The 54,920-nt window shown below is 71.6% G+C and carries 54 protein-coding genes (1 of these 54 running past the window's edge); 37 read left to right on the forward strand and 17 right to left on the reverse strand.

What is annotated here, in order from left to right; all coding sequences use genetic code 11:
• Together atpD and atpC are read left to right on the forward strand one after the other, a co-directional pair.
• Positions 1-764 (forward strand): F0F1 ATP synthase subunit beta (atpD, locus tag V7Q31_RS00005; protein ID WP_333831601.1); only part of this gene is annotated, 764 nt, incomplete at its 5' end.
• A 26-nt stretch (positions 765-790) separates the two neighbouring features.
• Positions 791-1,189: an ATP synthase F1 subunit epsilon gene (atpC, locus tag V7Q31_RS00010; protein WP_333831602.1), complete on the forward strand. Its 399-nt coding sequence runs from the start codon at positions 791-793 to the stop codon at positions 1,187-1,189.
• A gap of 45 nt (positions 1,190-1,234) precedes the next feature.
• Here atpC and V7Q31_RS00015 read toward each other — a convergent pair whose 3' ends face one another.
• From V7Q31_RS00015 to gpmI, 4 genes are read right to left on the reverse strand one after another with little or no spacing between them, the layout of a single operon-like run.
• Positions 1,235-1,735: an RNA pyrophosphohydrolase gene (locus tag V7Q31_RS00015; RefSeq protein ID WP_333831603.1), complete on the reverse strand. Its 501-nt coding sequence runs from the start codon at positions 1,733-1,735 to the stop codon at positions 1,235-1,237.
• A 10-nt stretch (positions 1,736-1,745) separates the two neighbouring features.
• The gene (locus V7Q31_RS00020; RefSeq protein ID WP_333831604.1) at positions 1,746-3,074 is read right to left on the reverse strand and encodes a S41 family peptidase; all 1,329 of its coding nucleotides are present in this window, start codon (positions 3,072-3,074) and stop codon (positions 1,746-1,748) included.
• Positions 3,074-4,183 (reverse strand): murein hydrolase activator EnvC family protein, encoded by a 1,110-nt coding sequence (locus V7Q31_RS00025; protein WP_333831605.1) that lies wholly within the window; start codon positions 4,181-4,183, stop codon positions 3,074-3,076. Before V7Q31_RS00025 ends, V7Q31_RS00020 begins: the two co-directional genes overlap by 1 nt.
• A complete protein-coding gene (gene gpmI, locus V7Q31_RS00030) occupies positions 4,180-5,703 on the reverse strand; it encodes a 2,3-bisphosphoglycerate-independent phosphoglycerate mutase (protein WP_333831606.1) in 1,524 nt (507 codons plus the stop codon). The genes V7Q31_RS00025 and gpmI overlap by 4 nt, the downstream gene beginning before the upstream one ends.
• A gap of 129 nt (positions 5,704-5,832) precedes the next feature.
• On the opposite strand from gpmI, the gene V7Q31_RS00035 reads away from it, so the two are divergent.
• The 4 genes from V7Q31_RS00035 (at position 5,833) to V7Q31_RS00050 (ending at position 9,475) form a co-directional block, all read left to right on the forward strand.
• Entirely contained in the window at positions 5,833-6,711 is an 879-nt protein-coding gene (locus V7Q31_RS00035; RefSeq protein ID WP_333831607.1) for a cation diffusion facilitator family transporter, read from the forward strand.
• Positions 6,712-6,808: 97 nt separating this feature from the next.
• On the forward strand, positions 6,809-7,762 hold the full coding sequence (locus tag V7Q31_RS00040) for a hypothetical protein (RefSeq protein WP_333831608.1): 954 nt from the start codon (positions 6,809-6,811) through the stop codon (positions 7,760-7,762).
• A 78-nt stretch (positions 7,763-7,840) separates the two neighbouring features.
• On the forward strand, positions 7,841-9,028 hold the full coding sequence (locus V7Q31_RS00045) for a M20 aminoacylase family protein (protein WP_333831609.1): 1,188 nt from the start codon (positions 7,841-7,843) through the stop codon (positions 9,026-9,028).
• Between the two features lie 162 nt (positions 9,029-9,190).
• Complete coding sequence (locus V7Q31_RS00050; RefSeq protein WP_333831610.1) at positions 9,191-9,475, forward strand: HU family DNA-binding protein; 285 nt, start codon at positions 9,191-9,193, stop codon at positions 9,473-9,475.
• A 28-nt stretch (positions 9,476-9,503) separates the two neighbouring features.
• On the opposite strand, the gene V7Q31_RS00055 is transcribed toward V7Q31_RS00050, so the two are convergent.
• Complete coding sequence (locus V7Q31_RS00055; protein ID WP_333831611.1) at positions 9,504-10,751, reverse strand: trans-sulfuration enzyme family protein; 1,248 nt, start codon at positions 10,749-10,751, stop codon at positions 9,504-9,506.
• A gap of 130 nt (positions 10,752-10,881) precedes the next feature.
• Here V7Q31_RS00055 and V7Q31_RS00060 point away from each other — a divergent pair, with 130 nt between their 5' ends.
• Positions 10,882-11,529 carry a hypothetical protein gene (locus tag V7Q31_RS00060; RefSeq protein ID WP_333831612.1) on the forward strand — a complete coding sequence of 216 codons (648 nt, stop codon included), beginning with the start codon at positions 10,882-10,884 and terminating at the stop codon, positions 11,527-11,529.
• Positions 11,526-12,989, forward strand: a complete 1,464-nt coding sequence (locus V7Q31_RS00065) for a S1 family peptidase (protein ID WP_333831613.1) — start codon at positions 11,526-11,528, stop codon at positions 12,987-12,989. Before V7Q31_RS00060 ends, V7Q31_RS00065 begins: the two co-directional genes overlap by 4 nt.
• Before the next feature lie 111 nt (positions 12,990-13,100).
• Here the strand turns inward: V7Q31_RS00065 and tsf are convergent, their stop codons facing one another.
• Together tsf and rpsB are read right to left on the reverse strand one after the other, a co-directional pair.
• A complete protein-coding gene (gene tsf / locus V7Q31_RS00070; protein WP_333831614.1) occupies positions 13,101-14,012 on the reverse strand; it encodes a translation elongation factor Ts in 912 nt (303 codons plus the stop codon).
• Between the two features lie 124 nt (positions 14,013-14,136).
• A complete protein-coding gene (rpsB, locus tag V7Q31_RS00075) occupies positions 14,137-14,928 on the reverse strand; it encodes a 30S ribosomal protein S2 (protein WP_333831615.1) in 792 nt (263 codons plus the stop codon).
• 244 nt (positions 14,929-15,172) lie between these two features.
• On the opposite strand from rpsB, the gene V7Q31_RS00080 reads away from it, so the two are divergent.
• The 10 genes from V7Q31_RS00080 to ilvN all read left to right on the forward strand — a co-directional run bounded on the left by V7Q31_RS00080 (position 15,173) and on the right by ilvN (position 25,326).
• Positions 15,173-16,201, forward strand: coding sequence for a hypothetical protein (locus V7Q31_RS00080; protein ID WP_333831616.1), 1,029 nt, complete (start codon positions 15,173-15,175; stop codon positions 16,199-16,201).
• A gap of 52 nt (positions 16,202-16,253) precedes the next feature.
• A complete protein-coding gene (locus V7Q31_RS00085; RefSeq protein WP_333831617.1) occupies positions 16,254-18,500 on the forward strand; it encodes a hypothetical protein in 2,247 nt (748 codons plus the stop codon).
• 85 nt (positions 18,501-18,585) lie between these two features.
• Entirely contained in the window at positions 18,586-19,431 is an 846-nt protein-coding gene (locus V7Q31_RS00090; protein ID WP_333831618.1) for a PfkB family carbohydrate kinase, read from the forward strand.
• Complete coding sequence (locus V7Q31_RS00095; RefSeq protein WP_333831619.1) at positions 19,428-20,345, forward strand: pseudouridine-5'-phosphate glycosidase; 918 nt, start codon at positions 19,428-19,430, stop codon at positions 20,343-20,345. The genes V7Q31_RS00090 and V7Q31_RS00095 overlap by 4 nt, the downstream gene beginning before the upstream one ends.
• A complete protein-coding gene (locus tag V7Q31_RS00100; protein ID WP_333831620.1) occupies positions 20,338-21,090 on the forward strand; it encodes a class I SAM-dependent methyltransferase in 753 nt (250 codons plus the stop codon). The genes V7Q31_RS00095 and V7Q31_RS00100 overlap by 8 nt, the downstream gene beginning before the upstream one ends.
• A 10-nt stretch (positions 21,091-21,100) precedes the next feature.
• Positions 21,101-22,036: a tRNA (adenosine(37)-N6)-dimethylallyltransferase MiaA gene (gene miaA, locus V7Q31_RS00105; RefSeq protein ID WP_333831621.1), complete on the forward strand. Its 936-nt coding sequence runs from the start codon at positions 21,101-21,103 to the stop codon at positions 22,034-22,036.
• Positions 22,037-22,302: 266 nt separating this feature from the next.
• A complete protein-coding gene (locus tag V7Q31_RS00110) occupies positions 22,303-24,045 on the forward strand; it encodes an acetolactate synthase 3 large subunit (protein WP_442976260.1) in 1,743 nt (580 codons plus the stop codon).
• A gap of 59 nt (positions 24,046-24,104) precedes the next feature.
• A complete protein-coding gene (locus V7Q31_RS00115) occupies positions 24,105-24,359 on the forward strand; it encodes a type II toxin-antitoxin system Phd/YefM family antitoxin (protein ID WP_333831623.1) in 255 nt (84 codons plus the stop codon).
• Positions 24,356-24,760 carry a type II toxin-antitoxin system VapC family toxin gene (locus tag V7Q31_RS00120; RefSeq protein WP_333831624.1) on the forward strand — a complete coding sequence of 135 codons (405 nt, stop codon included), beginning with the start codon at positions 24,356-24,358 and terminating at the stop codon, positions 24,758-24,760. The genes V7Q31_RS00115 and V7Q31_RS00120 overlap by 4 nt, the downstream gene beginning before the upstream one ends.
• Positions 24,757-25,326, forward strand: a complete 570-nt coding sequence (gene ilvN, locus V7Q31_RS00125) for an acetolactate synthase small subunit (RefSeq protein ID WP_333831625.1) — start codon at positions 24,757-24,759, stop codon at positions 25,324-25,326. The genes V7Q31_RS00120 and ilvN overlap by 4 nt, the downstream gene beginning before the upstream one ends.
• 253 nt (positions 25,327-25,579) lie before the next feature.
• On the opposite strand, the gene V7Q31_RS00130 is transcribed toward ilvN, so the two are convergent.
• The gene (locus V7Q31_RS00130; protein ID WP_333831626.1) at positions 25,580-26,947 is read right to left on the reverse strand and encodes a S8 family serine peptidase; all 1,368 of its coding nucleotides are present in this window, start codon (positions 26,945-26,947) and stop codon (positions 25,580-25,582) included.
• A gap of 125 nt (positions 26,948-27,072) precedes the next feature.
• On the opposite strand from V7Q31_RS00130, the gene V7Q31_RS00135 reads away from it, so the two are divergent.
• Both V7Q31_RS00135 and V7Q31_RS00140 read left to right on the forward strand, forming a co-directional pair.
• On the forward strand, positions 27,073-28,839 hold the full coding sequence (locus tag V7Q31_RS00135; RefSeq protein ID WP_333831627.1) for a hypothetical protein: 1,767 nt from the start codon (positions 27,073-27,075) through the stop codon (positions 28,837-28,839).
• A gap of 15 nt (positions 28,840-28,854) precedes the next feature.
• A complete protein-coding gene (locus tag V7Q31_RS00140; RefSeq protein ID WP_333831628.1) occupies positions 28,855-30,042 on the forward strand; it encodes a hypothetical protein in 1,188 nt (395 codons plus the stop codon).
• Positions 30,043-30,816: 774 nt separating this feature from the next.
• On the opposite strand, the gene V7Q31_RS00145 is transcribed toward V7Q31_RS00140, so the two are convergent.
• The 3 genes from V7Q31_RS00145 to V7Q31_RS00155 are packed head-to-tail and all read right to left on the reverse strand — an operon-like array spanning position 30,817 to position 32,745.
• Positions 30,817-31,299 (reverse strand): hypothetical protein, encoded by a 483-nt coding sequence (locus V7Q31_RS00145; RefSeq protein WP_442976262.1) that lies wholly within the window; start codon positions 31,297-31,299, stop codon positions 30,817-30,819.
• Positions 31,188-32,090, reverse strand: a complete 903-nt coding sequence (locus tag V7Q31_RS00150) for a sensor histidine kinase N-terminal domain-containing protein (protein WP_333831630.1) — start codon at positions 32,088-32,090, stop codon at positions 31,188-31,190. Before V7Q31_RS00150 ends, V7Q31_RS00145 begins: the two co-directional genes overlap by 112 nt.
• Entirely contained in the window at positions 32,077-32,745 is a 669-nt protein-coding gene (locus tag V7Q31_RS00155) for a response regulator transcription factor (protein WP_333831631.1), read from the reverse strand. The genes V7Q31_RS00150 and V7Q31_RS00155 overlap by 14 nt, the downstream gene beginning before the upstream one ends.
• Before the next feature lie 238 nt (positions 32,746-32,983).
• Between V7Q31_RS00155 and V7Q31_RS00160 the strand changes: the two genes are divergently transcribed.
• From V7Q31_RS00160 to V7Q31_RS00190, 7 genes are all read left to right on the forward strand, one after another.
• Positions 32,984-33,952 (forward strand): Bug family tripartite tricarboxylate transporter substrate binding protein, encoded by a 969-nt coding sequence (locus V7Q31_RS00160; protein ID WP_333831632.1) that lies wholly within the window; start codon positions 32,984-32,986, stop codon positions 33,950-33,952.
• A 74-nt stretch (positions 33,953-34,026) separates the two neighbouring features.
• A complete protein-coding gene (locus V7Q31_RS00165) occupies positions 34,027-34,467 on the forward strand; it encodes a tripartite tricarboxylate transporter TctB family protein (protein ID WP_333831633.1) in 441 nt (146 codons plus the stop codon).
• 10 nt (positions 34,468-34,477) lie between these two features.
• Positions 34,478-35,983: a tripartite tricarboxylate transporter permease gene (locus tag V7Q31_RS00170; RefSeq protein WP_333831634.1), complete on the forward strand. Its 1,506-nt coding sequence runs from the start codon at positions 34,478-34,480 to the stop codon at positions 35,981-35,983.
• Between the two features lie 15 nt (positions 35,984-35,998).
• Positions 35,999-37,033 (forward strand): AbrB family transcriptional regulator, encoded by a 1,035-nt coding sequence (locus V7Q31_RS00175; RefSeq protein ID WP_333831747.1) that lies wholly within the window; start codon positions 35,999-36,001, stop codon positions 37,031-37,033.
• Positions 37,034-37,310: 277 nt separating this feature from the next.
• Positions 37,311-38,285, forward strand: a complete 975-nt coding sequence (locus V7Q31_RS00180; protein WP_333831635.1) for a TAXI family TRAP transporter solute-binding subunit — start codon at positions 37,311-37,313, stop codon at positions 38,283-38,285.
• 83 nt (positions 38,286-38,368) lie between these two features.
• Positions 38,369-41,005, forward strand: a complete 2,637-nt coding sequence (locus V7Q31_RS00185) for a TRAP transporter permease (RefSeq protein WP_333831636.1) — start codon at positions 38,369-38,371, stop codon at positions 41,003-41,005.
• A gap of 14 nt (positions 41,006-41,019) precedes the next feature.
• Positions 41,020-41,445, forward strand: coding sequence for a universal stress protein (locus V7Q31_RS00190; protein ID WP_333831637.1), 426 nt, complete (start codon positions 41,020-41,022; stop codon positions 41,443-41,445).
• A 132-nt stretch (positions 41,446-41,577) separates the two neighbouring features.
• Here V7Q31_RS00190 and V7Q31_RS00195 read toward each other — a convergent pair whose 3' ends face one another.
• Positions 41,578-41,994, reverse strand: a complete 417-nt coding sequence (locus V7Q31_RS00195) for a hypothetical protein (protein ID WP_333831638.1) — start codon at positions 41,992-41,994, stop codon at positions 41,578-41,580.
• A 236-nt stretch (positions 41,995-42,230) separates the two neighbouring features.
• On the opposite strand from V7Q31_RS00195, the gene V7Q31_RS00200 reads away from it, so the two are divergent.
• The 9 genes from V7Q31_RS00200 (at position 42,231) to mnhG (ending at position 49,724) form a co-directional block, all read left to right on the forward strand.
• Complete coding sequence (locus V7Q31_RS00200) at positions 42,231-43,382, forward strand: COX15/CtaA family protein (RefSeq protein WP_333831639.1); 1,152 nt, start codon at positions 42,231-42,233, stop codon at positions 43,380-43,382.
• A 71-nt stretch (positions 43,383-43,453) separates the two neighbouring features.
• A complete protein-coding gene (hspQ, locus tag V7Q31_RS00205) occupies positions 43,454-43,813 on the forward strand; it encodes a heat shock protein HspQ (protein ID WP_333831640.1) in 360 nt (119 codons plus the stop codon).
• A 132-nt stretch (positions 43,814-43,945) separates the two neighbouring features.
• A complete protein-coding gene (gene mbhE / locus V7Q31_RS00210; RefSeq protein WP_333831641.1) occupies positions 43,946-46,225 on the forward strand; it encodes a hydrogen gas-evolving membrane-bound hydrogenase subunit E in 2,280 nt (759 codons plus the stop codon).
• Complete coding sequence (locus V7Q31_RS00215) at positions 46,222-46,695, forward strand: MnhB domain-containing protein (RefSeq protein WP_333831642.1); 474 nt, start codon at positions 46,222-46,224, stop codon at positions 46,693-46,695. Before mbhE ends, V7Q31_RS00215 begins: the two co-directional genes overlap by 4 nt.
• A 4-nt stretch (positions 46,696-46,699) precedes the next feature.
• Positions 46,700-47,053: an NADH-quinone oxidoreductase subunit K gene (locus V7Q31_RS00220; RefSeq protein WP_333831643.1), complete on the forward strand. Its 354-nt coding sequence runs from the start codon at positions 46,700-46,702 to the stop codon at positions 47,051-47,053.
• 7 nt (positions 47,054-47,060) lie between these two features.
• The gene (locus V7Q31_RS00225; RefSeq protein WP_333831644.1) at positions 47,061-48,569 is read left to right on the forward strand and encodes a proton-conducting transporter transmembrane domain-containing protein; all 1,509 of its coding nucleotides are present in this window, start codon (positions 47,061-47,063) and stop codon (positions 48,567-48,569) included.
• Complete coding sequence (locus V7Q31_RS00230) at positions 48,566-49,039, forward strand: Na+/H+ antiporter subunit E (RefSeq protein WP_333831645.1); 474 nt, start codon at positions 48,566-48,568, stop codon at positions 49,037-49,039. The genes V7Q31_RS00225 and V7Q31_RS00230 overlap by 4 nt, the downstream gene beginning before the upstream one ends.
• A complete protein-coding gene (locus V7Q31_RS00235; protein WP_333831646.1) occupies positions 49,036-49,395 on the forward strand; it encodes a cation:proton antiporter in 360 nt (119 codons plus the stop codon). The genes V7Q31_RS00230 and V7Q31_RS00235 overlap by 4 nt, the downstream gene beginning before the upstream one ends.
• A complete protein-coding gene (gene mnhG / locus V7Q31_RS00240) occupies positions 49,392-49,724 on the forward strand; it encodes a monovalent cation/H(+) antiporter subunit G (RefSeq protein ID WP_333831647.1) in 333 nt (110 codons plus the stop codon). The genes V7Q31_RS00235 and mnhG overlap by 4 nt, the downstream gene beginning before the upstream one ends.
• Before the next feature lie 10 nt (positions 49,725-49,734).
• Here mnhG and V7Q31_RS00245 read toward each other — a convergent pair whose 3' ends face one another.
• The 4 genes from V7Q31_RS00245 to V7Q31_RS00260 all read right to left on the reverse strand — a co-directional run bounded on the left by V7Q31_RS00245 (position 49,735) and on the right by V7Q31_RS00260 (position 53,613).
• The gene (locus tag V7Q31_RS00245; RefSeq protein WP_333831648.1) at positions 49,735-50,787 is read right to left on the reverse strand and encodes a quinone-dependent dihydroorotate dehydrogenase; all 1,053 of its coding nucleotides are present in this window, start codon (positions 50,785-50,787) and stop codon (positions 49,735-49,737) included.
• Entirely contained in the window at positions 50,784-51,125 is a 342-nt protein-coding gene (locus V7Q31_RS00250) for a DUF952 domain-containing protein (RefSeq protein ID WP_333831649.1), read from the reverse strand. The genes V7Q31_RS00245 and V7Q31_RS00250 overlap by 4 nt, the downstream gene beginning before the upstream one ends.
• A gap of 69 nt (positions 51,126-51,194) precedes the next feature.
• Positions 51,195-52,187 (reverse strand): DMT family transporter, encoded by a 993-nt coding sequence (locus tag V7Q31_RS00255; protein ID WP_333831650.1) that lies wholly within the window; start codon positions 52,185-52,187, stop codon positions 51,195-51,197.
• A gap of 28 nt (positions 52,188-52,215) precedes the next feature.
• The gene (locus V7Q31_RS00260; RefSeq protein WP_333831651.1) at positions 52,216-53,613 is read right to left on the reverse strand and encodes an aminotransferase; all 1,398 of its coding nucleotides are present in this window, start codon (positions 53,611-53,613) and stop codon (positions 52,216-52,218) included.
• Between the two features lie 139 nt (positions 53,614-53,752).
• On the opposite strand from V7Q31_RS00260, the gene V7Q31_RS00265 reads away from it, so the two are divergent.
• Positions 53,753-54,655: an S-methyl-5'-thioadenosine phosphorylase gene (locus V7Q31_RS00265; protein WP_333831652.1), complete on the forward strand. Its 903-nt coding sequence runs from the start codon at positions 53,753-53,755 to the stop codon at positions 54,653-54,655.
• A 135-nt stretch (positions 54,656-54,790) separates the two neighbouring features.
• Here V7Q31_RS00265 and V7Q31_RS00270 read toward each other — a convergent pair whose 3' ends face one another.
• Positions 54,791-54,920, reverse strand: partial view of a hypothetical protein gene (locus tag V7Q31_RS00270; RefSeq protein WP_333831653.1) — the 3' portion only. Its footprint extends 215 nt past the window's final position; only the last 130 of its 345 coding nucleotides appear in the window; its start codon lies beyond the right edge, outside the window; the stop codon is at positions 54,791-54,793.

Raw genomic sequence — 54,920 nt, forward strand, 5'->3', positions numbered from 1 at the left:
CGCCGGGGGCCCGCGCCCGCGTCGCCCTCACAGGCCTGACGCTCGCCGAGCAGTTTCGCGACCAGTCCGGCACCGACGTGCTGTTCTTCGTGGACAACATCTTCCGCTTCACCCAGGCCGGCTCGGAAGTGTCGGCGCTGCTCGGCCGCATCCCCTCCGCCGTGGGCTATCAGCCGACGCTCGCCACCGACATGGGCCAGCTGCAGGAGCGCATCACCTCGACCAAATCGGGCTCGATCACCTCGGTGCAGGCGATCTACGTGCCCGCCGACGACCTCACCGACCCGGCGCCGGCGACCTCCTTCGCGCATCTCGACGCCACCACCGTGCTGTCGCGCGCGATCTCGGAGCTCGGCATCTACCCGGCCGTCGACCCGCTCGACTCCACCTCGCGCCTGCTCGACCCGCAGATCATCGGTCAGGAGCATTACGACGTCGCGCGCGCCGTGCAGGGCACGCTCCAGCGCTACAAGGCGCTGCAGGACATCATCGCGATCCTCGGCATGGACGAGCTGTCGGAAGAGGACAAGCTCACCGTGGCCCGCGCGCGCAAGATCCAGCGCTTCTTGTCGCAGCCCTTCGACGTGGCCGAAGTGTTCACCGGCTCGCCCGGCGTGCAGGTGCCGCTCGAGAAGACCATCGACAGCTTCAAGCGCGTCGTCGAGGGCGAGTTCGACCACCTGCCGGAGGCCGCCTTCTACATGGTCGGCGACATCGACAGCGTGATCGCCAAGGCCCAGAAGATGGCCGCCGCCGCGGCCTGATCCGCGACACCGCGAAGGAGAGGCCGATGGCCGACACGATCAGCTTCGATCTCGTCTCGCCCGAGCGCCTCGTCGCCTCGGTCGACGCCGACAGCGCGCGCATCCCCGGGGTGGAGGGCGAGTTCACCGCCCTTCCCCAGCACGCGCCCTTTCTCACCACGCTGCGCCCCGGCCTCGTGATCGTGCAGGAAGGCGGCAAGACGCATGAGTTCTTCGTGACCGGCGGCTTCGCTGAAGTCTCGCCGCACGCCGTCTCGGTGCTGGCAGAGGAGGCGATGGAGCGCAGCCGCGTCGACCGCGCCTTTCTCGACGCCAAGATCGAAGAGGCCGAGGCCGCTCTCGCCGCCGCCTCCTACGAGGGCAAGATCGCCGCTGCGCAGCGCGTGGCGGATTATCGCCAGTTGCTCGGACAGTTCTCGGGCTGAGGACGATCCGCCTGCGCCGTTCCTTGGGCGGCGCGGCGCTGCGGCTCACCTCAACAAATCGTCGAACTCCGCGAACACCTTGTCATAGGTCGTTCGCTTGAACGGCACGATGCAGCCGATCAACTCGCCCGGCGCCATCCAGGTCCAGCGGCTGAATTCCGGGTGCTCGGTCTCGATCCGGATGTCGGCGTCCTCGCCCAGAAAGCGCGCCGCGAACCATTTCTGCATCTGGCCGCGAAACCGCCCCTTCCAGAGTTTCGGGCCGAGATCGGTCGGAAAATCGTAGGGGATCCACTGCGCGCTCTCGCGCAGAACCTCCACCAGATGCGGCGCGACCCCGGTCTCCTCGCCCAACTCGCGCAGCGCCGCCGCGACCGGCGCCTCGCCCTTGTCGATGCCGCCCTGCGGCATCTGCCAGGCTGGGCCGGGGCTGTCGATGCGCTGGCCGGCGAAGACCCGCGCGCCCGGCCCGATCAGCACCACCCCGACGCTCGGGCGATAGGGGAGCGCCGCGATCTCCGCGGCGCCCGCTGCGCTCTCGGACATGGCCGACCCCTTACTGCGCCGCCGCCGCCCGGCTGTACACCGCGATCCCGGTCAGCATGTCGATGGCGTAGGCCAGCTGGAGGTCCTCGGCGCGCAGCTTGGCGGTCGCCTCGTGGCGGGCGCGTTCGGCCTCCCACTGCTCGCGCTCCTCGTCGGTGAGCACGTTCTCTAGGCTGCCGCGCAGCGCGGCTTCAGAACGCTGGAAGCGCGGATCGGCCTCCGGGGCTTCGGCGAGCTGGCGGTTTTCGACGAGAATGTCCGGCTCGATGCCGAGCGCCTGGATCGACCGGCCCGACGGCGTGTAGTAGCGCGCCGTGGTCAGCCGCATCGCGCCCTGGTCCGACAGCGGCATGATCGTCTGGACCGAGCCCTTGCCGAAGCTCTTGGCGCCGACGACGATCGCCCGGCGATGGTCCTGCAGCGCGCCCGCGACGATCTCCGACGCCGAGGCGGAGCCCTCGTTGATCAGCACCACCAGCGGCTTGCCGTTCGTCAGGTCGCCTTTCTCGGCGTTGTAGCGGTCGCTGTCGGACGGGTCGCGCCCGCGCGTCGAGACGATCTCGCCCTTGTCGAGGAACGCGTCGGACACCGCGATGGCCTGATTCAGCAGCCCGCCGGGATTGTTGCGCAGGTCGATGACGTAGCCGGTCACCTTGTCGGCGCCGCCGAGCTCTTTCTTGATCTCCTCGATCCCGCTCACGAGGTTGTCGAAGGTCTGCTCGTTGAAGGTGGTGATGCGGATGACGCCGACATCGCCCTCGACGCGCGCGCGCACCGCGCGGATCTTGATGACGTCGCGCGCCATGGTCAGATCGAGCGGACCCTCCTGGCCCTCGCGGGCGATGGTGACCTTGATCTCCTCTCCGACCGGCCCGCGCATGCGCTCGACGGCCTCGGACAAGGTCAACCCCATCACCGGCTCGTCGTCGATATGGGTGATCAGGTCGCCCGCCTTGACGCCGGCCTTCGCGGCGGGGGTGTCGTCGATGGGGGCGACGACCTTCACCAGCCCGTCCTCCATCGTCACCTCGATGCCGAGGCCGCCGAACTCGCCGCGGGTCTGCACGCGCATGTCGGCGAAGCCTTCGGGCGGAAGATAGGAGGAATGGGGGTCGAGCGAGGCGAGCATGCCGTTGATCGCGCTCTCGATCAGCTCGCCCTCGTCCACTTCCTCGACATAGGAGCTGCGGACGCGCTCGAAGATCGCGCCGAACAGGTCGAGATATTCGTAGGTCGACTTGTCCTTGACGGACTGCGCCCAGAGGGGCGTCGCCAGCTGGGTGGCGACGGCGGCTCCGAAGGCGGCGCCGCCGATCGCGGCCAGAGCAAGCTTGCGCATTATCCGCTCGTCCTTTCCTGTGCGAACGCGAACCACGGGGCCGGGTCGGTCGGCGCACCGCCGCGTCGCAACTCCATATAGAGGCTTTCGCGAGAAAGCGTCCCGTTTCCGCGGCTCGCGTCAATGAGAAATTCCGCGGAAGCCGGCGGTGGGCCGCCCATCGCGCCGATCGGCTCGCCCATCAGCACGACGTCTCCCACGGTCCGGTCGATGCGCGCAAGCCCGGCGAGCAGGATCAGCGCGCCCGCTTCGGGTTCGAGAATTGCGACTTGCGCGAACCGCCCGATGGGGCCGGCGTAGCGCAGCGTCGCCGTCGCCGGGGCGCGCACCAGCGCGTAGGGCGCGGTCTCCAGCGTCATCCCCTGCGCGCCGCTCGTCCCGTAGGGCGCGGCGATGCGGCCTGCGACGGGCGGCGGCATCAATCCGCGCAGCGCGTCGAAGGGGATGTCGGGCGCGGCGCCTTCGGGGCGCGGCGGCAGGGCGGTCACGCCGTCGGCGAGCGTGGCGGCGGCGCGCGACAGAAGGGCGCGGGCGGCGTCGAGCGCCTGCGCCGTCTCTGGGTCCGGGGGGGCGGCGCGGCGCGCGGCGGTCTGCGCGGCGATTTCGGCATGGGTGGCGCGCAGCGCGTCGATCGCCGCGCGCGCGAGATCGGCGGCGGCGCGGCGCTCCGCCTCGAGCATGTCCAACGTCGCCAGATCGGCCCCGAGGGTCTCGGCCCGCCGGCGCAGGGCGGGTGCGGCCGAGCGGGCGACCAGCGCGGCGCGGCGGGCGGCGAGCGGTCCGTCGGGGTGCAGGAACCAGCCCACGGGCGGCGCCGCGTCGATCCGGCGGATCGCGAGGGCGGCGGTCGCGGCGCGCTGCGAGAGGTCGGCGGCGCGCGGGGCGAGATCGGCGCGGCGCTGGGCGATCCGGCGCAACTCGGCGCGCAGGACGGCGAGCGCGTCCTCCTGCGCCGCCGCCGCCGCGCCGAGCGCGGCCAGCCGACCCTCCCCGTCGGCGGCGGCCAGCGCGGCCTCGGCCCGGCGCAACGCCGCAGCGGCGTCCGCGATCTCCTGCGCGGCGGCGGGCGCGGCGCAGAGCGTCAGCGCGACCAGCGCCGCCCGGATCACGCGCCCACCAGGACCCGACCGGTCATCTCGGGCGGGCGCCGCAGCCCCATCAGCGCGAGCGCGGTCGGGGCGACGTCGGCCAGCCGGCCGTCCGAAAGCGTGGCGCCCTCGGGCCCGCCGACGAGGATCAGCGGCACCGGATTGGTGGTGTGGGCGGTGTGCGGTCCGCCCGTCTCGGGGTCGACCATCATCTCGCAATTGCCGTGATCGGCGAAGACCAGCATCGCGCCGCCCGCCCGCTCGACCGCCGCCGCGACGTCGCCTAGCGCCGCGTCCACCGTCTCGACGGCGGCGATGGCGGCGGCCAGATCGCCGGTGTGGCCGACCATGTCGGGGTTGGCGAAGTTCGCCACGATCAGCGCGTTCTCGCCGCCGTCGATGGCGGCGACGAGATGGTCGCGCACTTCGGCCGCCGACATCTCGGGCTTCATGTCGTAGGTGCGCACTTTCGGGCTCGGCGCCATGTGGCGGGTCTCGCCGGGCCACGGGGTCTCGATCCCGCCGTTCAGGAAGAAGGTGACGTGGGGATATTTCTCGGTCTCGGCGACGTGGAACTGCGCCAGCCCCTGCGCCGACACCCACTCCGCCAGCGTGTTGGCGATGTCCTGCGGCGGAAACATCACCGACATGTGGCGGTCATGCGCGCCGGAATAGGAGGCGAAGCCGCACATCGCCGAAAGGCGCGGGCGCGCCGAGACGTCGAAACCGTCGAAATCGGGGTCGCCGAGGGCTGCGAGGATCTCGCGCGCCCGGTCGGCGCGGAAGTTGACGCAGAGCGCGCCGTCGCCGTCGCGCATCCCCGCATAGTCGCCGATCACGGTGGGCGCGACGAATTCGTCGGTCTCGCCGCGCGCATGGGCGGCGGCGACGGCGTCTTCGGCGGTCGCGGCGGTCTCGCCTCTGCCGCGGACCATGGCGTCGAAGGCGGCCTGCACCCGCTCCCACCGCTTGTCGCGGTCCATCGCGTAGAAGCGGCCCGAGACGGTGGCGAAGCGCGCCTCGGGCGCGACGCGGCGAAAGGCGGCGAGGTGCTCGGGCGCGCTGGAGGGCGCGACGTCGCGCCCGTCGGTGAAGGCGTGGAGCAGCACCGGGACGCCGAGCGCCGCCAGCGCCTGCGCCGCCGCCGCCATGTGGCGCTGATGGCTGTGCACGCCGCCGGGGCTGAGCAGCCCCAGCACATGCGCCGTCCCGCCCGCCGCCTTCACCTTGTCGGCGAAGGCGCGCAGGGCGTCGTTCTCCGCGAAGCTCCCGTCTTCGATGGCGCGGTCGATGCGGGGCAGGTCCATCCACACAACGCGGCCCGCGCCGATGTTCATGTGGCCGACTTCGGAATTGCCCATCTGCCCGTCCGGCAGGCCGACATCGCTCCCGCTGGTCCGCAGGGTCGCATGCGGGCGCGTCGCCATCAGCCGGTCGTAGACGGGCGTGCGGGCGAGCGCGACAGCGTTCGCATCGGTCTCGGCGCGCAGGCCCCAGCCGTCGAGGATGCACAGCACGGTGGGGCGAAAGGCGTGCGTCATGGCGGGCGGTCCTCGCTGCTGCGCTGCAACTGTCAAAGCATGGCGGGCGGCCGCGCGCAACCGCGGGGGCGGTTCCGCGGTCGGGCGATCCGCGCTAAACGGTCCGCCGGGCCGGCTGCGGGATTCGCCATGACTGACGACCGGATGCGGCTGAACCTCTCGGCGGCGGGCGCCTCGATCGCCGTCGCGCTCGCGCTGATCGCGATCAAGCTCTGGGCGCAGCTTGCCACCGGGTCGCTGTCCATCGCCGCGAGCCTTGTGGACAGCGCGCTCGACCTGACCATCGCGCTCGCCAACCTCGCCGCGATGCTCTACGCGGCGCGCCCCGCCGACGACGACCACCGCTTCGGCCACACCGCCGCCGAAGATGTGGCGGCGCTGGCGCAGGGCGCGCTCGTGGTCGCGGCGGGGATCGCGATCCTGTGGAGCGGGGCCGTGCGGCTGATCGATCCGCAGCCTTTGCAGGCCGAGCGGGAGGGCGTGATCGCGATGGTCGCGGCGCTGGCGCTGACCGGGGCGCTGGTGTGGTGGCAGCGGCGCGTGGCGCGGCGGACCGGCTCGCGCATCGTCGCCGCCGACAGCGCGCACTACCTGTCGGATTTCGCGCCGATGCTCGCGGCGTTGGTCGCGCTGGCGGCGTCGAAGTTTCTCGACGCCCCGCAGCTCGATTCGGTGCTGGCGATGGCGGCGGCGCTGTGGATCCTGCGCACCGGCTGGCGGGTCGCGCGCGGCGCGCTCCATGGGCTGATGGACCGCGAGGCCCCGCCCGAGACCGTCGCGCGCATCGCCGAACTGGCGGACGCCGCGCCCGGCGTGCTCGGCTGGCACGACCTCAAGACGCGGATGTCGGGGCCGAAGCTCTTCGTGCAACTCCATGTCGAGATCGACGGATCGCTGCGGCTGAAGGAGAGCCACGCCATCGGCGAGGCGCTGCGGCGGGAGATTCTGGCGATCGGCCACGATGTGGACGTGATCATTCACACTGACCCGGTGAAAATCCGCGACTGAAACGCCGGCGCGGGCGTTCTGCGGCGCCGGAGCGCGTTGCGCGCCCGCGCGCGGCGATCACAGAGTGGCGATGTGAAATCCTTGCGGAGCCGCGCCGATGTTCGCCACCCAGCCTCCGCCGCCGATCTGGGCGCGCACGCCGCCGAGCCTCGGGCCGGTCTGCCTCGGGCTGCTCGGCGCGGGTCTGGCCTGGCGCGCCGCCGGCCCGGCGCTCGGCGCGCCCGACGGCGTCGGCGCGCTCTGGATCGGCTTGGCGCTCGCGGCGCTGGCGCTTTGCCTCGGGCTGTACGGCGGGCGGGCGGCGCGGCCCGGCGCGCTGGTCTTCGATCTGAAGATGCCGCCCGGTCGGGGCGCGGTGCCGGCCTTCTCGATGGCGCTGATGCTGGCGGGCGCGGCGCTGATCCCGCTTTCGGCGATGGCGGCGACGGCGGTCTGGGCGATCGGCGTGCTCGCCCATGGCGCGCTCGCGGCGTTGCTGCTGCGGGAGCTGCTCGCCGCGCCGCCCGAGGGGCGGCCCGCCACCGCGACGCTGCTCGTGCCCTTCGCGGGCCAGCTCGTCGCGCCTCTGGCCGGCGTCCCGCTCGGATTTCCCGGCGTCTCGTGGGCGCTGTTCGCGCTCGGGATCGTCGTCTGGCTGGCCTTGACGCCCGCGATCCTGCGCCGGCTGGCGCGCGTCTCGGTCCCGCCGCCGATGCGCCCCGGCGCGTTCATCCTGCTCGCCCCGCCCGCCATCGCGCTGGTCGCCCTCGAGCGGCTCGACCCCGGCGGCCCGCTGCTCTGGCCGCTCTTCGCGGCGTCCTGCCTGACGCTCGCAGGGCTGCTCGCGCATGCGCGCTGGCTGACCGAAGGCGGATGGACGCCCGCCTGGGGCGCGTTCACCTTCCCGTCGGCGGCCTTCGCCGCCGCCTGCCTCGTCATGGCGGAGCGCCAGCTCGGCCCGACATGGGACTGGCTGGCCGCCGCGGCGCTGACGGCGGCGTCGCTGGTCGTCCTCTACGTGGCGCTGCGCACGGGCGAGGCCTGGGCGAAGGGCGAGCTCGCGGCGCGCTGAGCGGCGCCCCGGGGCTGGACAGCGCCGCCCGGCGCGATACCGTCGGACAACCTCTCACCCTCGCCGCAGGAGCCCGCCATGCCCGTCGTCAACCGCATCGCCGACATGCAGGACGAGGTCGCGCTCTGGCGGCGCGACCTGCACGCCCATCCCGAACTGATGTTCGACTTGCCGCGCACCTCGGCGCTGGTGGCGGCCCGCCTGCGGGAATTCGGCTGCGACGAGGTGGTCGAGGGGATCGGGATCTGCGGCGTCGTCGGGGTGATCCGGGGGCGCGAGACGGGGTCGGGGCGCGTGATCGGGATGCGCGCCGACATGGACGCGCTGCCCATCGAGGAGATCACCGGCCTGCCGCACGCCTCGAAGACCCCCGGCAAGATGCACGCCTGCGGCCATGACGGCCACACCGCGATGCTGCTCGGCGCCGCCAAATATCTCACCGAGACCCGCAATTTCGACGGTGTGGCGGTGGTGATCTTCCAGCCCGCCGAAGAAGGCGGCGGCGGCGGGCGCGAGATGGTGAACGACGGGATGATGGACCGCTTCGGCGTGCAGGAGGTCTACGGCATGCACAACATGCCCGGCCTTCCGGTCGGCCAGTTCGCGATCCGGCCCGGCCCGATCATGGCGGCGGCGGATCATTTCGACATCGAGGTCGAGGGCCATGGCGGCCACGCCGCGCGCCCGCACGCCTGCATCGACACCACGCTCGTCGCCGCCCAGATCATCGTCGCGGCGCAGAGCCTCGTCGCGCGCACGGTCGACCCGGTGGAATCGGCGGTGGTCTCGATCACGTCGATGCACACGGGCGGCGACGCCTACAACGTGATCCCGCAGACCGTTGCGCTGCGCGGCACTGTGCGCACGCTGTCGCCCGCCGTGCAGGACCATGTCGAGGCGAAGCTGCATGCGCTGGTCGAGCACACGGCGCGCGCTTTCGGCGCCCGGGCCACGCTGAGCTATCACCGCAACTATCCCGTCACGATCAACGCCGCCGCGCAGACCGGCTTCGCCGGCGACGTGGCGGCGCAGGTGGCGGGAGAGGCCGGGGTCCGGCGGGACGCGCCGCCGCTGCTGGGGGCGGAGGATTTCTCCTTCATGCTGAACGCGCGGCCCGGCGCGTTCATCTTCACGGGCAATGGCGACACGGCGGGCGTGCATCACCCCGCCTACGACTTCAACGACGCGGCGATTCCGGTCGGCATGTCCTACTGGGCGCGGCTCGTCGAGACGGCGATGCCGGCGGCGAACGGGGCGAAGGCCTGAATTTGTCCACTTGTCTGGACAGCCGCGTCGAATTGGTCGGTTTTGCGGCGAAATCAGGGCGCGACGGCGCGGTTTGGGCTTGATCGTCGCGCCATCCTTGTCTCCATTGCAGCGACGGCAGCGCGCAGGGGCGCTCCTCTCACGTCGAAAGGCATATCTCGCATGAAGAAATCGGAATTGATCGACGCGCTCGAAAGCGCGACAGGGCAGACCAAGGCAGCCTGCGCGGCGGTCATCGACGCGCTTCCCGCCGTCGTGCTGGCTGGTTTGAAGTCGCACGGCGCCGTGACGCTGCCGGGCCTGCTGAAAGTCGAGGCCAAGCGCCGCGAGGCCCGCACCATGCGCAACCCCGCCACCGGGGCCGCGATCGAGAAGCCGGCGGCGATGGTCGCCAATCTCAAGGCCGCCAAGCCCCTCAAGGACGGCGTCGCCGAGATGCCCGCCTGACGACGTCGCGGCGGGGCCGGGCGGCGCGTCAGCGCGCCGCCGCCCCCGCCGACGCCTGCGCCGCCGCCGCCACGGCGCCCCCGAACTCCGCGATCAGCTGGTCGGCGTCCTCAATGCCCACCGAAACCCGGATGAAGCCCTCGTCGATCCCGAGCCGCGCCCGGTCCGTCTCGCTCAGCGCGCGGTGCGAGGAGCTTGCCGGGTGCGACAGGGTGGTCGCCACGTCGCCCAGCGTCGGCGCGAAGGGCAGGTCGGAGGCCGCGCGCAGGAAAGCGTTGGCCTGCGTCCGCCCGCCCTTGAGCCGGAAGCTCACCATGTTGCCGAAGCGGCCCTGCAACAGATCGCCCGCGCGATTGCAGTCGGGATGGTCCGGGCGGCCCGGATAGAGCACCTGCGCCACCCCTTTCATCCCCGCCAGCGCGTCGGCCAGCCGCGCAGCGTTGGCCGAGGCGCGCTCGAAGCGCAGGTCGAAGCTGTGCAGGCCGCGCTCGGCGAGCCAGCAGTCGAAGGGCGAGGGCGTCAGCCCCCAGCTCATCACCGCGTCGCGCATCGCCGCGTTGCGCTCCGGCGTCGTCGCCGCCGCCCAGCCGAGCGTCGCGTCGGAGTGGCCCGCCAGCAGTTTGGTCACCGAATGGATCACGATGTCGGCCCCGTGATCGAAGGGGCGGTAGGCGCGCGGGGTGGTGAAGGTGTTGTCCACCGCCAGCAGCGCGCCATGCGCCTGCGCGAGCGCCGCGATCCCCTCCATGTCGGCGACCCGCAGCGTGGGGTTGGAGACGACCTCCACGAGGATCAGCCTCGTCTCGGGGCGGATCGCCTGCGCGAAGGCGCGCGCGTCGGTCGGGTCGGCGAAAGTCGCCGAGACGCCGAAGCGCGGCAGATCGTGGCGCAGCAGCTTCAGCGACTTGCCGTAGAGCTGGTCGCCCGCGACCACATGGTCGCCCGCCTTCAGCAGCCCCAGGAACATCGCCGTCAGCGCGCCCATCCCCGAGCCCGCGACGACGCCGCGCCCCATCGCCGGCGTCACGCCTTCGAGCCAGTCGATCTTGGCGCCGAGCGCGTCGGCGTTGGGATGGGCCTCGCGGGCGTAGGTGTAGCCGTGCGCGCGCCCGAGATAGAGGTCGTCGAGCGCGTCGGCGTCGGCGCTGCGCCAGGCGACGGCGGGCTGGATCGGCGTGACGAGCGGCGTCGAGGCCGAGGGCGTCGCCGCCATGCGGCGCACGATCGAGCGGCGGGCGTCGGCGCCCTTCGCGTTGGCGTCGGGTCGGTCGGACATCGTGGCCTCCTGCGCCGCGAGAGAATGCGCCGCCATATCGCGCCGCGCCGGGGCGGCGGCAAGCCCCTCACTCCCCGCGTGACAACCGGCCCGCCCCTCGTCTAGCCTCAATCTCGGGAGGCGGCGCGCGATGGCGGACGAGGCGGCGCAGCGGCGGGGAGGGTGGCTTGGCGACGCGTCTTCCGGCGCGGCGCTCGGCGCGCTGGTCGGCCTGCTGCTCGGGTTGTCGGTGTCGGAAGCCGTGGGCGGCGCCGTGGCCGCGCTCACCGCGCTGCTCGGGGCGTTCTTCGGCGTCGCCGAAGGCAAGCTCGGCGCTCTGGGGGCCGCGGCGCGCCCGGCGCGCCCGGCGCGGCTGATCGGCTTCTGCCTGCTCTGCGCCGGGGGCGTGCTGGGGGGCGTGCATCTTCGCGCGACCGAGGCGCTCGGACCCGATCCGCGCGACCAGCTCGCGCTCTGGACCGCGCTCGGCGCGCCGGAGGCGGAGGCGCGCGCGCTGGTGGTCTATCAGCGCCTCGGCCTCGCGCCGCAAGGCTATGCGGCGACCGAGGCCGCAGCGCCGATGGCCGCCGCGCGCGCCTCGGCGCTGTTCTCGGGCGAGGCGGGCGCCGCCTGCGGTCGGCTCGACGCCCCGATCTACGCCGACGCCGGGGCTCTGGAGGCGGCGATGCGCGACGAGCGCGGCGTCTGGGCCGAGTTCGCCGCCGCCCTGCCGCAAGGGCTGACGCCCGCGCAACGCTTCGACGTGCTGCGCGCGGCGGTCGCGCTGGCCTGCCGATGATCGGCGCTTCGGTCTTGCGCGCCGCCTGCATCGCGCTGGCGCTCCTCGTCGCGGTCGCGCCGCCGCCAGTCCGCGCCGAGCCGCTGCCGGCGGAGCTGCGCGAGCGCCTCGCCCTGTCCGTGGCCCAGATCCGCGCCCGCGACTGCCCCGACGGCGACCGGTCGGGCACCGGGTTCGTCTATGGCGCGCCGGGCCGGATCGTCACGGCGCTGCATGTCGTGGCGGGGTGCCGCACGCTGTCGGCCTTTTTCGAGAAGCACGGCGGCAGGATCGCGGCGGCGCAGGTCGCGCGGGTGCTGACCGGCCCCGACCTCGCGCTGCTCGACGCGCCGGAAGCGCCCGGCGCGCCGCTTCCGCGGGCCGCGACGCCGCCCGAGGTGAACGCGCCGCTGGAGGCGCTGGGCTATTATCTCGGCGTGCCCTCGATGGACAACAAGCCGCTGCGCGTGACCTTCGGCGCGACGCGGCTGGCGCAGATGCTTCCCGACGGGCTGCGCGAGGAGCTGCGGCGCAGCGGCGCCGTCGACCTCGATCTCGACGTGGTGCGGATGGACGGGCACTTGCTGCCCGGCCTTTCCGGCGCGCCGATCCTGACGCTCGCGGGCGAGGTGGCGGCGGTGGGCTCCGGCGGGCTGCAGAGCGGGGCGGCCTCGGTCAGCTTCGGCGTGCCGGCGATCCATCTCGACGCTCTCATGGCCTCGACCGAGCCGCTGAGCGCCGCCGACCGGGCGGTCCCCGGCCTGTTCGCCGCGCCGCTCGCGCCGGAGGGCGCGCAGCCGGGCGCGGCGCAGGCGTTGCGCTGCGGCGGGCTCGATTTCGCGCAAGTGGGCGTGCGCAACTTCTTCGATCTGGCGGAGTCCACCGACGATCCGGCGAGCTTCGCCTACTTTCTTGGCGAGACGGGCCTCGACGCGGCGACGCTTGCGGGCTTTCGCTACGTGATCTGGGCGCCGACCGAAGGCGGCGCGGCCCTCGCGACGCCGGACTGGATGCCGCTGCGCCAAGGCCCGACGGGCGATCACTGCGTCGCCGAGGCCCCGGGCGGCGGGCTGCGGATCGAACTCGGCGGGGCGCGCGTCGGCGATTTCGAGCAGGCGCAGGCGGCGTCCGTCGCCTTCGAGACCGCCGTGGTCCAGCGCAGCGGGCGCGGCTATTGGGAACTGGCCCCGCTCTTCTCCTATCTCGCGCCGCTGGAGCGCGGCGACGGGCTGGTCGCCAACCGCAAGACCGCCATCGGCGTCGACGCCGCTGGCGGGACGGCGCTCGCCTTCGAGACGCTGATGACGCGCGGCCCTGTCTTCACCGGAGCCGCCGCCATCGCCGACCGCTTCGACGTCTTCGCACTGAGCTATTGCGAGGAAGCGCCCGCGGACCCGCAATGCGCGCCGGTCGCCGCGCATCTGCCCGAGATTTATCAGGCCTTTCTGGGCGTCTTCCTCTCGACCTTCCCGATCTACTAGCGCCCGTCCATCGGAGCGCCAGTCGACCCGAGGAGATCGGTTAGCGAAAATTTTCCCTTTGGAAACGAAGGCCCCTGGCTGGGACCGGCTTCTTTCGGGTCGCTCTGCGCTCTAGCGACCGAGCGTCTTGGCGACTTCGGCGGCGAAGTCCTCGTCTTCCTTCTCGACGCCCTCGCCGACTTCCAGACGGGCGAAGCCGGTCACGGCGATCGGCGCGCCGACATCGGACTCGGCGTCCTTGACCGCCTTCTCGACCGACAGGTCGGGATTGACGACGAAGGCCTGCTTCAGAAGGCAGACCTCCTGGAAGAACTTGTTGAGCCGACCGACGATCATCTTCTCGATCACCGCGTCCGGCTTGCCCGACTCGCGCGCCTGCTCGGTCAGCACCTGCTTCTCGCGCTCGACCAGCGCAGGGTCGAGATCGGCCTCCGACAGCGAGGCCGGGTTGGTCGCGGCGACATGCATCGCGATCTGGCGGCCCAGAGCGGCCAGCTTCTCGGCGTCGCCGGTCGATTTCAGCCCGACCAGCACGCCGATCTTGCCCATGCCGGGCGCGACCGCGTTATGGACATAGGCGGCGACCACGTCGGCCTCGAGGCGCGCGGAGCGGCGCACGGTCATGTTCTCGCCGATGGTGGCGACCTTGTCGGTGACGATCTCGGCCACCGTCTTGCCGCCCATCGGCGCGGCCTTGACCGCCTCGACGTCGCCGGCGACGCCGAGGGCCGCGCGCGCGATCTCGGCGACCATGCTCTGGAATTCGGCGTTGCGGGCGACGAAGTCGGTCTCGGAGTTGACTTCGACGGCGACGCCGACGCCGCCCTCGACCGCGACGCCGACAAGGCCCTCGGCGGCGACGCGGCCCGACTTCTTGGCCGCCTTGGCGAGGCCCTTGGCGCGCAGCCAGTCGACCGCCGCCTGCATGTCGCCCTCGGTTTCGGTCAGCGCCTTCTTGGCGTCCATCATGCCCGCGCCCGTCTGGTCGCGCAGCTCCTTCACCATGCCCGCAGTGATCGCCATGTCCCGCATCTCCTGATCGCGCCCGCCAGCGGACGCGCGCCGCCTCGCTGCGGCGCTCTCTACAAATCGCGGGCCGCGGCCTCAAGGGCCGCGACCGTCATGATATCGTCGTCTCGGGCGCAGTTCAGCCGGCGGCCGTCTCGGCCTCGGCGGTTTCCGCAGGCGCCTCGTCGAAGGCGACCTGCTCGACCGGCTCATCCAGCTCGCCGAGATCGATGCTCGCGCCCATGTTCGCGGCCATCCCGTCGAGCGCCGCGCGCGCGACGAGGTCGCAGTAGAGCCCGATGGCGCGCACCGCGTCGTCATTGCCGGGGATCGGATAGTCGACGCCGTCGGGGTCCGAGTTGCTGTCGAGCACCGCGACGACCGGGATGCCAAGTTTGCGGGCCTCGAGGATCGCGAGATCCTCCTTGTTGGTGTCGATCACGAACAGCATGTCGGGCAGACCGCCCATCTCGCGGATGCCGCCGAGCGAGGCCTGAAGCTTGGCGCGCTCGCGCTCGAGATTCAGCCGCTCCTTCTTGGTGAAGCCCGAGATCTCGGCGTCGAGCTGCTCGTCGAGCTTCTTGAGCCGCGAGATCGAGCCCGAGACGGTCTTCCAGTTGGTCAGCGTGCCGCCGAGCCAGCGATGGTTCATGTAGTACTGCGCGCACTGCTCGGCCGCCTCGGCCAGCGGCTGCGCCGCCTGGCGCTTGGTGCCGACGAACAGGATGCGCCCGCCGCGCGCGACGGTGTCGCGGATCGCTTGCAGCGCCGCGTCGAGCAGCGGCACGGTCTGCGTCAGGTCGAGGATGTGGATGCCGTTGCGGTCGCCGTAAATGTAGGGCCCCATGCGGGGGTTCCAGCGATGCGTCTGGTGGCCGAAATGCACGCCGGCTTCGAGAAGCTGGCGCATGGAGAACTCTGGCAGAGCCATGCGGTCGGTGTCCTTTCCGGTTTCGCCGCCGCGGGGGATCAGAGGCTCTCGCCCCAACCGGTGGACCGCGCCGGGATGTCTCCCCGACCGGCCCGCCCCCGCGTGTGGATTTCACGATGTGCCGGGGGTTAGCGGAAAGGGGCGTGCAAGGCAAGGGGGCGTGCGGCTAGCGATCTGGACACGGTAAACGCGTCGTGAACGCAATGGACGCGCGGGGATTTGGATGCATGATTCTTGAACTTATTTGACGAACGGCGACAACAGCGCGGCGTGGACGCTGATCCTCGCCGTGGCCGTCGCGCTCGCGGGCTTCGTCTGGTGGCTGGTCATGCGCCGGGGCGCGGAGGTGTCTGCGGCGACGCAAACGGCGCGCGCATCGCGATCCGCAGCGGCGGGCGTGCGGCCAAAGGCGATACTCGTCCTCGCGCGGCGGATCAGCGCGGACGTCGAGGACGTCGATCAGGCGCTGCGCGAATTGGAGCGGGGTGTCGGGCTCGCCGAGCGGGTGATCGCCGAGGGCGCGCGGCGCTCCAATCTGGGCGCGTTCGTCGACGACGTGCTGCGGCGGCTGGCGGCGTTCACCGCGCAGGGCCGTTACGACGAGAGCGCGGCGGCGGAGGAGGCCTTCGCCGAATGGGAGTGGGCGGAGGCGGAGCGGCGGGCGGCCGCGGAAGCGGAGGGGCTGCGGTTGTTGCAGGCCGGGCTCGACATGGACCTGCTGCGCGGCGACGCGGCGGCGGCGGCGCGCAAGGTCGCGCGGCGCAGCGAGATCGAGACGCCGGACCCGACGGCGCAGTTCAGCACGCTCCTCACCACGCAGGACGACTTGCGTTTGCGCGGCGAGGACAACGGGGTCAACCTCGAACTTGAGGTCGCGATCGAGATGGCGAAGCGGTGTCTAGGCCGCGCCCTTCGCGCGGACCATCTCGGCGCGGCGCAGAACAACCTCGGAATAGCGCTCTTGATCCTCGGCCAGCACGAGAGCGGTACCGCGCGGCTCGAACAAGCCTTTGACGCAATTCGCGCCGCGCTTGGGGAATTCACACGCGACTTCGTTCGCCTCGACTGGGCCATGTCGACCGGCAGTCAGGGAGTCGCGCCGCTGCTGCTCGCGGAGCGCGCGAACGACCCCGCGATGGCGGCGCGGGCCGTGGCGCATCTCACGGAAGCGCGCGACGCGTTGCGAGAAGGCGGGCGCGGTCCGCGCGCCGCCTACTGCGAAAGCCAGCTTCCCGCCGCCCTCGCCCTCCGCGACCGCCTCGCCGGGCGCTGACCGCCCCCTGCATCGTCAGGGATTTTAACCGAATTGCGATAGACGGGGCGCCATGCGGCTCGGCGCGATCCCCAAGGCCCTCGGGCTCTTCTGCGACATCCTCGGCGGCGTCGGCGCGGCGGCGGCGGGCGGCGGGGCGCTGCCCGTGCTGCGGGGCGCGCTCAAGGCCTTCATCGGCGCGCAGGGGCTGGCAGAGACGCTGCGACGGCGCGGCGCGTCGGACGCGGCGGAGGCGCTCGACCGCTTCGCCGCGCGCGCGCGGGCCGACTGGCGCGGCTGGACGCAGATCGAGCGCATGGAGGCGGGCGCGGCGGAGGCCGCCATCGCCGATTTCGACGCCTATGTCGCGCAGGTCGGGGAGGCCCTCGCGCCCGCGCCCGAGCGGATCGCGGCGCTGCGGGCGGACCTGGCCGACGGGCGCGACGCGCAGGCGCTGGCGCGCGCGCTCGCGGGCCGGCTCGCTGCGGAAATGCTCGCCGAGGCGGCCCTTCAGGCGCCCGACTTCTACGCCGACTTGCCGGAGCGCGCGCCGAGCCGACGGTTCCTCGTGGGGCTCGCGCGGGGGGCGCTCGCGGCGCTGTTCGCCGATCCCGCCTTCGCCGCCGCGCTCCAGCCGGCGATGCTCGATCTGATCGCGCATCGCATGGGGGCGCTCGGCGCAGGGCAGGACGATGCCCGCGCCGAGATCGCGCGCGAGGGGGCGCGCACCCGCGACGCGGTGGCGGCGCTGGGCGACGATCTGCGCGACGCGCTGCGCCGGCTCGCGCCGAGCGGGCTCTCGCTGCCCCAGGCCGAGGCGATCCTGCGCCGCTTCGGCGAGACCGGCGCCGCCGTCGACCCCGAGCGCATCGTCGAGGTCCTGCGCGGCAAGGCAGCGGAGATGCGGGCGCTGCAGGCGCGTCTGCGCGATCTGTCCGGCGACGCGCCGCGGGTCTCGGCGTTGCGGGAGGCGGCGGCCGAGCTCATCGAGGCGGGCGATTTCGACGCGGCGCGCGCGCGGCTTTCGGAGGCGCGCCGGCTCGACCGCGAGATCGCCCTCAGCCTGTCCGAGCGGCTGGGTCGGGCGCGCGACAGCGAGGCGGCGACGCTCGCGCGGCTCGCGGAGCTCGCGCGGCTCCAGCTCGCCTATGCCGAAGAGGCGGCGTGCTGGCTCGAGGCCTTCGACCTCGCCGCGCCGGGGGACGCGGACGCGCGGTTCGAACTCGCCCGGCGCGCCGTCCGGGCGCTCACCGATATGGGGCGCGAATTCGGCGACAACGCCTCGCTCAACCGCGCCATCGTGATCTGCCGAGAAACGGCGGCCCCGTTGGTCCCGCGGGCCCGCGACGCCCGGCGTTGGGCGAGCGCTCAAGCCGATCTGGGGGCGGCGCTGGCGGTGCTCGGAGAGCGCGAGCACGGGGTCGAGACGCTGGCCGCGGCGCTGCGCGCCTATCGCGCAGCGCTCACCGTGCGCACGCGCGAGGCGGCGCCGGCGGAATGGGCGGACACGCTGACCAATATCGGGCGGGTGCTGCATCTGATCGGGGCGCGCGAGGCGGGGGCGGGGCGGCTCGGCGAGGCGATCGCCGCCTTCGAGGCGGTGCTGGAGGCGCGCCCGCGCGCGGCCGACCCGTTGGGCTGGGCGCGGGTGCGCAACCATCTGGGCAACGCGCTGAAGCTGCGCGGCCAGCGCTGGCGGGACGCAGCGCTGCTGCGCCGCGCCGTCGAGTGCTACCGGGCCGCCCTGCGCGTGTTCCGCCGTCGCGAGCACCCGGCGGAATGGGCGATGGCGATGGGCAATCTCGCCGCCGCGCTGCGCACGCTGGGCGCCTGGGAGCGCGAGCCCGCCCTGCTGCGCGCCGCCGTGCGCGCGAGCCGAGCGGCGCTGGCGCTGCGCCGGCGCGATCGCGCGCCGCTCGACTGGGCGATGACGCAGAGCGCGCTCGCCAACGCGTTGCAGACGCTCGGCCAGATCACCGGCGATGCGGCGGCGACGCGCGCGGCGGCGGGCGCCTACGCCGCGGCGCTGGAAGTGCGGCGGCGCGACGTCGCGCCGATCGACTGGGCGATGTCGCGCGGCAATCTCGGCGTGGCGCGGCTGGCCTTGGCGGAGCGGGCGCTCGACGCCGAGGGCGCAGCGCCGGCGCCCCTGCGCCGCGACGGTTCGGCGCGGCGGTTCGGCGCGCGGTTCTGCCTGCGTCTCGCGCGGCGCGACCTGTCGGTCGCCGCGCAGGCGATGCGCGCCGCCGAGCATGCGCCCTACGCCGCCTATTACGCCGAGCGGGTCGAGGAGGCGCAGGCCCTCGCCGCAGCGCCCTGACGCGACGGCGCGCGCGCCCCGTAGCACGCCTTGGGCGCGCTTTGACGCGCTTGCGAAGGCCGGTGCGCTGCGCCACCCTGCGCGCATGGAGAGCCCCGCCAGGATCATCTGCTTCGGCGCCGCGCACTGGGACGTGATCGCCCGCGCCGCCCCCGGCGCGCGCGGCCCCGACGCGCCCGGCTTCATCGAGACCCGCGCCGGCGGCGTCGCGCTCAACGTCGCGCTCGGGCTCGCCGCGCGCGGCGCGTCGGCGGCTCTGGTCAGCGCGCGGGGGGACGACGCCGAAGGCGCGGCGTTGGCGCAGGCGCTCGTCGCCGGCGGCGTCGACGGAGCGGGGCTGCTGATCTACGGCGGCGCGCCGACCGGGCGCTATGTCGCCATCGAGCGCGCGGACGGCGAGTTGATCGCCGCCGTCGCCGAGACTTCGGCGCTCGATGCGATGGCCCCCGCGCATCTCGATCTCGACCCGCTGAAGGACGCGGCGATGTGGTTCCTCGACGCCAACCTGCCGCAGGCGGTGATCCGCGCGCTCGCCTGCGCGCCCGACCGCCCGCCGCTCAGCGCCGACGCGGTCTCGCAGGCCAAGGCCGCGAAGCTGCGCCCGGTGCTCGACCGGCTCGACGCGATCTACTGCAACCGGCTGGAGGCGGAGGCGATCTGCGCCACCGGCCTCGGCGCCGCCCGCGCCGCCGCCGAGGCGCTGGCGATCCGGGGCGCGCGGCGCGCCATCGTCACCGACGGGCCGGCGCCGGCGGCGGACGCCGGCGCGCATGGCGTGGCGACGCTGCGCCCCGAGCAGGCGCCGATCCGCTCGGCCACCGGGGCGGGCGACGCGCTGATCGCGGCGCATCTGGCGGCCTGGCTCGGCGGCGCCGCACCGGCGCAGGCGCTCGCCGCCGGGCTCGCCGCCGCGCGGCTGCGCGCCGCATGATCCCGCTCGCGCGCAGCTGGGAGGTGGAGGACGCCCTGCGCGGCGGCGCGCCGGTCGTCGCGCTCGAATCCACCATCGTCACGCATGGGCTTCCCTGGCCGCAAAATCTGGAGACGGCGCGCGCCGTCGAGGCGGAAGTGCGCGCTGCGGGGGCAATTCCCGCCACCGTCGCCGTGCTCGGGGGGCGGGCGCTGGCGGGGCTCGACGACGCCCAACTCGAACAGCTCGCCCGCGCGACCGACATCGCCAAGCTCAGCCGGGCGGATCTGGCGGCGCGGATGGCGCTGATGGGCGACGGCTCGACCACGGTCGCCGCCACCATGATCTGCGCGAAGCTCGCCGGGATCGAGACTTTCGCGACAGGCGGGATCGGCGGCGTGCATCGCGGCGCGGAGACGAGTTTCGACGTCTCCGCCGATCTGGACGAGCTGGCCAAGACGGCTGTGACGGTGGTCTGCGCCGGGCCCAAGGCGATCCTCGACCTGCCCAAGACGCTGGAGGCGCTGGAGACGCGCGGCGTGCCGGTCATCGGCTTCGGAACCGACGCGCTGCCCGCCTTCTGGTCGCGCGAGTCGGGGCTGACGGCCCCGATCCGCATGGACGACCCCGTGCGGATCGCCCGCGCCCACCGGCTTCGCGCGGCGATGGGGATCGAGGGCGGGCAGCTCGTCTGCAACCCGATCCCCGCCGAAGCGGAAATTCCCGCGGACGAAATCGCCCCGGTGATCGACGCCGCAATTGCGGAGGCCGCGGCGCAGGGAGTGGGCGGCAAGGGGCTGACCCCCTTCCTGCTGACCTCGGTTCTGGCGGCGACGCGCGGGCGCAGCCTTGCGGCGAATGTCGCGCTCGTGCTCAACAACGCGCGGCTGGCCGCGCGGATCGCCGCGGCGCTCGTCGAGGACGCCGATGGCTGACACCGCGCTCGCCGCCTTGATCCATCTTCATGAGGACGCGCCGCGGCAGGGGCCGGGCGAGGCCGCCGTGCTCGATCGGATGATCGATCGGCTGAAGATCGGCGACGGGGCGCGCGCCGCCGATCTGGGCTGCGGCTCGGGGGCGACGGCGCTGCGGCTCGCCGTGGCGCGAAGCTTCGACGTGCTGGCGCTCGACGCCGCGGCGCCCTTCATCGACCGGCTGCGGGCGCGGCTGAAGGCCAACCCCCCACAGCGCGGATCGGTCGAGCCGGTGATCGGCGACATGGCGGCGCCGCCCGTGTCGCCGGGGGCGCTGGACCTGATCGTGTCGGAAGGCGCCGCTTATTCCATCGGCTTCGCCAATGCGCTCAAACTGTGGCGGCCGCTGGTGCGGCGGGGCGGCGGGCTGGTCGTGTCGGAATGCGTCTGGTTCGGCGCGGACCGACCGGCTTCGGCGCGCGCGCATTGGGAGGCCGGCTATCCCGGCATGGGCTCGATCGCCGATGCGGTGGCGCGGGCGGAGGCCGCCGGCTGGCGGCTGGTCGCCGCCGAGCGGCTCCGCGCCGAAGCCTGGCGGGAGAGCTATCACCGCCCGCTGGCCGCCCGCATCGCGGCGCTCCGCGCCGAAGCGGCGTCGGACGCCGCGCTGGCGCAGGCCATCGCCGAGGCGGAATCCGAAATCGCGCTGTTCGACGCCACCTGCGACGCCTGGGGTTACGTCTATCTCGCCCTCGACGCGGGGTGACCGCCCGGCGATGACCGAGCCCCCCCCGCCCATCCTGATCGCGGGGCCGACCGCCTCGGGCAAATCGGCGCTGGCGCTGGCGCTGGCGGAGCGGCTGGACGGCTGGGCGATCAACGCCGACGCGTTGCAGGTCTACGCCGAATGGCGGGTGCTGACGGCCCGGCCCTCGGCGGCTGAGCAGGCGCGGGCGCCGCACCGCCTCTACGGCCATGTGTCGGCGCGGGAGGCGTATTCGGTCGGGCGATGGCTCGGCGAGGTCGAGGCGGCGCTCGCGGACTGCGCGGCGCAGGGCGCGCGGGCGATCCTCGTCGGCGGGACGGGGCTCTATTTCAAGGCGCTGACCGAGGGGCTGTTCGAAGCGCCGCCCGTGCCGGCGGAGATCCGCGCCGACGCCGAGGCGCGGCTGGCGGCGCTGGGGCGCGACGCCTTCGCCGGCGAGATCGCCGCGCGCGACCCGGAGACGGCTGCGCGGATCGACCTCGCAAACCCCGCGCGGCTGCTGCGAGCCTGGGAGACGCTGGAGGCGACCGGCGAAGGGTTGGCTGCGCACTGGGCGCGCACGCCGCCGCCGCTGGTCGACCCGGCGAAGGCCGCGCGGTTCGTCGTCGTCCCGCCGCGCGCGGCGCTCTACGCGCGATGCGACGCGCGCTTCGATGCGATGCTGGCGGAGGGGGCGCTCGACGAGGCGCAGGCGGTCATGGCGCTGGATCTGCCAGCCTCGGCGCCGGCGCTGAAAGCGCTCGGCGCGCGCGACCTGATCGCCCATCTGCGCGGCGAGAGCGGCCTCGCCGAGGCGGCGACGCAGGCGAAACAGGCGACGCGCAACTACGCCAAGCGGCAGAGCACCTGGGTGCGAAATCAGATGATTGCGTGGAATCGGCTGTCTGCGACAGAAAGTTGCGAAAATCTCGCGCTTGCGACAGAAATCCTCAGCCGCGACGCTTGACCGGGCGGCATTGCTGTGGCAACGCAGCATTGCAAGGTGAAACTGCGACGCGGAGAGGCGGAGCATGACGCTGAAAGGCGTAGTCATCGGCGGGCGCGCGAGGCGGCGGCTGGTCTGACAGCCGACGCGGCGTGCGCATTCGGGCCCCCGAGACGGGGCCTTTTTTGTTGCCTGCGGGAGAGAAGACGATGCGGGATGAAGCCCATACCGAGACGCGCGGCGAGACGCGCGACGGGGCGCGCAGCGCCGACGAGGCGGCTCGACGGATGACTGGCGCGGAGATCGTGGTCCGGGCGCTGCGCGATCAGGGCGTCGAAGTCGTGTTCGGCTATCCCGGCGGCGCCGTGTTGCCGATCTACGACGAGATCTTCAAGCAGAACGACATCCGCCACATCCTCGTGCGCCACGAGCAGGGCGCGGCCCACGCCGCCGAAGGCTATGCGCGCTCCACCGGCAAGCCCGGCGTCGTGCTGGTGACCTCGGGCCCCGGCGCGACCAACGCGGTCACCGGCATGGTGGACGCGCTGATGGATTCGATCCCGCTGGTCGTGCTGACGGGTCAGGTGCCGACTTTCATGATCGGCAACGACGCCTTCCAGGAGGCGGACACGGTCGGCATCACCCGCCCTTGCACCAAGCACAACTGGCTGGTGCGCGACACCGACCGGCTCGCCGACGTGGTGCACGAGGCGTTCCATGTCGCCATGTCGGGCCGCCCCGGCCCGGTGCTGGTCGACATTCCCAAGGACGTTCAGTTCGCCGAGGGGACCTACAAGGCGCCGGGCCAGTCCCGCCGCTCGACCTATCAGCCCCGCACGACCGGAGACGCGGCTGCGATCTTCGCCGCCGTCGAGCTGATCGAGCAGGCGGAGCGGCCGATCTTCTACACTGGCGGCGGCGTGATCAATTCCGGCCCCGAAGCCTCGAAACTGCTGCGCAAGTTCGTGGGCGCGACGGGCTTTCCGATCACCTCCACGCTGATGGGCCTCGGGTGCTACCCGGCTTCGGGCGAGCGGTGGCTGGGCATGCTGGGCATGCACGGCACCTACGAGGCCAACTGGGCGATGCACGACTGCGACGTGATGATCAACGTCGGCGCGCGTTTCGACGACCGCATCACCGGGCGGATCAACGCCTTCAGCCCCGGCAGCCGCAAGATCCACATCGACATCGACCCCTCCTCGATCAACAAGAACGTGCGCGTCGACGTGCCCATCGTCGGCGACGTGACCGAAGTGCTGCGCGAGATGCTCGCGCTGTGGACCGCGCGCGGACGCAAGACGAAATCGGAGGCGGTCGCGCGCTGGTGGAAGCAGATCGAGGAATGGCGGGCGGTGGACTGCCTGCGCTACGAGCCCTCCGCCACCTCGATCAAGCCGCAATACGCCGTGCAGCGGCTCGAGGCGCTGACCAAGGACCACGACCGCTACATCTGCACCGAAGTCGGCCAGCACCAGATGTGGGCGGCGCAGTTCCTCGGCTTCGAGGACCCCAACCGCTGGATGACCTCGGGCGGGCTGGGCACGATGGGCTACGGCGTGCCGGCCTCGATCGGCGTGCAGATCGCGCATCCCGACGCGCTGGTGATCAACGTCGCGGGCGAGGCCTCGTGGCTGATGACAATGCAGGAGATGAGCACCGCCGTGCAGTACCGCCTGCCGGTCAAGCAGTTCATCCTCAACAACGAGCGGCTGGGGATGGTGCGCCAGTGGCAGCAATTGCTGCATGGCGAGCGGTATTCCTGCAGCTATTCCGAAGCGCTGCCGGATTTCGTGAAGCTGGCGGAGGCGTTCGGCTGCAAGGGCATCCGCTGCGACGACCCCGCCGATCTCGACGCCGCCATTCTGGAGATGCTGGCCTATGACGGGCCGGTGATCTTCGACTGTCTGGTGGAGAAGCACGAGAACTGCTTCCCGATGATCCCCTCGGGCAAGGCGCATAACGAGATGCTTCTCGGCGAGGCCAGCACGGAAGGCGCGATCGAGAGCGAGGGGGCGGTGCTGGTCTGATTGCGGACGACCGAGAGACGGACCATATCCATGGTCCAACTTTTGCGGCGGAGCGCAGGATGGAGATCTCCCTCACCGAAGCGAAGGCGCAGCTCACCGAGTTGGTGCGCAGGGCCGAGAGCGGCGAAGCGGTCTATCTGACGCGGCGCGGAAAACGCGTCGCCCAGATCCTGCCGTTCCAGCGCGCCGCCCGCGCCCGCGATCTGCGCGGACTTGCGGCGGAGCTTTCGCGGAGCGCGAAGGCGAATGTCGCGCCGGGCACGACGGCGGCGCGCAGCGCCGATTTCCTGTATGACGAGGACGGCGAGCCGTGATCGTCCTCGACACGTCGGCGCTCGTGGCGATCCTGCTCGACGAGCCGGGCGCGAACGGTTTGCTCGATGCGATCGAAACCGCCGACGCCGTCGCCATCTCCGCCGGAACGCTCGCCGAGTGCTTCGTCGTCGCGAAAGGAAAGAACATCGCGAGCGAGATGCGCGCGCTGCTGACCGCCATCGCGCCTGTCGTGCTCGACGTCGACGAAGTCGCCGCAGAGCGCATCGGCGACGGCTACGCCGTCTGGGGCAAGGGCTTCCACCCCGCCCGACTGAACTTCGGCGACATGTTCGCCTATGACGCGACGACGTCGCTCGGCGCGCCGCTGCTTTTCGTCGGCGAGGATTTCGCCGGAACCGACGTCGCGCCCGCGCTGGCGCAGAACGGAGAGACCCCATGAACGCCCTGCAAATCCAGAAAGGCGCCTCGAGCCACAGCGCCTACGACCTCCGCGCGAGCTATGAGGAGACCACCGTCCGGCGCACGCTGGCGGTGATGGTCGACAACGAGCCGGGCGTGCTGGCGCGCGTGATCGGGCTGTTCTCGGGCCGCGGCTACAACATCGAAAGCCTGACGGTCGCCGAGATCGACCATGCCGGCCACCGCTCGCGCATCACCATCGTCACCTCCGGCACGCCGCAGGTGATCGAGCAGATCAAGGCGCAGCTCGGGCGCATGGTGCCGGTGCACGACGTGCGCGACCTGACGGTGGACGGGCCGGCGGTCGAGCGCGAGCTCGCGCTCGTCAAGATCGCCTCGCAGGGCGAGCGGCGCGTCGAGGCGCTGCGCCTGAAGGACGCCTTCCGCGCCCGCGTGGTCGACAGCACGCTGGAGAGCTTCGTCTTCGAGGTGACCGGCAGCCCCGCCAAGATCGACGCCTTCGTCGAGTTGATGCGTCCGCTGGGGCTGGTGGACATCGCGCGCACCGGCGTCGCGGCGATCACGCGCGGCGCCGACGCGATGTGAGGGCGGAGCGGCGAGCCGGCGGCGGATCGGCGCGCAGTCCGGTCGTCGGCGGCGACGCGCGGCGCCGTCTGAGCCGGCGCGGAAAGTCGCCGTTCGCCGACGGAGCGGCAAAGTCGGCTTGCGGCCTTTCGCCTGCGCATGAGATGGTTCGTCCGACCGCGGGCGCCGAGACGCTGATCGCCGCCGCTTTCCGCTGCGACGCGGCGTTCGCCCGACGGGCCGACATTCGCGAGCCGGATCGCCTCGACGCAGCTCAGGACTCCACGCGCGTCGCCGATCCGTCCGTCGGTTGCGCCGCCAGTCGCTCCACAAGGCTGCGGCAATCGACGACCCCGTTTCCCTGGCGCAGCGATGCGGGGGCCTGTCGATCGTCGCCCCCGCGATGTCCGCGCGGGGCGGCGGCGGCGCGCAGGTGCGCGATCAGCTCCGCCGGCGGGACGTCGCCAGGTCCGACCACGCGCCGCAGCGCCGCGACCACGCCGGCCGCGACGGCGCAGGCCCCCGAGGTGCCGGTGACGATGGCGTGCGCGTCGTCGGCGAAGCGGAACCAGCTCGGCGCGCAGATGTCCGGCTTGCGCGGCGCGGGGTGGTCCGGGCCTCGCAACCCTGCCGGCTCGGGGCCTTGCGAGGAGGCGCCGACCCAGTCGCCGGTCGGCGTGACGGCGCCGACCGTCAGCACTTCCGGAAGGCCGTTGGCGCCGAAGATGGAGCCGCCAGGTCCGCGGTCGTAGACGCCGGCGCGATAGTCGGGCGCGAAGAGCCCATTGTTGCCGGCCGAGAACACCACGTCGACGTTCTCGGAGACGAGATCGCGGAACGCCTTCGAGAGCAGATGCCCGCGCTCGTCGCTGTAGTTCAGGACGCCCGTCTCGTATTCGCGGCTGACGAGGCCCCAGGCGCAGACGACGACCCACGCGGCGTCGGGGCCGCCATGGGGCGCGGCGCCGAGACGGGTCCGAAGCTTCGCAAGGGCGGGCAGAACCCGGTTCGCGAAGCGCTCGACGTCGTCGATGCGGTCTGGAAGGATCGGAAGGCTGACGATCCGGGCATGCGGCGCCAGCGACAGGACCGTGCGCGCCATCAGGTTGGCGTGCCGGCGATTCGGAGCCCCCAGCCGCCCGCCCGACGGAGGGGGCGGCGCCACCGGTATCTGCGTCATAGATCCCGGCGCGGCGAGATGCGGGGCGAGATAGGCGGGGTCCACCTCCCCGTCGGCGATCACGACGTTGACGTGGCGCGCCCCGCCCTGCGCGAAGGCGCGCAGCGCATCGGCCCCGATGAGCGCCTCCGCGGTCCGATGCGACGCCGAGGAGGGAAAGGCGAGGTTGGCATGATCCGCCCACTCCGTGGGCGCCAGACGCGGATCGAGCGAAATGCGGTGCTCGTTCCGGCTGTCTCCGGCTTCGTAGAACCTGCGGTAGAGCAGCGTTCGGCCCTCAGGGTCGCGCGCGAGATCGCGGACCAGTCCGGCGTCGGCCTCGAAGGAGAACACGTCTCCGGGTTTGGCGCTCTCGATCGCCGCAAGGCCGAGCCCGAGCCTCGCGAAAAGCCGCTCGAAGATGTCCTGATCCGACGGATCGTCGGTCAATCGGCCGACATATCGGCGGACGCTCTGCGTCATGCTCGGCTCCTCCGCGGAAAGGGCTCAACATTGCACATCCCGCCCGCGAAACGTGTTATAGTTAACTGCTACCAGATTTGCGGGACATCGTTAAGCGGAGAGCGCTGTTGGCGATGACATCTCCCATGGCGCAGCCAGAACCGCCGTCACGGCGACTTGCGGCGATTCTCTTCGCCGATCTGGTCGGTTACACCGAGATGGTCGCGCGCGATGAGGCGCGCGCGCACGCGATCTGGTCAGATTTCCGGCGCGGGGCGCTCGAGCCGACCTTCTGGCGCATGGGGGCGGGCGTGCTCCGCGTCCAGGGCGACGGGGTGCTCGCGAGCTTCCCAAGCGTCGCGGCCGCCATCGACGCCGCGCGCTGCGCGCAGGCGGCGTTGCGCGCCGATCGCCGGACGCCCGCGCCGAGATGGTCAGGCCTCAGCTTGCGCATCGCGATCAATTTCTGCGACGTCCTCTTCGACGAGGGCGACGTGCATGGCGACGGCGTCAACGTCGCCCATCGGCTTCAGGAGCGGGCCGCGCCCGATGCGATCCTGCTGTCCGACAGCGCGCGCGACGCGGCGGGCCCGGCGTTCGACCCGGCGCTGAGAGACCTCGGCTACATCTCGCTCAAGGGCGTGTCGGCGCCCGTGCGCGTGTTCGAATGCGTGGCGGAACCGGATGCGCCCCCGGGCCTCGCCGCGCAGGAAAGCGAGTTGCCCTCGATCGCCGTCATGCCCTTCGAGAATCTCGGGGCGCTGAAGGAGGACGGCTACTTCGCCGACGGGCTGGTCGAGGACCTGATCGTGTCGCTCGCCGGCCTGCGGGAGCTGGTCGTGATCGCGCGAAGCTCGACGCTGGCCTTTCGCGACCGGCAGATCGATCCGCGCGAGGCGCGGCGCATGTTCGGCGTCCGCTACGCGCTTCAGGGCGCCGTGCGCCGGTCGAAGGAGCGGCTGCGCCTTTCGGCGGTCCTGACTGATTGCGTCAGCGGCGCGTCGCTCTTCGCGACGCGGCGCGACCTGCCGCAAGACCAGCTCTTCGAGCAGCAGGACAGGCTGATCGAGGAGATCGTCGCGAACATTGCGCCGCACATCAGGCAGGCGGAACTGGCGCGGGCGATGCGCAAGCCGCCGCAGGTGTTCTCCGCCTATGACCGGCTGCTGCGCGCCCTGCACGAGATGCAGAACCTCGACCGCGACGCCTATGCGGGCGCCGGCGCGCTTCTCGACGAAGCGATGGCGGCGGACCCCGACTTCGCCGCGCCCTGCGCGTGGAAGACGGCCTGGTACTGCGTGATGCTCGCTCAGGACTGGATCGGCGACCGCGAGGCGGCGGTCGAAGCGGCCGACGCGGTCGGGCGCCGCGCGGTCATGCTGGACGAGAACAACGCTCTGGCGCTGGCCGCCTACGGACATGTGCGCGCCTTTCTGAGGGGCGATTTCGAGGGCGCGCTGCTGTATCAGGAGCGCGCGCGGCGCGCCGGCCCCAGCCACGCTCTGGCGTGGCTGCTGTCGGCCGGGGGGATGGCCTATGTCGGACGGGGCGAGGACGCCGTCGCCTTCGCGGAGTATGCGATCAGGCTCGCACCTTCGGACCAGCTCCGCTTCACCCAGTTCGACTGGATGGCGATGAGCCACTACGCGGCCGGGCGGTTCGACGACGCGGCGCGCTGGGCGGCGCGCGCGCTGGCCGACCAGCCGGCGCACCTGCCCTCGCTGCGCCTGCGCGCCGCATCCTGCGCCGCAGTCGGGGACCGCGCCGGCGCCGAACGCGCCCGCGGCGCGATCCTCGCGCTCGACCCGGCTTTCACGCTGCGCGCCTATTCGGCGCGGCGCCGCACCTTCGCGCCCGACGCATTGCAACGCCAGTGGCTCGGCCATCTGCGGATGGCGGGCCTACCCGACTGAGGAAAGGAACCCAAGATGTCGTCAGGACTCGCAGGCGCCTCGATCTCCGGGATGAATTCGAACAACTCGAACAACTCGAACAACTCCAATAACTCGAATAACTCCAACAATTCGAATGCGGCCATGCTCACCGGCTCGGTCGGCGGGGCCGGGGGCGGGCGGACGATCGGCGTCGCGCCCGCCGTGGAGGCGGCGAATCCGACGGAGCCCGCGCATCTGCTGTGGTGGCCCGCGGACGGATGGCCGGTCGCGAACCCGCCCCGAACAGTGCTCGACGGCGCAGTCGAGCGACCGCCGCATCTCCACGAGTTCTATCCGCTCGCCGCGCCGGCGCGGTTCAAACCTGCCAATTGGGGGCCCTACTGGCACGCGCGCGCGCTCCTCGGCGCCTTCGACCGCCAGTTCGCGCAAAAGGTCGCCGCAGGCGGCGACTTCGTCAAACTCCTGCCCCCGGCGCCGAAGAACGGCTGGACCAGCCTCTCCGGGAACGTCAGCGAAGTCGTCTTCTCCGACGCGAGCGCGGTCGCCGGCCCCGACTTCGCCGCGTCGCAGCCCGGTCGACACCGGCTCGACCGCGAGCTGATCGAACTTGTCGGGCTGATCGAGTACCGGCCGGGCATGATGCGCGAAGGCTTCGAACAGGCCGACAGCTTCGACGCGTTTTTCAGCGCGGTGCGCACCTTCAACCGCATCTCGCACCCCGCGACGGCCAAGCTGCTCGCGCTCGCCGTCGAAATCGGCACGCATGTCGCGCAGCGCTACAAGCTCGCCCACAACAGGCCCCGCCCGTCCCAGCTCTGCGCCGCTCTCGCGCCGCCGATCGATCCGCCCGAGCATGCCGCCTATCCCAGCGGGCACGCCACGCAGGCGTGGCTTGCGGCATGGGTCCTCGACGCGGCGATGGCCGGAGCGCTGGCGCCGGCGGTCGTGCCCGCCGGTCAGCCGCCGTCCCGGCGCCTTCGCAACCCGCTGCACGACATGGCGCGGCGCATCGCGCGCAACCGGGAGACGATGGGTCTTCACTACCCATCCGACAGCGAGGCGGGCCGGCGGCTCGCGCGCGCGGCATGGCTCGCGCTCGACGAGATGCGCGCCGCCCCCCTCACGCTCGTCGCGCCGGACGAGACGGGCGCTCCTCAGGAGCTGGCGGTTCTCGACCTTGACGCGCTGTTCGACGAGGCGAATGCCGAGTGGGCGCTCTGAGCGGCGGCGCGCCCGTCGCGAGAACGCGCCGGATGGCTGGCGCGATCTCGCGCGGTCGGGCGCTCGGATCCCGTGCGCGCGTCCGCACCCGCTGCGCTGGCTCGACCGGATCGTCGAACTTCCGGCGTCGGCGTCCACGACGCTTTTCCGGGGGATGCTACGGTGTCGGGCCCGGGGAGCGTCCGAACGACGCCGACCAGCCCATCGGGAACCGGACCCGCTTCATCCGGTCGAGATAGGTCAGAAGGCCGGGGCCGACGCGCGTCCTGAGTGGCGAGGAAATAGCCTGCGCCGGAGACCGGCGCGTCGTATGCGCCGACCCGCCGGTCATGGAATGCGGGATCGTCGCGCACCTGGCTGGCCAGCTCGGCGCGGGTGCGCGGCAGGCTGAGGCCTTCGAACGCCGCGCGATTGCAGGCCGTCACGACCGGCTCGAAGGCGAAGCCCCACAATTCGTCGCGCCACGAGGCCCATTCGGGCGGGGCTTCGGCGTCGAGGGGCCGGAACGCCCGGGCGAGCCCGCAATTGACGAGGTCGACCTGAAGGTCCATCGCCGACGAGATGACGACATCCATCCCGGCGCCCCCGCCGTCGAGGACTGCGGCGTGCAATTCCGCTGTGTTGCATTCGGTGTCGGCCACCCCCACGCCGGGGTTCGCGGCTTTGAACCCGGCGATCGCGCCGGGGATCGCCGAGTTTCGGTGGCGCTGCGCACGCCAACCTGCCGGGTCCGAGCGCCCGCTGCACGGCCCGCGGCCACGGCGAGCGCCCGGATCACGCCGCCACCCCCTGAACCGGCGCGGCGATCCACGGACCGTTGTCCTCGACCCGCAGGTCCAGCGCCGTCCGCCCGTCGAGTCCGCCCGGCGAGAGGGCGATGCGGACCAGCGGCTCGGAGCCGGCATGGCGCAGGCCGGTGTCCAACAGATTGCGCATCGCTTCGCGCAGGCTGACCTGATCGCCGGGAACCGTCAGGCTCTCGGCCCCCGGGGCGACCTGCGCTTCGAACTCCGGTTCCCCCGCATCGACCGGGCTTCGGCTGACCTCCTCGATCAGATCGCGTGCGATGCCGACGATGTCCACCGCTTCGCGCGGAGCCGTGTCGGCGCGATGAATGACCATGGCGTGCGCGAGAAGCCGGTTCGTCAACCGGATCGCGCGGCTCGCCTGATGCGCCGCCTTCGCGGCGCGGGCGCGCTGGGTCGCCGGATCGATGGTTTCGGACGCCAGCTCCAGCTGCCTGCGCAGGGCCGACAGCGACGTGCGGATCTGATGCGCCACATCCGCGATGAAGGACTCGGCGTTGTCCTTGCTGGCGCCGAGGCGCCGCATGAACCCGTTGATCGCGGCGACCAGGCCCGCGATCTCGCGCGGGGCGAGGCGCGCAGCGGGGCGAGATTGGCTGGATCGCGGCCCTGGGTGTCGGCCTCGATCCCGGCGCGCGACCGCATCGCGAGGTGGATCGCGGTCTGCGCGAAAACGAGACCGATCAGCGCCAGCACCGACAGCGCGGCCATGCCGTTGACGATCAGGTCGCGCTGCACCGCATCGCGCGCGCTGCGGGTCTGGCCGACCTGGACGGCGAACTCGATGGGGCCGGCGACGCCCGGCGCCGCCTGCCGGAGGCGGACGAAGCGCACGAGTTCCCCGCTATGCGGCGCATCGAAGAACTGGCGCTCGGGGGCCGGCTCGGCGGCGCGCTGACCTTGGCCCGGCGGGTCGTGCAGCTCGGCGTCGCCGGTCAGCACCGCGCCTTCAGCAGTCGTCACTCGATAGAAGACGCTGTCGCGCTCCGCGAGCCCGACGACCTCCAGCGCGGAATTCGGCAGGTCGACCTGCACGCCCGAGGCTGTGGCGGTGACGCAGTCGAGAATGGCGATGGCGGCCCCGTCCAGCAGCAGGTCGAACGTGGTGTCCGCCGCGTTGCGCGCGTAACTCCAAAGTCCCGCCGCCAGGGCCGCCATGATGACCGAGAACCCCGCCAGCATGGCCGCCATCAGCCGGCGACGCAGGGAATACGGTCTGCCGGGCGTCCTACTCGCGAACATCGGCGATGTATCCCAGGCCGCGGATCGTGCGCAGCCGCAGGGGCGACCCCTCCAGCTTGCGCCGCAACCGGACCACCGCCTGTTCGACGGCGTTCGGCGTCGGCGTCTCCTCGAAGGCGTAGAGCCGGTCGGCGACCTCCTCCTTGGACAGCGCGCGACCGAGGGCGCCGAGGAACACCTCCAGCACCTGCGCGTCGCGCGGCCGCAATTCGAGGTCCGCGCCGTCGAGCGTCGCGCGCTTGGCCGCGCGGTCGTAGACCAGCCCGCCAGCGACGAACCGGTTCTCGGTCTCGCCGGAGCGGCGGCGGCGCCAGCGCGCGGGCGCGCGCGGCCAGTTCGCGGAAGTCGATCGGCTTGACGACGTAATCGTCGGCGCCGAGGTCCGGCCCGGTGCCCGGTCGTCGATCTCCGATCGGGCGCTCAGGATCAGCACCGGAGTGCGGTCGCCGCGCGCGCGGAGGCGGCGCAGCATGTCGGTCCCCGACAGGCCGGGCGGGTTGATGTCCAAGATCAGCAGGTCGAAGCGGCAAGGGTCCATGAGCGAGTCCGCGTGCGCCCCGTTCGCCTCGCGGTCGATGGCGTGGCCCTCGGCGAGGAAACGGTCCGCCACCATTTCCGCCAGCTCGTCGTTGTCCTCGACCAGAAGCACCCGCATGCGTGGATCAGGCCAATCCGCTGGGGCAATTCCAGATTGAAACGGACGCCCGACGTCCCGGTCAGCGTCAGAACAGTTTCGCGTCAAGGCCCGGTCAGGCCGCATGGATATTGTCAATCGTGGACGGATCGTCGACGGTTGTCGCGCCGAGCGGCGCGACTGGCGACAGCGAGACGCCGCCCGCCGAAACGTCAAAGGCCGAAGGCCAAGGGCCGAGAGCCAAAAGGGAGGAGACCACATGAGAATCACCCGCCTGTTCGCGGCGACCGTCGCCGTCTTCGGCGCGACGAGCATCGCCGCCATGGCCGAGATCGACCGGCCGGAATGCATCGCCCCCGCCAATCCCGGCGGCGGCTTCGACCTGACCTGCCGCGTCGCGCAGGCCGGCCTCGCCGACCAGCTCGCGGAGCCCATGCAGGTAACCTTCATGCCCGGCGGCATCGGCGCCGTGGCCATCAATCTGTTCAACACCACGCGCACCGACGACGGCGATGCGATCGTCGCCTTCTCGTCGGGGTCGCTCCTGAACATCGCGACCGGCAAGTACGGGCAGTGGACCGAGAACGACGTGCGCTGGCTCGCCTCGGCCGGCACCGACTACGGCGCAGTCGTGGTCAGGGCCGACAGCCCCTTCCAGACGCTCGACGACGTGATGGAGACCGTGAAGGCCGATCCTGCAGGGACTGTCTTCGGCGCGGGCGGGTCCGTCGGGTCGCAGGACTGGATGAAGGCCGCGATCCTGCTCAAGGCCGTGGGCGCCGACCCGCGCAAGATGCGCTATGTCGCGTTCGACGGGGGCGGCGAATCCATCGCGGCGCTGCTGGGCGGGTCGATCCAAGTCTACACCGGCGACGTGGCGGAACAGGCCTCGCATATCGGCGCCGGCACGATGCGGGTGCTGGCGGTGCTGTCGCCCGAGCGTCTGGGCGCGCCTTACGACGCCTTCCCGACCGCCCGCGAGCAGGGCTACGATGTCGTCTGGCCCATCGTGCGCGGCTACTACATGGGCAAGAACGTGTCCGATGCGGATTACGACGCCTGGGTCGCGGCCTTCAACGCCGCCTATGCGACCGAAAGCTTCGCGAAGAACCAGGCCGAGAAGGGGCTCCTGCCCTACAACCTCGCCGGCCCCGATTTCGCCGCGGAGATGAAGGCGGGCGTCGAGAACATGCGCGTGATCGCGCGTGAATCCGGCCTGATCCAGTAAGCCCCTCCCGACATGGACAAGGCCGGGCGGCGACATGCCGTCCGGCCCTCGTCGCCACGCGCAAGGAGGGCGCCATGGCCGACCGCATCTTCGCCGGCGTGCTGCTGCTCGTCGCACTCGGCTACGCCGTGATCGCCTTCACCGCCATCAAGGCGCCGTTCCAGTACGATCCGATCGGGCCCGAAGGCTGGCCGCGCCTGCTCGCCGTCGCCGCGATCCTCTGCGCGGGGTATCTGGTGATCCGCCCCGACATCGCCCGCTTCGACGTCTCCCGCGCCACGCTGGTGCGGCTCGCCGTCACGCTTGCGCTGCTGTTCGCCTATGCCGCCGCCTTCCAGCCGCTGGGGTTCGTGCTGTCCACCTGGGCGTTCTGCGCGGCGCTGGCGGCGCTCCTCGGGGCCGCGCCCCTGCGGGCTCTGGCGTTCGGCGCGGCGTCGGGGATCTTGGGCTACGTCGTCTGCACGGTGCTGCTCGACCTGAACCTGCCTGCGGGCATCCTGAAACCCTGGCTCTGAGGGCATCGACGTGGACGCTGTATTCTCCGGCCTCGCGCAGGGCTTCGCCGTCGCGCTCGATCCGTTCAACCTGTTCCTCGTGCTGACCGGCTGCTTCGCGGGCACGCTGATCGGAGCCCTTCCCGGCATCGGGCCCATCAACGGCGTGGCCATCCTGCTGCCCATCGCCTACAGCCTGAAGCTCCCGCCGGAATCCGCGCTGATCCTGCTGGCGGGGGTCTATTACGGCGCCGAATATGGCGGGCGGATCAGTTCGATCCTGCTCAACGTGCCGGGCGACGCCAGCGCGGTGATGACCACGCTGGACGGCCACCCGATGGCCCGGCGCGGCGAGGCGGGCCGCGCCCTGTCGCTCTCGGCGTGGTCCTCCTTCATCGGCGGCACCTTCGCCGTGGTGATGATGTCGTTCTTCGGCCCGCTGATGGCGTCCTACGCCGTGACGTTCTCGCCATCCGACTATGTCGCGCTGATGGTCTTCGCCTTCGCCTGCCTCGCCTCGCTGGTCGGGTCGAACCCGGTCAAGACGCTGCTGGGCGCGCTGATCGGGCTGATGCTGGCCTCCGTCGGGATCGACGCGAACACCGGCGTGGTTCGGTTCACCTTCGGGGTCCCCGACCTGCTGGCGGGCATCGACTTCCTGGTGATCGTCATCGGCTTCTTCGGCATGGCCGAGCTGATCAGCCTCGTGGAGCAGCAGTTCTCCGGCACGTTGAAGGCGCTGAAGTTGGACAGGACCTTCGTCAGCTGGCGCGACATGATGGCGGTGAAGTGGACCATCGTGCGGTCCTCGATCATCGGCTTCGTGGTGGGCGTTCTGCCGGGCGCCGGGGCCTCGGTCGCCTCGGCGGTGGCCTACGGGACGGAAAAGCGCATCAACGGCGCGAACGGGACATTCGGCGAGGGCGACATCCGCGGCCTCGCCGCTCCCGAAAGCGCCAACAACGCGAGCGCGGGCGGGGCCATGGTGCCGATGCTGACGCTGGGCATTCCCGGCTCGGGCACCACGGCCATCCTGCTGGGCGCGCTGCTCCTGTTCTCGGTCACGCCGGGACCGATGATGTTCCAGAACCGGCCCGAGATCGCTTGGGGCCTGATCGCCAGCATGTACATCGGCAATGTCGCGCTGCTGCTGATCAACCTGCCGCTGGTGGGCCTGTTCGCGCGCTTGCTGACCATCCCGCAGCAATATCTGACGCCGCTGATCGCGGTGATGGCTTTCATCGGGGTCTATTCGGTCGTGTCGAACCCGCATGACCTTTACATGATCACAGCCCTCGGCGTGTTCGGCTGGGTCCTCCGCAAGATGGACTTCAGCATGGCCCCGATCATCCTGGGCTTCGTGCTGGGCAAGCTGTTCGAGGACAATCTGCGCCGGGCCCTGTCGATCTCGGGCGGGGACTGGGGCATCCTGCTGCAGTCGGCGAATTCCATCGCGCTCTATGCGTTGGCGGCGGGCGTCGTGATCGCGCCGATCTGGCTGGCGCGTCGCCGGCGCGCCATCCGCGACGACGAATAGGTCCGCGGCTTGAGCGTGCCTAGCCCGGCCTTGCGCGGACCAGCGATCGCCCTCGGCCTCGCGTTTCCCGCCGCTGCGGCGTTCGCCGCCGCCGGGATGCCGGCGGGGGCGCTGCTGGGCGCCACCGCCGCAGTGGCCGCGGCGGCGCTGTCTGGGCTGGGTCCGGTGGTCCCCGACTTTCTGCGCAATCTCGCCTTCGCCATCATCGGCGTGTCGCTGGGGGCGGGGATCAGCAGCGACATCCTCGACGACATCGCCCGCTGGCCGGTCAGCCTGCTGGGATTGGCGCTGACGATCCTGCTGACCATGGCGGCGACCGGGCGCCTGCTGACGCGCGGCTTCGGCGTCGCGCCCGATACGGCGGCGCTGTCGGCGTCGCCGGGGGCTCTGTCCTACGCCGTGGCGCTGGCCGCGCAGGGGCGTGGCGACCTGCGGGCGGTCGTCGCGCTGCAAAGCGTGCGGCTGCTGCTCGTCACGCTCTGCCTGCCGCCGGCCATCGCCGCGTTGGCCGGGGCGGCGCCGCCGGGTCCGCTCGCGGCCGGCGGCGCCGAGGCGCTGGGCCCATCGCCTGCGCTGGCGCTCATGCTGGCGGGCGTCGCCTGCGGCTGGCTGCTCGACCGGGCCGGCGCCCCGGCCGCCTATCTTCTGGCGGGGCTGGCTGTCAGCGGGTTGGCCCATGCCCTCGGCTGGGTCCACGGAGCCTTGCCGGGCCCGGCGATCTTTTGCGGCTTCGTCGTCACCGGCGCGGTGATCGGGGCCCGGTTCACCCGCATCGCGCGGCCCGACCTGATGCGCCTCGCCGCGGCGGGAATTGCGGCGACCGGCGTGTCGGCGGCGATCTCGGCGGCAGGGGCGCTGTGCGTCGCTGCGGCGACCGGCCTCTCCTTTCCGGTGGTGTGGGTGGCCTTCGCGCCGGGCGGGGTCGAAGGCATGGCCGCCATCGGCCTTGCGCTCGGATATGATCCGGCCTTCGTCGCCACGCACCACATCTTCCGGATCGTCGCTGTGATCGCCCTGCTTCCGCTGGCCTTGCGCGCAGCCGGACGCTGATCGTCGCCGCTCCGGCGCGCTCGAAGGGCCGCGGGCCGCAATGCGGGCTGTCCGAGCCACTCGGCGCGACCCATCGTCGGCCCGCGCGGATGCGGGCGCGAGATGACGATCCGGCGAGCCGCCGCGCATCGCCGGCGCCCCTCCCCAAGCGCCGCGCCGACCCGTCGAGGTTGACAAGCTGCGAGCGCAAGGTGTGACATGCGTGTGAAGTGCGACCGAAAAGGCGACGCCGCCCCCGGCGCGCCGGATCGCACGCGAACCCTGACAGGAGGCTTCCATGTCCATCAGAACTCGTCTCGCCGGCGCCGTCGCGGCGTTCGCCGTGACGCTCGGCGCGCAGGCCGCCGTCGCGCAGCAGACCTTCATCTCGATCGGCACCGGCGGCGTGACGGGCGTCTATTACCCCACGGGCGGCGCGATCTGCCGGCTTCTGAACCGCGGCCGCGCCGAGCACGGCATCCGCTGCGGCGTCGAGTCGACCGGCGGTTCGGTGTTCAACATCAACGCCATCCGCGGCGGCGAACTGGAATTCGGCGTCGCCCAGTCCGACTGGCAGTTCCACGCCTACAACGGCTCCTCGCAATTCGCCGAGCAGGGCCCGTTCACCGAGCTGCGCGCTGTGTTCTCGATCCATCCCGAGCCCTTCACCGTGGTCGCCCGCGCCGACAGCGGCATCCGCAACTTCGAGGATCTCAAGGGCAAGCGCGTCAACATCGGCAATCCCGGCTCCGGTCAGCGCGGCACGATGGACGTGGTGATGAATGCGCTCGGCTGGACCACCGCCGATTTCGCGATGGCGGCCGAACTCCAGCCCGCCGAGCAGAGCCAGGCGCTCTGCGACAACAACATCGACGCGATGATCTACACGGTCGGCCACCCCTCGGGCTCGATCCAGGAGGCGACCACCGCCTGCGACAGCGTGCTCGTCAACGTGACTGGCCCCGCCATCGACGGGCTGATCGCCGAGAACCCGTTCTACCGCGTGGCCACAATCCCCGGCGGCATGTATCGCGGCACCGACGAGGACGTGACGACCTTCGGCGTCGGCGCGACGCTCGTCAGCTCGACCGCAGTTTCCGAAGAAATCGTCTATCAGATGGTCAAGGCCGTGTTCGACAACATGGACCAGTTCCGCAGCCTGCACCCCGCCTTCGCCAATCTCGACCCGAAGGAGATGGCGAGCGACGGGCTGTCGGCGCCGCTGCATGACGGGGCTGCGCGCTACTTCAAGGAAGCCGGCCTGATCGACTGAGCCGCCGCCGCTCCATGACACGGGGGGCGGCGGGTTCGCCGCTCCGCATCCAGCGCAGGACGCGCGAGCCGAGGGGGCGCGGCATGGCCGAGCAGACGGAAGGCGGCGCCAAGGGCCGCCAGTTCACCGAGACCGAACTTCAGGACCTCGTCGCCAGCACCGACAGCGGCGCGCGCGCGCCCCGCAATCGCGCCGTCGCCCTGCTGATCGCGGCAACGGCGCTCGTCTGGTCGCTGTTCCAGCTCTGGATCGCGCAGCCGCAGCTCTGGTTCGGCCAGTATCTGCCGGTCCTCAACGCCTCGCAGACGCGCCCCGCGCATCTGATGTTCGCGATCTTTCTCGCCTTCCTCGCCTATCCCGCCCTCTCGCGCTCGCCGCGCGACCGCGTGCCCCTGACCGACTGGGCGCTCGCCATTCTCGGCGTGCTCTGCACCGGCTATGTGCTGTTCTTCTCGCGCGAACTGGCGATGACGGCGCGCTCGGGGCTGCCGACGCAGATGCAGGTGATCGTCGGCGCCGTCGGCATCCTCGTGCTCCTCGAAGCCGCGCGCCGGGCGCTGGGGCCCGCGCTCACCGTCGTCGGCGCGATCTTCCTGCTCTATTCGTGGATGGGGTCGGGCTGGCTCATCCCCGAGCTGATCGAGCATCAGGGCCTGACCTTCACCTCCATCGTCAACGCGCAATGGCTCGACACGACCGGCGTGTTCGGGATTCCGCTGGGCGTCTCGACGGCTTTCGTGTTCCTGTTCGTGCTGTTCGGCGCGCTGCTCGACAAGGCCGGCGCGGGCAATTACTTCATTCAGATCGCTTTCGCGGGCCTCGGCCACCTGCGCGGCGGCCCCGCCAAGGCGGCCGTGGTCGGCTCGGCGATGACCGGGCTGATCTCGGGCTCCTCCATCGCCAATGTGGTGACCACCGGCACCTTCACGATCCCGCTGATGAAGCGCGTCGGCTTCTCCTCGGAGAAGGCGGGGGCGGTCGAGGTCGCGTCCTCGGTCAACGGGCAGATCATGCCGCCCGTGATGGGCGCGGCGGCCTTCCTCATGGTCGAGTTCGTCGGCATCTCCTATCTCGACGTGATCAAGCACGCCTTCATCCCGGCGGTGATCTCCTACATCGCGCTCGTCTACATCGTGCATCTCGAGGCGCTGAAACGCGACATGCCCGCGCTCGGCCAGGCCAAGAGCCTCGCGGGGATGTTCCTCAGCATCTTCATCGGCTTCGCCGTCGCGGGCGCCGCCTTCACGGCGCTGGTCTGGACCATGGGCGCGCTCAAGGCCGCAGCGCCCGAGGCGGTGGGGCCAGTCGCGATCGCAGGGCTCGGCGCGGCCTATCTCGCGGCGCTTTACGTCTCGGCCAAGCGCCCCGACCTCGAACTCGACGACCCCAACTCGAAGGAAATCAGGCTGCCCACCGTGGCGCAGGTGTTCCCCACCGGCATCCACTACCTGCTGCCGATCCTCGTGCTGGTGTGGTTCCTGATGGTCGAGCGCCAGTCGCCCGCGAAATCCGCCTTCTACGCCGTGTCGATGATGCTCGCGATCATCCTGACGCAGCGCCCGCTCAAGGAGATCCTTCGCGGCGGCGGGCGGGTCGCGGCGGAGGCGAAGGCGGGCTTCGACGATCTGGTGGAGGGGTTGATCGCCGGCGCGCGCAACATGATCGGCATCGGCGTCGCCACCGCCGCCGCCGGAATCATCGTCGCCACGGTCACGCGCACCCCCATCGGCACCGAACTCGCGGGGCTGGTGGAGCAGCTTTCCGGCGGCGTGCTGCTCATCATGCTGGTGCTGATCGGCGTGTTCTCGCTGATCCTCGGCATGGGTCTGCCGACGACGGCCAACTACATCGTGGTGTCCTCGCTGATGGCGAGCGTGGTGGTCAGCCTCGGCGCGCAGGAGGGGCTGATCGTGCCGCTGATCGCGGCGCATCTGTTCGTCTTCTATTTCGGCATCATGGCCGACGTGACGCCACCCGTGGGGCTGGCCAGCTTCGCCGCAGCCGCCGTGTCGGGCGGCGACCCGATCCGCACCGGCTTCACCGCCTTCTTCTACTCGCTGCGCACCGTCGCGCTGCCCTTCCTGTTCATCTACAATCCCGTGCTGATCCTCTACGGCGTCGATCTGGGGACGGCGGCGGGAATGGCGCAGGCGGTCGTCGTCTTCGTCGTGGCGACGGTCGCGATGCTGCTGTTCGCGGCGGCGACGCAGGGCTATTTCCTCGCGCGCAGCCGAATTCATGAAAGCGCGGCGCTGCTGCTGGTGGCCTTCACGCTGTTCGTGCCGAATTTCTGGCTCGACCGGCTGATCCCGCCTTTTGAGGACGTCGCGCCCGCGCGCTTCGAGGAGGTGGTGCGCGAGGCCGGGGAGGGCGAGCGCATCCGCTTCGTGGTCGCGGGCCCCGACTTCAACACAGGGCGCCCGACGCAGACGACGTTGGTGCTGGTCGCTGAAGGCGCGCCGGAAGATCGGGTCGAGCGCGCGGGGCTGATGCTGACCCCGGAGGGCGAGGCGCTGCGGCTCGACGAGCCGATGTTCGGCACGCCGTTTCAGGAGAAGCTCGCCGTGCTCGACTTCTACGCCGAGGACCCGGTCGAGATTTCCGCCGTTCGGGTGCGGGCGGACCGCCCGCCGGCGCAGCTGTTCTACATTCCCGCCCTTGCGCTGCTCGCCCTTGTGGCGATGCTGCAACGCCGGCGCCAGACCAAGCCCGCCTTCTGAGGAGACCCCTTCCGATGACATCCGCGATCCTGCTGCCAGTGGACATTTCCGACGGCGAAGACTGGCGCAAGGCGCTCGACGTCGCCGTGGCGCAGGCGCGCCAGCACAAGGCCGCGCTGCATGTCGCGAGCGTGCTGCCCGATCTGGGGACGGCGCTTGTCGGCGGCTTCTTCAAACCCGGGTTCGAAGCCGATGCGCTGGCGCGCCTCGGCGCCTCGCTGACGGAGTGGACGAAGGCGAACGTTCCGGAGGACGTCGACGTCCATCCCCATGTGCTGCACGGCAAGATCTACGACGAGATCCTCCGCGCCGCCGACCGGCTCGGGGTCGACCTCATCGTGATGGGCTCGCACCGCCCCGCGCTGGCCGACTATCTGCTCGGGCCGAACGCGGCGCGGGTGGTGCGCCACGCCAAGCAGTCGGTCTACGTCGTGCGCTAGGCGGCGGATCGAACTGAAAGACGCCGGTAACGAGCTCGCTACCGTTGTTTTTGAAGGGAAAAAACTGGCTAACTGATTCCCTCGGCCCGGTTTGCGCCTCAGGGGGGGCGTCCTGGAGGCCCCGCCACGGCCTCACCGGCTCCAGCGGGTGACCCGGCAGGGGTGGGGCGGGCCGTCGTTGAAGAAGTCACGCAGCGTGAAGCGGTTCTCGCCGGTCGGCGTGAGTTCGAGCGTGATCATGTCGCTGTAGACCCCGCCCACGGGCCATGCCTCGACGAAGCCGTTCTCGCCGGTCAGCCGATATCGCCCGTTCTGCGTGTCGATCGCGCCTTCCCAAAAGGTCGTGCCCCACTGCCCCATGTCGGTGACCGAGGAGTTGAGCCCGTGCCGGTCGCTCCACACCACGACGTCGCGATAGCGGGTGAACCGCATCTGGAGCGGCGCGCCGACGTCGCCGAGCTGGCAGATCGCCGAGAAGCCGCCCGTGATCTCCGCCCGCGCGACCGGAGCGGCGAGCAGCGCAAGGGCGGCGAGGCCGAGTCGCGCCAAAAATTGAACCGATGCGATCGGATATGAGACTGTCATTTTACTGTCATTCCGAGTCATGAAACGCTCCTGCGCCTGTAAATGTCCATAGAGTAACAAATACCCGCAGCCCGGACAATCGCGCAGGCGGGTCGGCGTCGGGCCGAGGGGCGGGGAGGGCGCCTCGCCGCGCTTGCCGCCCTGACGGCGCGGGGTTATCTGAGCCGGGCGTTCAGACAGGGCCGTGAAAAGGGTGCGCCATGAGCAAGCCGCGCGCGATCTTCGAGGAGGTGGCGGCGCAGGGGCCGGCCTCCGCCCCCGCGACGCGGCCCGGCGAGGCCGACCGCCGCAAGCGCCGCGCGCGCCGCATCGTCGGCTGGTGGCTGATCGCGCTCGCCATCCTCGTCGCGCTCATGGTGCTGGTCGGCGGCATGACCCGGCTGACAGAGAGCGGGCTGTCGATGGTCTCCTGGCATCCGGTGCTCGGCGCGATTCCGCCGCTGAGCGATGCCGACTGGGCGTCGGAGTTCGAGAAATACAAGCTCACCGCGCAGTATCGCGAGATCAACGCGTGGATGGGCGTCGAGGATTTCAAGACGATCTACTGGTGGGAATGGGGCCATCGCCAGTTCGGGCGGGTGATCGGGCTGGTCTGGGGCGCGGGCCTCGCGGCGTTTCTCGCGCTGCGCATGGTCCCGCCGGGGCGGTTGTGGTCGCTGGTCCTGCCCGGCCTGCTCGGCGGGGCGCAGGCGGTGATCGGCATGTGGATGGTCGAAAGCGGCGTGGCGGAGGGGTCCGAACTCGTTTCGGTCGCGCCGTATCGGCTGGCGCTCCATCTCGGGCTGGCCTTCGCGATCCTGTGCCTGCTGCTCTGGCCAGCCTGGCGGCTGATGCGCGACGAGGCGGCGCTGCTGCAGGCGCGCCGCCGGCGCGCGGGGCCGGCGATGGCGGCGGCGGGCGTCGTGCTGGGCCTCGCCTTCGCGCAGATCGTCCTCGGCGCGCTGGTGGCCGGCAACGATGCGGGGCGGGGCTATGTCGACTGGCCGCTGATGAACGGGATGTGGTTTCCGGCCGAGGCGCTCGAACTCTCGCCAGTCTGGACGAACTTCATCTGGAACGACGCGCTGACCCAGTTCAACCACCGCGTCCTCGGCTACGCGCTGGCGCTGGCGTCGCTGGCGGCGCTGGCGCTGGCGTGGCGGAGCCGCCTCGGCGCGGTGCGGCTCTGGGCCGGGATCGCGGCGCTGGCGGTCTGGGCGCAGATGGGGTGGGGGATCGTCACGGTGATGAACGGCGCCGCGACCGGCCACGCGATCCTGCATCAGGCGGGCGCGCTGGCGATGACGGCGCTCCTGCTGCGCGCCCGCTTCGTCGCCGCCTATCCGCCCGAGCAGTCGGCGATCCGGGGCTGAGCGGGGCGTCGGGACCGCGCTCCACGCGCCCCATCTGGAAATCGGGCGCGCTGTGGTATATTGCGCTGCAAATGAGCAGCGAGTCCGATTCCGTCCCCGCCAAGGTCTCCCGGAGCGCACGCTACCGCATCGGCCAGGTCGTGCGGCATCGCGTCTATCCGTTCCGCGGCGTGATCTTCGACGTCGACCCCACATTCTCGAACACCGAGGAATGGTGGAACTCGATTCCCGAGGAAGTCCGGCCGGTCAAGGATCAGCCTTTCTACCATCTCTACGCCGAGAACGAGACCAGCTACTATGTGGCCTACGTCTCGGAGCAGAACCTCGTGCCCGACGACACGGGCGAGCCGGTCGATCACCCCGAAGTCGGCGAGATGTTCGGCGATCTGCGCGACGGAACCTATCACCTCCACGCTGAACTGCGGCACTGACGCGGCGCGCGGCGCGCGGGCGGCGCGGGGGCTTGGCCCCGCCCGCGGCGCTCGCTAGGGTGCTTCCCATCAGATGACGGGCGGCGCGAACCGCCCTGCGACGCGGACCGAGAGCGGGGAGTGCGAGGGCGGATGGCGGAGGGCGCGGCGGAAGCGCGAGGGGGAGTTCTGCGCTACGCGCCCGCGCTGTTGTCGGCGCTCGCGGCGTGGTGGTTTCTCGGTCAGGCGCAGATCGTCGCCGAGACCGGCCCAATCGGCTGGTCGACGCCTTGGATCCCGTCGATGGGGATCGAGATCGCCTTTCTGATCGACGGTCTGGGCGGCGCCTTCGCGCTGCTGGTGACCGGGATCGGCGCGCTCGTGCTGCTCTACACGGCGGAGTATTTCCGTCATCACCGCCAGCGCAACCAGCTGCTGCTCCTGCTCGTCCTGTTCGAGCTGTCGATGCTGGGGCTGGTGCTGGCCGACGACGCGCTGACGCTGTTCGTGTTCTGGGAAGGCACCACGGTCACCTCCTTCCTGCTGATCGGCTTCGACCACGAAAAGGCCGACGCCCGCGCCAAGGCGACGCAGGCGCTGATCGTGACCGGACTCGGGGGGCTCGCGCTGCTGGCGGGGCTGCTGCTGCTGGGATCGCAGGCGGGCACGTTCCGTCTGTCGGAAATGGCGCAGCATGCGGACGCGATCCGCGACGGCGGTTTCTATCTGCCGATCTTCCTGCTGGTGATCCTCGGCTGCTTCACCAAATCGGCGCAGTTCCCGTTCCATTTCTGGCTGCCCAACGCGATGGCGGCGCCGACGCCGGTCAGCGCCTATCTGCATTCCGCCACCATGGTGAAGGCGGGCGTCTATCTGCTGGCGCGGCTCAGCCCGACGCTGGGGGACGCGGCGATCTGGGACTGGACGCTGACGCTGATCGGCGGGCTGACCATGGTTCTGTCCTCGGTCTGGGCGCTGCGGCAGGACGACCTCAAGCTCGCGCTGGCCCATACGACGGTGATGGGGCTCGGCACGCTCACGCTGCTGCTGGGCCTGGGCGGCGAGACGGGGGCGACGGCCTTCGCGGCGTTCCTGATCGTGCATGCGCTCTACAAGGCGGCGCTGTTTCTGGTGATCGGCGTGCTCGACAAGAAGGCCGGGTCGCGCATGGCGCCGCTGCTTTCGGGGCTCGGGCGCGCCATGCCGATCACCTTCGCCGCCGCGGCGCTGGCCGGCGCCTCGATGGCGGGCCTTGCGCCGCTGTTCGGCTTCATCGGCAAGGAGCTGATCTACGAGGGCGCTCTGCATGCGGGGTTCGTCGGCGTGATCGTCGCGCTGGCGGCGCTGGCGGCGAACGCCATGATGATCGCGATCGCGGGCGGCGCGGGGCTCGCGCCCTTCATCGGGCCGCTGCGCTCGCCCAAGGCCGAACCCGCCGAAGGCCATTGGGCGATGCTGGCAGGGCCCGTGGTCCTCGCCGGGCTCGGCCTGCTGTTCGGCCTTGCGCCGAAGATCGCGGAGACTCTGCTGGTCGGGCCCACGGCGGCGTCTGTGATGGGCGCGCCGGTCGAGGTCCATCTCTATCTGTGGCACGGGCTGAACCTGCCGCTGATGCTGTCGCTCGCGACCTTCGCGCTGGGGATCTGGCTCTATCTGAAGCGCGAGACGCTGCGGGCGCGGCTGACCGCCTTCGACGCGGCGGGGCGCGCGCCGAGCTGCGAGACGGGCTATGACCGGGCGGTGGCCGGGCTGCTCGGCGGCGGCGCGCGCCTGACGCGCGCCGTGCAGACCGGGCTTCTGACAGATTACTTTCGCGTCGGCGTGATCGTGCTGGCGGCGATGCTGGGCGCTGCGCTCGTCCTGGGCGGCGGCGCGCCGATCCCGACCCCGGAAGGCTCGCCGCCGATGCTGCTGGCGGCCTCGGCGCTGATCGCGGTGGCGACGCTCACCCTGCCTTTCACCGAACGGCGGCTGCTGATGATCACGGCGCTCGGCATCGTCGGCGTCGGCGTGGCGCTGCTGTTCGCGATCTTCAGCGCCATCGACGTCGCGATCACCCAGCTGATGGTCGAGACGCTGGTGGTGGTGATCCTCGCCGTGGCGCTGCTCAAGCTGCCGCGCGTCGAGTTCCGCACGACCGCCGCGGCCCGCCGGCGCAACCGGGTCAACGCCGCCGCCGCCGCCGCGCTGGGTCTGACCGTGACGCTCGCTCTGGCGGCCGCGGTCAGCCAGCCGCTCGACAAGTCGGTGACGGCCTATTTCGAGAACGCCAGCGCGACGCTGGCCTATGGGCGCAACATCGTGAACGTCATCCTCGTCGATTTCCGCGCGCTCGACACCATGGGCGAGATCGCGGTCGTCGCCATCGCCGGGCTCGCGGCGCTGGCGCTGCTGGCGGCGCGGGTGCGGCCGCTGGAGGATCGCGACGAATGAACTCGCTCGTCCTCTCCGCCGCGACCCGGCTGCTCGCCCCGCTGATGCTGGCCTTCTCGCTGTTCATCCTGCTGCGCGGCCACAACGAGCCGGGGGGCGGCTTCATCGGCGGGCTGATCGCGGCGACCGCCTTCGCGCTCTACGCCAAGGCCGAGGGGCTGGCGGCGGCGCGGCGCGCCCTGCGCTTCGAGCCGATGGGGCTGGCGCTGGCGGGGCTCGGCGCGGCGGTGCTCGCCGGGGTCTGGGGATGGCTCGCGCGCGGGGCCTTTCTGGCCGGGGTCTGGCCGCTGCTCGAGATCGGCCCGGACGGCGAGAAGACCGGGCTTCCGGTCGGCTCGGCGCTGATCTTCGACATCGGCGTCTATCTGGTCGTGGTCGGCGCGGTGACGGGCCTGTTCCTCGCGCTCGAGGAGGACGCCGCCCGCGCGCCGGACCCCGTGCATCCCCCGACCAGGCCGGGCGAGGGCTAGCGCGATGGACCTTCTTATGGCCGGGCTGGTCGGGCTGATGACGGGCGTCGCCGCCTGGCTGATGATGTCGGGAAATCTGATGCGCTTCCTGATCGGCTTCGGGTTGCTCGGCAACGCGGTCAATCTCGCGATCTTCGAGGCGGGGCGGCTGTCCTACGGCGCGCCGCCGCTGATTGCGGACGGGGCCAAGGCGCCGGTCGGCGAGGTCGCTAACGCGCTGCCGCAGGCGCTGATCCTGACCGCCATCGTCATCGGCTTCGGCCTGCTGGCCTTCACGCTGGTGCTGATCTACCGCTTCTACGGCGCGTTCGGGACCATCGAGGTCGACGACGTCGATCTCGCCGAGCCGAGGGACTGACCGCACGATGCTCCTCGCCGCGCCCATCGCCCTGCCCTTTCTGGTCGCGATCCTGTGCCATGCGCTGCGCGAGCGTCCCGGCGCGCTCGCCGTCGCGTCGGTCGGCGGCGCGGCGGGGCTGCTGTCCGTGGCGATCCTGATCGCGCTGCGCGTCGCCGAAGGCGGGCCCTTCGCCGAGCAGATGAGCGCCTGGCCCGCGCCCTACGGCATCACGCTGGCCGCCGACGCGCTGAGCGCGGCGATGCTGGTCGCCACGGCGGTCGTCGGGCTCGCGGCGAGCGCCTTCGCGCTGTCGGAGATCGGCGCGGGGGGGCGGCGGATAGGCCATCACACGCTGACCCACATGCTGCTCGGCGGCGTGTCGGGCGCGTTCGTGACGGGCGATATGTTCAATCTCTACGTCTGGTTCGAAGTGCTGCTGATCGCCTCCTTCGGGCTGCTGGTGGTCGGCGGATCGCGCCGCCAGCTCGACGGCGCGATCCGCTATGTCGCGCTCAACCTGCTGGCCACGGTGGCCTTCCTGACCGGCGTCGGCCTGCTCTACGGCGCGACCGGCGCGCTCAACATGGCCGATCTGCGGCGCGCGACCGAGCTGCTGGGCGACGATGCGCGCACGCTGACCACGGCGGCGCTGCTGCTGTTCGCCTTCGGCGCCAAGGCGGCGATGTTCCCGCTGTTCTTCTGGCTGCCGGCCTCCTACCACACGCCGAGCTTCACCGTGTCGGCGCTGTTCGCGGCGCTGCTGACCAAGGTCGGCGTCTATGCGATGCTGCGCGTGTTCACGCTGATCTACGGTCTCGACACGCCCTTCCTGTCGGAGGCGCTGTTCTGGGGCGGCGCCGCGACCATGCTGACCGGCGCGTTCGGCGCACTGGCGCAGATCGAGCTGCGCCGGGTGCTGGCCTTTCAGGTGATCGCCTCGATCGGGCTGATGGTGGCGGCGCTGGGCCTCGGGACGCAGGCGGCGCTCGCGGCGGCGATCTTCTACATGCTGCAGGACATGGCGGTGAAGATGAACCTGTTCGGCGCCGCCTGGCTCGGCGCGCGGCTGGCGGGGTCGGAGGACATGCGCCTCGGCGGCGGCGTCTGGGGGCGGGCGCCGTGGGTCGCGGCGCTGTTTCTGGTGGCGGCCCTCGCGCTGGCCGGCGTTCCGCCCTTTTCGGGCTTCTGGGGCAAGGTGCTGCTGGTCGGTGCGGGGATCGACGCGCGCAGCTGGACGCTGGTCGCGCTGGTGCTGGTCACCGGCCTGTTGACGCTGTGGTCGATGGGCCGGGTCTGGGCCGAGCTGTTCTGGAAGCCCCAGCCCGAGAGTTCGCCGACGCTCGCCCTCGCGCAGGCGACGCCGGGCGCGGCGCTCGCGACCTGTCTGGGGCTGTCGGCGCTGATCGTCGCCGTCGGGCTCTGGCCCGCGCCGCTGATCGCGGTCGCGGACGCCGCCGCGGCGCAGTTGCTCGACCCCGCCGCCTACATCGCCGCCGTTCTCGGCTCAGCGGCGCCCGGAGGGACCGCGCCATGACCCTGCTGCCGCTCAACCTGATGATCGCGCTGGCCTGGGGCGTCGCCTCGGGCGATTTCTCGGCGAGCAACCTGCTGCTCGGCTTCGTGGCGGGCTTCATCGCGCTCTACGCCTTCGACGCGGTGAAGGGCGATCACAGCTACCACCGCCGCACCCTCGCCGCGCTTGGTCTGGCGCTGTACTTCACCTATGATCTCGTGGCGTCGAGCGTGCAGGTGGCGTGGGCGGTTCTGTTTCCCTCGCGCGCGATCCAGCCGCGCTTCGTCGAAGTCGAGCTCGACGCCGAGAGCGACGTGGCGATCATGCTGATCGCCAACCTCACCAGCCTGACGCCGGGGACGCTGAGCGTCGACGTGTCGGCGGACCGCAGGCGCCTGCTGATCCATGCGATGTTCGCGGACGATCCGCAGGGGGTGATCGACGGGGTGAAGCGCGGGCTCGAGCCGCGCGTGCGCAGGGTGGTCGAATGAGCGCGACGGCGGAGATCTTCGACTGGTGCGTGGCGGCGGCGCTGGCGATGTCGGTCGCGGCGCTGTTTCTGGGCTTCGTGCGGCTCGTGCTGGGGCCGACGCTGGCCGACCGGGTGGTCGCGGCGGACATGGTGACGATGATCCTCGTCGTGACGCTGACGCTGTTCGCGCTGATCGTGGAGGAGGGGGTCTATCTCGACGCCGCCATCGCGCTGGCGCTGGTGGGCTTTCTCGCGACGGTCGCCTTCGCCCGCTACATCGAGCGCGCCGACCGCGCCGATCTCGCGCCGCCCTCGCCCGACTTCCCCTCCGGCTCGAACGGCGCGACGCCCGCCGCGCGCGAGGACCGCGCATGAGCGCGTTTCTCGACATCGCAGCGGGGCTTCTCGTGCTTGCGGGCGGCGCGTTCACGCTGATCGCGGCGCTCGGGGCGGTGCGGCTCAGCGACGTGTTCCTGCGGATGCACGCCTCGACCAAGGCGGGGACGCTGGGGCTGGGCCTCGTCGTCGTCGCGGTGATGATCCGTCACGACGCGCCGGGGGTCGGCGCGAAGGCGCTGGCGGTGCTGCTGTTCATGATCTTCACCGCGCCGATCGGGGCGCATCTGATCGGGCGCGCGGTCTGGCGGCGCATGGGCCCGGAGGAGCGCCGGGCCGGCAAGCCGCATGACGGCGCGGGCTGCTGACGGGCCGGGTTCAGGCGTCGGCGCCCACAGCCTCCGCCACCGACGCGAAGCCGTCGCGCGCCAGCAGCGCGTCGAGCCCCTGCGCGATGCGCGCGCCGAGCGACAGCCCGCCATAGATCATCGCCGTGTAGAGCTGCACCGCGTCCGCGCCGGCGCGGATCTTGGCGTAGGCCGTCTCGGGCCCGTCCACCCCGCCGACCCCGACGAGCTGCAACCGGCCCTGCGTCAGCCGCCGCAGCGTGCGCAGCACGTCGGTCGAGCGGACGAAGAGCGGCGCGCCGGAGAGCCCGCCAGTCTCGCCCGCATGCGGGCTCGTCAGCCCGTCGCGCGCCAGCGTCGTGTTCGTCGCGATGATCGCCGCGATCCCATGCGCGAGCGCGGTCTCGGCGACGTCTGCGAGCGCCGCCTCGTCGAGGTCCGGCGCGATCTTGAGGGCGAGCGGCGCGCCCCGGGCGGACTCGGCGCAGCGCGCCAGCAGTTCGGACAGCGCGGCGCGCTCCTGCAGGGCGCGCAGGCGGGCGGTGTTGGGCGAGGAGACGTTGATCGTGAGGATGTCGGCCAGTCCGCGCAGCCGTTCGATCAGCGCGACGTAATCCGCGCCGCGATCCGCGCTGTCGGCGTTGGCCCCGAGATTGACGGCCACCGCGCCGCGCCCCCCCGCCGCGCGCCAGGCCGCGAGCCGCCCCGCCACGACCTCCAGCCCGTCGTTGTTGAAGCCGTAGCGGTTGATCACGGCGCGGTCCTCGACCAGCCGGAAGACGCGCGGGCGCGCAGAGCCGGGCTGCGGGCGGGGCGTCACCGCGCCGATCTCGACGAAGCCGAAACCCGCGCGGAACGTTCCCGCGATCGCCTCGGCGTTCTTGTCGAAGCCCGCCGCGGTGCCGACCGGATTGGGCAGATCGACCCCGCAGAGCCGCGTGCGCAGCCGCAGCGTCGAGACCGGGCCGGGGCCGCCGGCGAGCCCCAGCCGCAGCGCCTTCAACGCGAGCCCGTGCGAGGTTTCGGGGTCGAGCTTGCGCAGCCCGGCGAGAACGAGCCGCTCGCTGAAGGGCTGGGCGGTCATGGCTGCGCCTCGGGCGGGATGGCGTGGGCCTGCGCCGTCAGCGGCAGCGGCTTGGACCAGAGCACGTCCGCCGCGGCGAGCGGGCGATAGAGATGCGGGAACAGGTCGCCGCCGCGCGAGGGCTCCCAGCGCAGCGCGCCGTCCATGGCCTCGGCGTCCACCGCCGCGAGGATCAGCCCGTCGAGCCCGGCGAAATGCTTCGCCGCCGTTCCCGGCAGCTGCGCTGCGGTCGAGAAATGGATGAAGCCGTCGGCGAGGTCCACCGGCGCGCCATGCGTGACGCCGTCGCGGTCGAGCGCCGCCCATTGCTCGGCGGTGAAGATCTTGAAGATCAGCATCGGCGCACGTTCTCCGGACCGGACTGCGCCCCGATTACGCCGTCGCCCGCGGCGCGCGCAAGGCCCCCCTCACGCCTGCATCGAGCCCGCCTTGCGCGGCTGCGTGCGGTCGATGCGCAGCTGGCGCTCGCGCCAGATGATGAAGAGCCCCGCGCCGATCACGATGGCGGCGCCGATCAGCACCTGAACGCTCGGCGCCTCCGAGAACAGCAGCCACCCCAGCGCGAGCCCGTAGATCATCGAGGAGTATTCGAAGGGCGCGAGCGTCGAGGCGGGGGCGAGCCGGTAGCCTTCGGTCATCAGGATCTGCGCGACGCCCCCGAGAACGCCCGAGGCGATCAGCAGAACGAGCGTCGGACCGGTCGGCCATGCCCAGCCGAAGGGAATGGTCGCGAGCGAGGCGACGGTGCAGCTGACGGAGAACCAGAACACGATGGAGAGCGTCGTCTCGGTCTGGGTCAGCCGGCGGATGTGGATGGTGGCGAGCGCGACGAAGAGCGCCCCGAGCAGCGCGAACCACGCGCCCAGCGCCTCGGCGTCGGAAAACGCGCCCGAGGCCAGCACGGTCAGGCGCGGCCACAGCATCACCAGAACGCCGAACAGACCGACGACGACCGCGCTCCAGCGGAAGAGGCGCACCTGCTCGCCCAGAAGCCACGCCGCGAGCGCGGTCGCGAGCAGCGGCGCGGCGTAGTTGATCGCGATGGTTTCGGGCAGCGGCAGCAGGCCCAGCGCGGCGAAACCGCAGGCCATGGCCACGACGCCGACGAGCCCGCGATTGAGATGGGCGAACGGGTCCTTCACGCGGAAGGCGCGGGACAGGTCGCCCCGCACCATCGCCCAGATCAGGATCGGCGGGATCGCGAAGAAGGAGCGGAAGAACACCGCCTGCCCGGTCGGCGCTTCGTCGCGCGCCGCCTTGATGCAGGCGGCCATCAGCGTGAACAGAAGGACCGAGGCGAGCTTCAGCGCGATCCCCGCCGCCGCCGACGGCCCCGGATCGGGCGACGGGTCCGGCGGCGCCGCCTCAGGAGCGGTTCCGCCCGGAGGCGTCTCGGTCATGGCGACCCCGGCGGCGCTGGAGGCGGCCTCAGCCCATGCGCCCTTCCGCCTTGGCCCAGGCCAGCGTCGCGTCGAGGGCTTCCTCCATCGGGGCGAACATCTCGCGGATTTCGTCCTCGGTGATGATCATCGGCGGGCAGGCGGCCACGCTGTCGCCGATGGCGCGCAAGATCACGCCGCGGGCGAGCAGTTCCTGCGCCAGCTTGGGCCCGACCTTGCCCGGCTCGGCGAAGGCGGCGGCGGTCTTCTTGTCGGGCGAGAGTTCGAGCGCGCCCATCAGCCCGATCCCGCGCGCCTCGCCGACCAGCGGATGATCGGCGAAGGAGCGCAGAAGCTCCTGGAACAGCGGCGTCTTGGCGCGGACCTGTCCGACGATGTCGCGCCGCTCGTAGATCTCCAGCGTCTTGACCGCCACCGCGCAGCCGAGCGGATGGCCGCCATAGGTGAAGCCGTGGCCGAACACGCCGATCTTGCCCGAATTGGCCTCGATCGCCTCGGCCATCTCGCCGTTGATCATCACCGCGGAGAGCGGCACGTAGGCCCCGGTCAACTGCTTGGCGACCGAGATCGAGGTGGGCCGCATCCCCAGCGTCGTCGCGCCGAACCAGTTGCCCGTCCGCCCGAAGCCGCAGATCACCTCGTCGTCGATCATCAGCACGTCGTGCTTTTCGAGCACCGGCATCACCGCCTCGAAATAGCCTTCCGGCGGCACGATCACCCCGCCCGCGCCCATCACCGGCTCGGCGATGAAGGCCGCGACCGTATCGGGCCCCTCCGCCTCGATGAAGGCGTCGAGCTCGGCGGCGAGCCGCGCCGCGAAGTCGCGCTCGCTCTCGCCCGGTTCGGCGAAGCGCCAGTGATGCGGACAGCCGACATGCTTCACCCGGTCCGACACCGGCAAGTCGAAATCCTTGTGATTGTAGGGCAGGCCGGTCAGCGAAGCGGAGAAGATCGACACGCCGTGATAGCCCTTCTGGCGGCTGACGATCTTCTTCTTTACCGTCTTGCCGCGGGCGTTGTTGTAATACCACGCCATCTTGATCTGGGACTCGTTCGCCTCCGAGCCGCTCGACTGGTAGAAGACCTTGCTCATCGGGGCTGGCGCGAGGTCCTTGAGCTTCTCGGCGAGTTCGACGGCGGGCTCGAAGCTGCGGCCGCCGAACAGGTGGTAATAGGGCAGCCGGCCAAGCTGCTCGCGCGCCGCCTCGATCAGCTCCGCGTCGCCGAAGCCGAGGCCCGCGCACCACAGGCCCGCCATGCCCTCGATGAAGCGGTTTCCGTGCTCGTCATAGACATGCACGCCCTCGCCCCGCTCGATCACATGCGGGCCGACGCGGCGGTGCGCGACGGCGTTGGTGTAGGGGTGCAGCAGCGCCTCGACGTCGCGGGTCTGCATGTTGCTGAGCGGACCGCCATCCATGGCCATCGCGCCGTCCTCCGATCCTGTGATGTCGCCGAGATCGTGCGCCGCGGGCGCGCGGCGCGCAATGGCGACCTTGCGCCGCGCCGCTTGACCCTTCGCCGGCGCCGCCCGACAACAGGCGCGCAGCAGGCGAGGGGGCGACATGACTGAGGCGATGATCGGCGTGATCGGGGGCAGCGGCGTCTACGCCATCGAAGGGCTCGAGGACGCGCAGTGGACCACGGTCGAGACGCCCTGGGGCGCGCCGTCGGACCAGATCCTGCGCGGGCGGATCGGCGGCGTTCCGGTCTGCTTCCTGCCGCGGCACGGGCGCGGCCACATCCAGACGCCCGCCTCCATCAACTACCGCGCCAACATCGACGCGCTGAAGCGGATCGGCGTGACCGACGTGATCTCGGTGTCGGCCTGCGGGTCGTTCCGCGAGGAGATGGCGCCGGGCGATTTCGTGATCGTCGACCAGTTCATCGACCGCACCGTCGCGCGCGAAAAGAGCTTCTTCGGGCCGGGCTGCGTCGCGCATGTTTCGATGGCGCATCCGGTCTGCGCGCGGCTCGGCGACGCGCTGGAGCAGGCCGCCCGCGGCGTCGGCGTGACCACCCATCGCGGCGGGACGTATCTGGCGATGGAGGGGCCGCAATTCAGCTCGCTGGCGGAGTCGAAGCTCTATCGCGAGCAGTGGGGCTGCCACGTCATCGGCATGACCAACATGCCCGAAGCCAAGCTCGCCCGCGAGGCGGAGCTCTGCTACGCGACCGTGGCGATGGTGACCGACTACGATTGCTGGCACCCCGACCACGAGCATGTGGACGTGGCGACCGTCGTGAAAGTGCTGCTCGGCAATGCCGAGAAGGCGCGGGAGATGGTCAAGGCGGTGGTTCCGGCGTTGGCAGGCGCCCGCGCGCCGGGCGCGCAGAACGGGAACCGCGCGCCCTGTCCGCATGGCTGCGACCGCGCGCTCGAACATGCGCTGATCACGGCGCCCGAGGCGCGCGACCCTGCGCTCGTCGGCAAGCTCGACGCCGTCGCGGGGCGGGTTCTGAGCTGAGACGTGCGAGGGCGAGGCGCCATCGCGCCCCGCCCTCGCCTCGGTCGATGCAACGCGGCGCGCGTGAAATCCCATGGCGCCAGACCTGAAACGCAAAGCCGCGGCCTCCGCAAACCGGCGCGGCGGCCGCTCCGGTCACATCTCGGCGGCGCCGCCGCGCAGGCGCAGACGGCTGCGCGCGGGCGCGGCCCTCGGCTCGGCCTCGGCGACGCGGAGGTCGACTGCGACGTCGCTGGGCGCGGGCGCGCGATGGCGCAGGCGGGCG

It is taken from the genome of Rubrimonas sp. (assembly GCF_036788415.1).
Classification (GTDB): domain Bacteria; phylum Pseudomonadota; class Alphaproteobacteria; order Rhodobacterales; family Rhodobacteraceae; genus Rubrimonas.

Bases quoted from the DNA above. Each gene is read 5' to 3' on its own strand.
- V7Q31_RS00045 (WP_333831609.1), top strand. From the start codon at position 7,841: ATGCCCGTCGTCAACCGCATCGCCGACATGCAGGACGAGGTCGCGCTC.
- V7Q31_RS00135 (WP_333831627.1), top strand. From the start codon at position 27,073: ATGGCGCAGCCAGAACCGCCGTCACGGCGACTTGCGGCGATTCTCTTC.
- V7Q31_RS00100 (WP_333831620.1), top strand. From the start codon at position 20,338: ATGGCTGACACCGCGCTCGCCGCCTTGATCCATCTTCATGAGGACGCG.
- V7Q31_RS00140 (WP_333831628.1), top strand. From the start codon at position 28,855: ATGTCGTCAGGACTCGCAGGCGCCTCGATCTCCGGGATGAATTCGAAC.
- V7Q31_RS00200 (WP_333831639.1), top strand. From the start codon at position 42,231: ATGAGCAAGCCGCGCGCGATCTTCGAGGAGGTGGCGGCGCAGGGGCCG.
- V7Q31_RS00130 (WP_333831626.1), bottom strand. From the start codon at position 26,947: ATGACGCAGAGCGTCCGCCGATATGTCGGCCGATTGACCGACGATCCG.
- V7Q31_RS00090 (WP_333831618.1), top strand. From the start codon at position 18,586: ATGGAGAGCCCCGCCAGGATCATCTGCTTCGGCGCCGCGCACTGGGAC.
- V7Q31_RS00150 (WP_333831630.1), bottom strand. From the start codon at position 32,090: ATGTTCGCGAGTAGGACGCCCGGCAGACCGTATTCCCTGCGTCGCCGG.
- V7Q31_RS00190 (WP_333831637.1), top strand. From the start codon at position 41,020: ATGACATCCGCGATCCTGCTGCCAGTGGACATTTCCGACGGCGAAGAC.
- V7Q31_RS00055 (WP_333831611.1), bottom strand. From the start codon at position 10,751: ATGTCCGACCGACCCGACGCCAACGCGAAGGGCGCCGACGCCCGCCGC.
- V7Q31_RS00160 (WP_333831632.1), top strand. From the start codon at position 32,984: ATGAGAATCACCCGCCTGTTCGCGGCGACCGTCGCCGTCTTCGGCGCG.
- V7Q31_RS00180 (WP_333831635.1), top strand. From the start codon at position 37,311: ATGTCCATCAGAACTCGTCTCGCCGGCGCCGTCGCGGCGTTCGCCGTG.
- V7Q31_RS00225 (WP_333831644.1), top strand. From the start codon at position 47,061: ATGCTCCTCGCCGCGCCCATCGCCCTGCCCTTTCTGGTCGCGATCCTG.
- ilvN (WP_333831625.1), top strand. From the start codon at position 24,757: ATGAACGCCCTGCAAATCCAGAAAGGCGCCTCGAGCCACAGCGCCTAC.
- V7Q31_RS00040 (WP_333831608.1), top strand. From the start codon at position 6,809: ATGTTCGCCACCCAGCCTCCGCCGCCGATCTGGGCGCGCACGCCGCCG.
- V7Q31_RS00185 (WP_333831636.1), top strand. From the start codon at position 38,369: ATGGCCGAGCAGACGGAAGGCGGCGCCAAGGGCCGCCAGTTCACCGAG.
- V7Q31_RS00235 (WP_333831646.1), top strand. From the start codon at position 49,036: ATGAGCGCGACGGCGGAGATCTTCGACTGGTGCGTGGCGGCGGCGCTG.
- V7Q31_RS00220 (WP_333831643.1), top strand. From the start codon at position 46,700: ATGGACCTTCTTATGGCCGGGCTGGTCGGGCTGATGACGGGCGTCGCC.
- V7Q31_RS00050 (WP_333831610.1), top strand. From the start codon at position 9,191: ATGAAGAAATCGGAATTGATCGACGCGCTCGAAAGCGCGACAGGGCAG.
- gpmI (WP_333831606.1), bottom strand. From the start codon at position 5,703: ATGACGCACGCCTTTCGCCCCACCGTGCTGTGCATCCTCGACGGCTGG.
- V7Q31_RS00215 (WP_333831642.1), top strand. From the start codon at position 46,222: ATGAACTCGCTCGTCCTCTCCGCCGCGACCCGGCTGCTCGCCCCGCTG.
- V7Q31_RS00035 (WP_333831607.1), top strand. From the start codon at position 5,833: ATGACTGACGACCGGATGCGGCTGAACCTCTCGGCGGCGGGCGCCTCG.
- V7Q31_RS00015 (WP_333831603.1), bottom strand. From the start codon at position 1,735: ATGTCCGAGAGCGCAGCGGGCGCCGCGGAGATCGCGGCGCTCCCCTAT.
- V7Q31_RS00085 (WP_333831617.1), top strand. From the start codon at position 16,254: ATGCGGCTCGGCGCGATCCCCAAGGCCCTCGGGCTCTTCTGCGACATC.
- mbhE (WP_333831641.1), top strand. From the start codon at position 43,946: ATGGCGGAGGGCGCGGCGGAAGCGCGAGGGGGAGTTCTGCGCTACGCG.
- V7Q31_RS00020 (WP_333831604.1), bottom strand. From the start codon at position 3,074: ATGCGCAAGCTTGCTCTGGCCGCGATCGGCGGCGCCGCCTTCGGAGCC.
- V7Q31_RS00110 (WP_442976260.1), top strand. From the start codon at position 22,303: ATGACTGGCGCGGAGATCGTGGTCCGGGCGCTGCGCGATCAGGGCGTC.
- V7Q31_RS00115 (WP_333831623.1), top strand. From the start codon at position 24,105: ATGGAGATCTCCCTCACCGAAGCGAAGGCGCAGCTCACCGAGTTGGTG.
- V7Q31_RS00155 (WP_333831631.1), bottom strand. From the start codon at position 32,745: ATGCGGGTGCTTCTGGTCGAGGACAACGACGAGCTGGCGGAAATGGTG.
- V7Q31_RS00065 (WP_333831613.1), top strand. From the start codon at position 11,526: ATGATCGGCGCTTCGGTCTTGCGCGCCGCCTGCATCGCGCTGGCGCTC.
- V7Q31_RS00250 (WP_333831649.1), bottom strand. From the start codon at position 51,125: ATGCTGATCTTCAAGATCTTCACCGCCGAGCAATGGGCGGCGCTCGAC.
- V7Q31_RS00260 (WP_333831651.1), bottom strand. From the start codon at position 53,613: ATGGCCATGGATGGCGGTCCGCTCAGCAACATGCAGACCCGCGACGTC.
- miaA (WP_333831621.1), top strand. From the start codon at position 21,101: ATGACCGAGCCCCCCCCGCCCATCCTGATCGCGGGGCCGACCGCCTCG.
- V7Q31_RS00095 (WP_333831619.1), top strand. From the start codon at position 19,428: ATGATCCCGCTCGCGCGCAGCTGGGAGGTGGAGGACGCCCTGCGCGGC.
- tsf (WP_333831614.1), bottom strand. From the start codon at position 14,012: ATGGCGATCACTGCGGGCATGGTGAAGGAGCTGCGCGACCAGACGGGC.
- rpsB (WP_333831615.1), bottom strand. From the start codon at position 14,928: ATGGCTCTGCCAGAGTTCTCCATGCGCCAGCTTCTCGAAGCCGGCGTG.
- atpC (WP_333831602.1), top strand. From the start codon at position 791: ATGGCCGACACGATCAGCTTCGATCTCGTCTCGCCCGAGCGCCTCGTC.
- V7Q31_RS00255 (WP_333831650.1), bottom strand. From the start codon at position 52,187: ATGACCGAGACGCCTCCGGGCGGAACCGCTCCTGAGGCGGCGCCGCCG.
- hspQ (WP_333831640.1), top strand. From the start codon at position 43,454: ATGAGCAGCGAGTCCGATTCCGTCCCCGCCAAGGTCTCCCGGAGCGCA.
- V7Q31_RS00060 (WP_333831612.1), top strand. From the start codon at position 10,882: ATGGCGGACGAGGCGGCGCAGCGGCGGGGAGGGTGGCTTGGCGACGCG.
- mnhG (WP_333831647.1), top strand. From the start codon at position 49,392: ATGAGCGCGTTTCTCGACATCGCAGCGGGGCTTCTCGTGCTTGCGGGC.
- V7Q31_RS00245 (WP_333831648.1), bottom strand. From the start codon at position 50,787: ATGACCGCCCAGCCCTTCAGCGAGCGGCTCGTTCTCGCCGGGCTGCGC.
- V7Q31_RS00230 (WP_333831645.1), top strand. From the start codon at position 48,566: ATGACCCTGCTGCCGCTCAACCTGATGATCGCGCTGGCCTGGGGCGTC.
- V7Q31_RS00265 (WP_333831652.1), top strand. From the start codon at position 53,753: ATGACTGAGGCGATGATCGGCGTGATCGGGGGCAGCGGCGTCTACGCC.
- V7Q31_RS00165 (WP_333831633.1), top strand. From the start codon at position 34,027: ATGGCCGACCGCATCTTCGCCGGCGTGCTGCTGCTCGTCGCACTCGGC.